General features: G+C 61.4%; 40 protein-coding genes and 2 tRNA genes. 21 read left to right on the forward strand and 21 right to left on the reverse strand.

From position 1 onward, the window contains the following. Together K8U03_26075 and K8U03_26080 are read right to left on the reverse strand one after the other, a co-directional pair. Positions 1-463, reverse strand: a 463-nt coding sequence (locus K8U03_26075; protein MCE9608367.1) for a hypothetical protein, incomplete at its 3' end; no start/stop codon positions are given. Between the two features lie 257 nt (positions 464-720). Continuing rightward, the gene (locus tag K8U03_26080) at positions 721-2,382 is read right to left on the reverse strand and encodes a thiamine phosphate synthase (protein MCE9608368.1); all 1,662 of its coding nucleotides are present in this window, start codon (positions 2,380-2,382) and stop codon (positions 721-723) included. 185 nt (positions 2,383-2,567) lie between these two features. Here K8U03_26080 and K8U03_26085 point away from each other — a divergent pair, with 185 nt between their 5' ends. From K8U03_26085 to K8U03_26125, 9 genes are all read left to right on the forward strand, one after another. Continuing rightward, positions 2,568-3,233, forward strand: coding sequence for a hypothetical protein (locus tag K8U03_26085; GenBank protein MCE9608369.1), 666 nt, complete (start codon positions 2,568-2,570; stop codon positions 3,231-3,233). A 174-nt stretch (positions 3,234-3,407) separates the two neighbouring features. After that, positions 3,408-5,999, forward strand: coding sequence for an ATP-dependent Clp protease ATP-binding subunit (locus tag K8U03_26090; GenBank protein ID MCE9608370.1), 2,592 nt, complete (start codon positions 3,408-3,410; stop codon positions 5,997-5,999). A 310-nt stretch (positions 6,000-6,309) separates the two neighbouring features. Further along, complete coding sequence (locus tag K8U03_26095; protein MCE9608371.1) at positions 6,310-7,191, forward strand: ABC transporter permease; 882 nt, start codon at positions 6,310-6,312, stop codon at positions 7,189-7,191. Positions 7,192-7,201: 10 nt separating this feature from the next. Continuing rightward, entirely contained in the window at positions 7,202-8,071 is an 870-nt protein-coding gene (locus tag K8U03_26100) for an ABC transporter ATP-binding protein (protein MCE9608372.1), read from the forward strand. Positions 8,072-8,160: 89 nt separating this feature from the next. Then, a complete protein-coding gene (locus K8U03_26105) occupies positions 8,161-9,228 on the forward strand; it encodes an MlaD family protein (protein MCE9608373.1) in 1,068 nt (355 codons plus the stop codon). Positions 9,229-9,415: 187 nt separating this feature from the next. Next, entirely contained in the window at positions 9,416-10,840 is a 1,425-nt protein-coding gene (locus K8U03_26110; GenBank protein MCE9608374.1) for a DUF1501 domain-containing protein, read from the forward strand. A 55-nt stretch (positions 10,841-10,895) separates the two neighbouring features. After that, positions 10,896-11,351, forward strand: coding sequence for a YhcH/YjgK/YiaL family protein (locus K8U03_26115; GenBank protein MCE9608375.1), 456 nt, complete (start codon positions 10,896-10,898; stop codon positions 11,349-11,351). A gap of 53 nt (positions 11,352-11,404) precedes the next feature. Next, on the forward strand, positions 11,405-12,754 hold the full coding sequence (locus K8U03_26120; GenBank protein ID MCE9608376.1) for an MFS transporter: 1,350 nt from the start codon (positions 11,405-11,407) through the stop codon (positions 12,752-12,754). Between the two features lie 36 nt (positions 12,755-12,790). Beyond that, positions 12,791-13,306, forward strand: a complete 516-nt coding sequence (locus tag K8U03_26125) for an RNA polymerase sigma factor (protein MCE9608377.1) — start codon at positions 12,791-12,793, stop codon at positions 13,304-13,306. A gap of 30 nt (positions 13,307-13,336) precedes the next feature. Here the strand turns inward: K8U03_26125 and K8U03_26130 are convergent, their stop codons facing one another. The 10 genes from K8U03_26130 to K8U03_26175 form a co-directional block, all read right to left on the reverse strand. Continuing rightward, positions 13,337-15,055 carry a PPC domain-containing protein gene (locus tag K8U03_26130; protein MCE9608378.1) on the reverse strand — a complete coding sequence of 573 codons (1,719 nt, stop codon included), beginning with the start codon at positions 15,053-15,055 and terminating at the stop codon, positions 13,337-13,339. Continuing rightward, positions 15,055-16,434 (reverse strand): DUF1501 domain-containing protein, encoded by a 1,380-nt coding sequence (locus tag K8U03_26135; protein MCE9608379.1) that lies wholly within the window; start codon positions 16,432-16,434, stop codon positions 15,055-15,057. The genes K8U03_26130 and K8U03_26135 overlap by 1 nt, the downstream gene beginning before the upstream one ends. Before the next feature lie 14 nt (positions 16,435-16,448). Then, on the reverse strand, positions 16,449-18,722 hold the full coding sequence (locus tag K8U03_26140; GenBank protein MCE9608380.1) for a DUF1549 and DUF1553 domain-containing protein: 2,274 nt from the start codon (positions 18,720-18,722) through the stop codon (positions 16,449-16,451). A gap of 224 nt (positions 18,723-18,946) precedes the next feature. Beyond that, complete coding sequence (locus K8U03_26145) at positions 18,947-20,089, reverse strand: hypothetical protein (GenBank protein MCE9608381.1); 1,143 nt, start codon at positions 20,087-20,089, stop codon at positions 18,947-18,949. Positions 20,090-20,382: 293 nt separating this feature from the next. Further along, complete coding sequence (locus K8U03_26150; protein MCE9608382.1) at positions 20,383-21,312, reverse strand: polyprenyl synthetase family protein; 930 nt, start codon at positions 21,310-21,312, stop codon at positions 20,383-20,385. Positions 21,313-21,383: 71 nt separating this feature from the next. Further along, positions 21,384-21,920, reverse strand: coding sequence for a cyclic pyranopterin monophosphate synthase MoaC (moaC, locus tag K8U03_26155; GenBank protein ID MCE9608383.1), 537 nt, complete (start codon positions 21,918-21,920; stop codon positions 21,384-21,386). A 189-nt stretch (positions 21,921-22,109) separates the two neighbouring features. After that, a complete protein-coding gene (gene zwf / locus K8U03_26160) occupies positions 22,110-23,573 on the reverse strand; it encodes a glucose-6-phosphate dehydrogenase (GenBank protein ID MCE9608384.1) in 1,464 nt (487 codons plus the stop codon). A 37-nt stretch (positions 23,574-23,610) separates the two neighbouring features. After that, on the reverse strand, positions 23,611-24,390 hold the full coding sequence (locus K8U03_26165; protein MCE9608385.1) for an SDR family oxidoreductase: 780 nt from the start codon (positions 24,388-24,390) through the stop codon (positions 23,611-23,613). A 109-nt stretch (positions 24,391-24,499) separates the two neighbouring features. Next, positions 24,500-25,957, reverse strand: a complete 1,458-nt coding sequence (gene gndA / locus K8U03_26170; protein MCE9608386.1) for an NADP-dependent phosphogluconate dehydrogenase — start codon at positions 25,955-25,957, stop codon at positions 24,500-24,502. A gap of 403 nt (positions 25,958-26,360) precedes the next feature. Continuing rightward, positions 26,361-26,693 carry a hypothetical protein gene (locus tag K8U03_26175; GenBank protein ID MCE9608387.1) on the reverse strand — a complete coding sequence of 111 codons (333 nt, stop codon included), beginning with the start codon at positions 26,691-26,693 and terminating at the stop codon, positions 26,361-26,363. Positions 26,694-27,118: 425 nt separating this feature from the next. Between K8U03_26175 and K8U03_26180 the strand changes: the two genes are divergently transcribed. From K8U03_26180 to K8U03_26195, 4 genes are all read left to right on the forward strand, one after another. After that, a complete protein-coding gene (locus tag K8U03_26180; protein ID MCE9608388.1) occupies positions 27,119-28,273 on the forward strand; it encodes a BBP7 family outer membrane beta-barrel protein in 1,155 nt (384 codons plus the stop codon). A 76-nt stretch (positions 28,274-28,349) separates the two neighbouring features. Continuing rightward, positions 28,350-28,421, forward strand: a tRNA-Cys gene (locus K8U03_26185). Between the two features lie 67 nt (positions 28,422-28,488). Further along, on the forward strand, positions 28,489-29,889 hold the full coding sequence (locus K8U03_26190; protein MCE9608389.1) for a BBP7 family outer membrane beta-barrel protein: 1,401 nt from the start codon (positions 28,489-28,491) through the stop codon (positions 29,887-29,889). 182 nt (positions 29,890-30,071) lie between these two features. Continuing rightward, positions 30,072-30,143 (forward strand) — tRNA-Cys (locus tag K8U03_26195). An 83-nt stretch (positions 30,144-30,226) separates the two neighbouring features. On the opposite strand, the gene mscL is transcribed toward K8U03_26195, so the two are convergent. Next, positions 30,227-30,640: a large-conductance mechanosensitive channel protein MscL gene (mscL, locus tag K8U03_26200; protein MCE9608390.1), complete on the reverse strand. Its 414-nt coding sequence runs from the start codon at positions 30,638-30,640 to the stop codon at positions 30,227-30,229. Positions 30,641-31,010: 370 nt separating this feature from the next. On the opposite strand from mscL, the gene K8U03_26205 reads away from it, so the two are divergent. From K8U03_26205 to K8U03_26215, 3 genes are all read left to right on the forward strand, one after another. Further along, entirely contained in the window at positions 31,011-32,087 is a 1,077-nt protein-coding gene (locus tag K8U03_26205; protein MCE9608391.1) for a WD40 repeat domain-containing protein, read from the forward strand. A gap of 59 nt (positions 32,088-32,146) precedes the next feature. Then, positions 32,147-36,166 carry a hypothetical protein gene (locus K8U03_26210; protein ID MCE9608392.1) on the forward strand — a complete coding sequence of 1,340 codons (4,020 nt, stop codon included), beginning with the start codon at positions 32,147-32,149 and terminating at the stop codon, positions 36,164-36,166. 476 nt (positions 36,167-36,642) lie between these two features. Then, on the forward strand, positions 36,643-37,692 hold the full coding sequence (locus K8U03_26215; protein MCE9608393.1) for a VCBS repeat-containing protein: 1,050 nt from the start codon (positions 36,643-36,645) through the stop codon (positions 37,690-37,692). A 141-nt stretch (positions 37,693-37,833) separates the two neighbouring features. Here the strand turns inward: K8U03_26215 and K8U03_26220 are convergent, their stop codons facing one another. From K8U03_26220 to K8U03_26230, 3 genes are read right to left on the reverse strand one after another with little or no spacing between them, the layout of a single operon-like run. Next, entirely contained in the window at positions 37,834-38,121 is a 288-nt protein-coding gene (locus K8U03_26220) for a hypothetical protein (GenBank protein MCE9608394.1), read from the reverse strand. A gap of 50 nt (positions 38,122-38,171) precedes the next feature. After that, a complete protein-coding gene (locus tag K8U03_26225; protein MCE9608395.1) occupies positions 38,172-38,342 on the reverse strand; it encodes a hypothetical protein in 171 nt (56 codons plus the stop codon). 55 nt (positions 38,343-38,397) lie between these two features. Next, complete coding sequence (locus K8U03_26230) at positions 38,398-39,195, reverse strand: cytochrome c (protein MCE9608396.1); 798 nt, start codon at positions 39,193-39,195, stop codon at positions 38,398-38,400. A 201-nt stretch (positions 39,196-39,396) separates the two neighbouring features. Here K8U03_26230 and purM point away from each other — a divergent pair, with 201 nt between their 5' ends. Further along, positions 39,397-40,368, forward strand: coding sequence for a phosphoribosylformylglycinamidine cyclo-ligase (purM, locus tag K8U03_26235; protein MCE9608397.1), 972 nt, complete (start codon positions 39,397-39,399; stop codon positions 40,366-40,368). Positions 40,369-40,650: 282 nt separating this feature from the next. On the opposite strand, the gene K8U03_26240 is transcribed toward purM, so the two are convergent. Both K8U03_26240 and K8U03_26245 read right to left on the reverse strand, forming a co-directional pair. Next, entirely contained in the window at positions 40,651-43,344 is a 2,694-nt protein-coding gene (locus K8U03_26240) for a thioredoxin family protein (GenBank protein MCE9608398.1), read from the reverse strand. A gap of 96 nt (positions 43,345-43,440) precedes the next feature. Then, on the reverse strand, positions 43,441-44,472 hold the full coding sequence (locus K8U03_26245; protein ID MCE9608399.1) for a phosphotransferase: 1,032 nt from the start codon (positions 44,470-44,472) through the stop codon (positions 43,441-43,443). On the opposite strand from K8U03_26245, the gene K8U03_26250 reads away from it, so the two are divergent. The 3 genes from K8U03_26250 (at position 44,471) to K8U03_26260 (ending at position 48,489) form a co-directional block, all read left to right on the forward strand. Then, positions 44,471-47,473 (forward strand): zinc-dependent metalloprotease, encoded by a 3,003-nt coding sequence (locus K8U03_26250; GenBank protein ID MCE9608400.1) that lies wholly within the window; start codon positions 44,471-44,473, stop codon positions 47,471-47,473. The two genes, K8U03_26245 and K8U03_26250, sit on opposite strands and share 2 nt — an antisense overlap. 149 nt (positions 47,474-47,622) lie before the next feature. Then, positions 47,623-47,970 carry a P-II family nitrogen regulator gene (locus K8U03_26255; GenBank protein ID MCE9608401.1) on the forward strand — a complete coding sequence of 116 codons (348 nt, stop codon included), beginning with the start codon at positions 47,623-47,625 and terminating at the stop codon, positions 47,968-47,970. Positions 47,971-48,126: 156 nt separating this feature from the next. After that, positions 48,127-48,489: a hypothetical protein gene (locus K8U03_26260; protein ID MCE9608402.1), complete on the forward strand. Its 363-nt coding sequence runs from the start codon at positions 48,127-48,129 to the stop codon at positions 48,487-48,489. Between the two features lie 12 nt (positions 48,490-48,501). Here the strand turns inward: K8U03_26260 and K8U03_26265 are convergent, their stop codons facing one another. Further along, positions 48,502-49,806, reverse strand: a complete 1,305-nt coding sequence (locus K8U03_26265; GenBank protein MCE9608403.1) for a hypothetical protein — start codon at positions 49,804-49,806, stop codon at positions 48,502-48,504. Between the two features lie 130 nt (positions 49,807-49,936). Continuing rightward, positions 49,937-51,049 (reverse strand): hypothetical protein, encoded by a 1,113-nt coding sequence (locus tag K8U03_26270; protein MCE9608404.1) that lies wholly within the window; start codon positions 51,047-51,049, stop codon positions 49,937-49,939. Between the two features lie 80 nt (positions 51,050-51,129). Between K8U03_26270 and K8U03_26275 the strand changes: the two genes are divergently transcribed. Beyond that, entirely contained in the window at positions 51,130-51,720 is a 591-nt protein-coding gene (locus K8U03_26275; protein MCE9608405.1) for a TIGR00730 family Rossman fold protein, read from the forward strand. 71 nt (positions 51,721-51,791) lie between these two features. Here K8U03_26275 and nadE read toward each other — a convergent pair. Beyond that, positions 51,792-53,345, reverse strand: a 1,554-nt coding sequence (gene nadE, locus K8U03_26280; GenBank protein MCE9608406.1) for an NAD(+) synthase, incomplete at its 5' end; no start/stop codon positions are given.

Here is a 53,345-nt window from a genome sequence, read left to right on the forward strand (position 1 = left end):
AGAGCCGCGTCATCGACTTCTTCACTTCCGTTTGACGAGCCACGATCTCCGCGCCGGCTGTATCGGTCGGGGCTGCCTTCGTCCACGCTTCGTAAACGGCTGCCGGATCACCGGCGCGCAGCGCGGTGAGGAGCGATTGTTGTTCTTCCGGCTTCCAGCCTGTCGTTTTGGTCAAGATGCTGAGCTCGTCCGGCATGAGCGTCTTCAGCTTAGTGCTCATTTCCGTTACCGACTCGACGACCTTCTTATCGATCGACGCGACTGCGGTTTCTTTTTCCACGGTCGACAGCGGCAACGGCGTCATGATCTTATTCACGATCGCGACCGCCTTGCCCGGCTCGATGCTGTTGCTGCGCAGCGCTTGATTGCCGAGCGAAGGCTCGGGCCCGACGCGCGGTGGTGCAGCGATCTGCGCCAAGGAGACTTGTACGAACGACGCGGCTGCTAACGAGGTCAACAGCATGGAGACCTTATTTCGAAACATCACGGCACCTCTAATCGAAGACTGGTTGTTGGCCACAATACGCTCAACTTGATCGTTCCACGCCTAGAGCCGTTTCGCCTACACGACGGCTGTTATGCAAGAAGCATCCGAAGAGACCATGCTTGCAAACGATGTGCCCCTACCTATGTCCGAGAAGGGGCTACGAAAGAAGACTCTCTCGACGAGCGCTTCGCTTGACAATGCAAGTACGTGATGGCGAAAGAGGGAGCTTCGCCTTACGAAGCTGCGATCAGCTTCGCGCGAAACCGAGCGACGGCGGCATGGGGATCGGCAGCTTTGAGCACGGCACCGCTCAGTGCGACTTTGCGAATGCCGGTGTTAATTACTTCGTCGATGTTCTCAACTGTGATGCCGCCGATCGCGAAGGCGGGGAGCGTGATCTCGGCCGAGGCTTGGCGAAGGAACTCCAAGCCGGGGAAGTTATCGAATTGTTTCGTCTTCGAAGGAAACGTCGGGCCGAGGCCGAGGTAGTCGGCGCCGTCGGCGACCGCTTGACGTGCTTGTTCGATCGAATGAGTCGAGACGCCGATCAGCGTTTGCGGGCCGAGAATTCGTCGGGCGGCGTCGACCGTGAGCTCCTCTTGCCCGAGATGCACGCCATCGGCTTCCGAGAGCAGGGCGAGGTCCGGCCGATCGTTCATGATGAAGAGCGTTCGCCGGTCCGGGTGGCCGAAATCGCGGGTCGCTGCGCGCAAGGCTCGGGCTCGGGTCAGCAGCGTTCGGTCGTCGAGTTGCTTGTCGCGCAGTTGCAAAACATCGACACCTGCTTCGATCAGCGAGCGGGCGATCGCGACGAACGAGGCTTCGCTCTCGCGCCCGTCGAGCAATACATAGAGCGCGGCCGAGGCGAGTCGGGCGCGTCGCGAACAGTCGTCGCTTTCGATCGAGTAAGGTCGCGCAGCGCGGGCAGCGGTCGGCGTTTGAGCATCGAGCTGCCGCTGCAAGGTGTAGGCGCGGTAGCGGAGTTGCTCGCAGCGCGATGCCATAACGGGATCGAGCACCTTGCCGAATTCTTCGAGGCTCCGGAGCGATTCTTGCAGACGGCGGACGTTCGCCGCCGCAACATCGGCCAAATCGAGCCGGATCATCTCCGTCGGCGTCGAGAGTTCGGTTCCGACGTCGTGAATGGTATCGCGCGCGGCAAGTCGGGCCTTCATCGTCAGCGGCGCGAGCGCGGACGCTAGGTCGTGCCGCATTTGCTTGCAGAGCGCGGTGAGCGCACGATCGTCGAGCGCGAAGCGAACATAGTCTTCGACTACGCGCACTGCTTCTCCGGCCCGATTACCGGCGGCGTCGAGAATGCGGAGTAAGCGAACCTCGGCCGAACCGACGAGCAGGCTGTTCGCCTTCGGAGCAACCGCGAGTTCCGTTGAGCGATCATCGGCCAGCGGCAGCGAAGGCTCGTCGATCATATCTGCCAGCGGGATCGGCGAGTGGTCGATTCCGTAGCGGTCACAGATCTCGGCCTCCATCGCATCGGGATTCACCCCTCGGTCGCGGAGCCACAGGCCGACGTCGCCGTCGTCGGTCGCGAGCCCTAGCAGGAGGTGTTCGGTGGCAAGTTGACAGGTGCGCGGGTTTTCGTCGAGGCGGAGGATCGCGCCGTGGAAGGCGTTCTCAAGCTCCAGTGATAGCGGTCGCACGGCTCCGGCAATTCCGGGCTTCGCCGAATCGCGCACTTCCGCCTCGGGCCAACGTCGGTGAATCGTCTCTTCGTCGATCGCCGCGGCTTCCAAGACCTTGGCGGCGCGACACTCCGGCTCGCTCAGCAGGCCGAGTAAGACGTAGAACGGGCTCAGCTCGTTCCGGTCGCGCGGAAGACGACCGGCGGCGGCATGCAGGGCTCGCTCAGCGGCCGGAGTATATTGATAGGTCATAAACCGAGTGTGCCACAGGGCGGTGGGAAGGGCAACTCGGCAGCCGGCTCGAATTCGGTTTCGAGCGGCGTTCGGCGGTCGTGCCTAACCCTTTACCAGGCTTTTATTTGCCTTGATGGAAATAAAAGACGGGGGTAGAATCCCGGCGCTATCGTACCGTCACAAGCGGAAGAAGGAACGATCCGATGGGTGGGCAAAAGGATGGCCCAAAGCTCCGAGCGCCAAGCGTGGGGTATGGTTGGGTGTGGCCCGGCTTAGCCCCGCTATGGACCGGCGGGGAGTGGAGCGGATTCGGTTGGGCGGCCGGTTTCGGACTGGCCCTCAATGGAGTCGTCGCGGCGACATACGTTTACGACGATTGGATCGGTTCGACCTGGACTTGGTCTGCTTGGGCGAGCGTAGGCCTGTTTTGGATCGTGGGGGCGTTCGCGAATCGCCGCTGGTTGAAACGGTATGCCCGACGAGCTTCCGGCACGACCACGGCGACCGACTTGTATCCCGAGGCGTTCCACGAATACTTACAGGGAAATTGGTTCGCGGCCGAAACTAAGTGTCGAAACCTGATCAGGGCCAACCGCGACGACGCGGAGGCGCGACTGTTGTTAGCCACGCTGCTGCGGCATGTCGACCGACACGCGGAAGCACGCAAAGAACTGGATCTGCTGTCGAAACTGGATTCGGCCGCCAAATGGCGGATGGAAATAGGCCAAGAGCGTAAGCTACTGAACGAGCGGATCGAGGGAACACTAGACGCAACGACGTCGGACACGAACAATTTGGACGCCGCGAAGGAAGACGCCGAGGCCGGGTCGACGCCCGCAACCTATCGCGCGACCCGACTTGCGGCTTGATGCGTATAGAATGTCTGGATGAGAGGGCGAGCCTGCGAGAAAGAAATGGAAGCGGCTTGCACGAGAGACGGATGAAATTGTGAGACGAATGGATGTGAGACACGGATGGAAGCGAACGCAGTGCGAACGGGAATTGAGTGAGGCGTCTAAGGTTAGACCCAGGGAGTTGGAATAATGTACGAACGTTTTACCGATCGCGCGCGGAAAGTGATGCAACTGGCGAACCAGGAAGCGCAGCGATTCAACCACGAATACATCGGCACCGAGCATGTCTTGCTCGGGCTCATTAAAGAGGGGAGCGGCGTCGCGGCGAACGTGTTGAAGAACCTCGACGTCGACTTGCGGAAGATCCGCCTCGAAGTCGAGAAGCTTGTGCAAAGCGGTCCCGACATGGTGACCATGGGCAAGCTGCCGCAAACGCCTCGCGCGAAGAAAGTCATCGAATACTCGATGGAAGAGGCCCGCAACCTCGGGCACAACTACGTCGGCACCGAGCATATCTTGCTGGGCTTGTTGCGCGAACAAGAAGGGGTCGCGGCCCAGGTGTTGATGAACCTCGGGCTGAAGCTCGAAGAAGTTCGCGAGGAAGTTTTGAACTTGCTCGGCCACGGCATCGAAGGAAGTGAAGGGGGCGAACGCCAGCCTTCCGGCGGCGGTGCCGCAGGCACGAGCACTCCCGGCGAACCCGGCGCAACGGGCGGCAAGGGATCGAAGGCCTCGAAGACTCCGGCTCTCGATAGCTTCGGCCGCGACCTCACCGAACTGGCTCGGCAAACGAAACTCGATCCCGTCATCGGGCGCGAGAAGGAAATCGAGCGGGCGATTCAGATTCTCTGCCGCCGCACGAAGAACAATCCCGTGCTGTTGGGCGAGGCGGGGGTCGGCAAGACGGCCATCGTCGAAGGCCTTGCGCAGCGCGTCGTCGACGGTGAAGTGCCCGAGATCATGACGGACAAGCGGATCGTCGTGCTCGACTTGGCGATGATGGTCGCCGGCACGAAATACCGCGGTCAGTTCGAAGAGCGGATCAAAGCGGTGATGAACGAAGTTCGTCGCGCGAAGAATACGATCCTGTTCATCGATGAATTGCATACGCTCGTCGGTGCCGGTGGTGCGGAAGGGGCGATCGACGCCTCGAACGTGCTCAAGCCGGCTCTGGCCCGCGGTGAGATTCAATGCATCGGCGCCACCACGCTCGACGAGTATCGCAAGTACATCGAGAAGGATGCCGCGCTTGAGCGCCGCTTCCAAAAGATCTTGGTCGAGCCGTCGAGCAAGACCGAGACCATCGAGATTCTCAAAGGCCTGCGCGATCGTTACGAATCGCACCATCGAGTGCAGATCACGGACGACGCGCTCGACGCCGCGGTCGATCTTTCGAGCCGCTACGTCACCGACCGTTGCTTGCCGGATAAGGCGATCGACGTGATCGACGAAGCCGGCGCACGCGTGCGACTCAAGGCGATGACCAAGCCGCCGGATTTGAAGGAAATCGACGAGCAAGTCGAACGGCTCAATAAAGAGAAGGAAGAAGCGGTCGCCAATCAAGACTTCGAGAAGGCGGCGGCGCTGCGCGATCAGGCCGACAAGCTCAAGAAGAAAAAGCAGACGATCCTGAAGGATTGGCGCAACACATCGCGCGAGTCCGACGGCGTCGTCGATAAGGAAGTCATCGCCGAGGTGATCTCGAAGATGACCGGCGTTCCGCTCACCCGGATGACGACCGAAGACTCGATCCGCCTCATGGAGATGGAAGCCGAGCTGCATAAGAAGGTGATCAGCCAAAGCGAAGCCGTGAAGGCGATCTCGAAGGCCGTGCGCCGGAGCCGGAGCGGTTTGAAGGATCCGAAGCGTCCGACCGGAAGCTTCATCTTCGCCGGCCCGACCGGTGTCGGAAAGACGCACTTGGCGAAAGCGTTGGCCGAATATCTTTTCGGCGATGCCGAGGCGCTGATCCAGATCGACATGTCCGAGTATATGGAGAAGCACAACGTCAGTCGGCTTATCGGCGCTCCGCCGGGATACGTCGGCTTCGAAGAAGGGGGCCAGCTCACGGAGAAGATCCGTCGCCGTCCTTATTCGGTCGTGCTGCTCGACGAAATCGAGAAGGCGCATCCCGACGTGTTCAACATGCTGTTGCAGGTGATGGAAGAAGGCCGATTGACCGACAGCTTCGGTCGCCAGGTCGACTTCCGCAACACCGTGCTCATCATGACGACCAACGCCGGTGCCGAAGCGATCAAGAACGAAAGCCAATTCGGCTTCGAGGCGACGGTCGAGAAGGATGCTTCCTACGACGGCATGAAGCGCCGCGTGATGGACATCATCGAGAAGTTCTTCCGTCCGGAGTTCATCAATCGTTGCGACGACATCATCGTCTTCCGCCATCTCACGGTGGAAGACTTGAAGAGCGTCGTCGATTTGGAACTCTCGAAGGTCCGCGAACGTCTGCTCGAGCGCGGGCTCAAGCTCATCCTCACGGACGAAGCGAAGAAGCTCGTCATCAAGAAGGGCTCGAACACGGACATGGGAGCTCGTCCGCTTCGTCGCGCGATCGAGAACTACGTCGAAGATCCTTTGTCGGAAGAACTGCTTAAGGGCGAGTTCAACGGCAAGGATACGGTCTTCGTCGACGTGAAGGTCGTGGCCGACAAGAAGCAGTTGATCTTCGAAGGGCAAGTCACCACGGGCACCGATGCTCCGGTCGCAACTGCGGCTGCCGGCGGAAGCGATGCCGGCGGCGAAAGTGCCGGCTCGACTCCGTAGCGGATTCAAGTAGTCATAATTTCGTAGCGTCTTTCGCTACAACGAATAGCTCGCCAGCCGTTCGAGAAACCAACTGTTTCTCGGACGGCTGGCGGCGTTTTACGGCTCGCGAAGATAGCTGCCGATTCGCGGCCTTTCATCCCGTCAAACTCGCACTCACGTACCGAGTCGGCCTAGTCGATAATATCGGCACTGTGTAAATGTACGGTGGGGCTGCGCGCGCATGCCCGTGCCGGCGTCGAAATCGCTTCCTAGTGACGCGCTCGGCGATCCATTTCCCCTGCTCTTTCACGATCGAAACGCCTCTTTCATGTCGTCCGTCTCCGGATCATCCACCGAAATTCCACAAGCCAACGGCACGCGCTCGTTTGCGCAATCGGCCGTGGACTGGATCTCCGATCTCGGCGATGTCTTCATCGGCTACGTCGCGGCCTTAGGCGACCTCACGCTCTTCATCTTCTCGACGATGCGCTGGACCTTCACGCGCCTGCCGAAGCGCGAAACCCTGATGCCGAACTTCTACCAGATCGGCGTCCTGAGTCTTCCCGTCATCGCGCTGACGGGTACGTTCATCGGCATGGTCTTGGCCGTGCAAAGCTATGCGCAGTTCCGTGCGCTCCATATAGAAACGCGCCTCGGCGGCGTCATCAACCTCTCGCTGGTGCGCGAGCTCGGGCCGGTGCTGGCGGCGACGATGCTCGCCGGGCGCGTCGGCGGAGCGATGGCTGCCGAACTCGGCACGATGCGCGTCACCGAGCAGATCGACGCGCTCTCGAGCATGGGCGCCAACCCGATCCACTATCTTGTGGTCCCGCGTTTTCTCGGCTGCTTGATTCTCATCCCGACCCTCACGATCATGGCCGACTTCATGGGGGTCGTCGGCGGTTGGTTCTACAGCGTGCTGTTGTTGAAGATCGACTCACATCACTATTGGGCGAATTCGCAAGCGATGGTCGGCACGTTCGACGTCTTCAGCGGCATTCTCAAGAGTTTGTTCTTCGGTGCGGCGATCGCGCTCATCAGTTGCCATCGCGGGTTCCACTGCGCGCCCGGCGCGGAAGGGGTCGGCCGCGCGGCGACCGGCGCATTCGTGCATTCCTTCGTTATGATTCTCGCCATCGACCTCGGCCTCGGCATCGTGCTCGACGCGTTCTATCTGCTCCTCTGGCCCGAGGGAGTCGCTATTCTGTAGCGAGAGCTTCATGGTCGCAGCGGCGGAAGAACATTTCGAACACAATCACGACCACGATCCCAAACCGGAATCGGATCGCCCGCTCGTCGAGATCGAGGGGATGAGCGTCCGCTTCGGCAAGAACTGGGTGCTGCGTGACATCAACCTCGTGATTCCGCGCGGGCAGACGTTGGTGCTGCTCGGCGAAAGCGGCTGCGGCAAGACCGTATTGATGAAGACGATCATCGGCCTCGTGAAGCCCGTTGCTGGCCGCGTCTTGTACGACGGTCGCAACCTCGAAGATCTCAACGAGCGCGACATCACGAACCTGCGCACGCGGTTCGGTTTCGTGTTCCAGCAAGCCGCGTTGTTCGACAGCATGACGATCGAGCAGAACGTCGCTTTCCCGCTGCGGCAGCATACGAATAAAGGTCGCGAAGAGCGTCGGCGAATCGTCATGCAGCGGCTCGCCGAAGTCGGGCTGCCGGATAATGTCTGCTTTAAGAAACCGGCCGAACTCTCGGGCGGCATGCGCAAGCGCGTCGGGCTGGCGCGGGCGTTGGCCTTGAATCCCGAGATCATGCTCTACGACGAACCGACGACCGGGCTCGACCCGATCATGAGCGACGTCATCAACGAATTGATCCTTCGCGTTCGACGGCAATATCCGGTGACGAGCATCGTCGTGACGCACGACATGCACTCGGCTCGCAAGGTGGCCGATCGGGTCGTGATGCTCTATCCGCAGCTCCGTTTGAAGAATGGAGAGCCGCAAATGATCTACGATGGCCCGCCCGAGGGAATGGAAAAGTCGCCCGATCGGCGCGTCGTGCAATTCGTACGCGGCGAAGCGGGCGAACGGCTTATGGAAATGCGCGACCGCGGAGTGTTGACCGATTAGCTTTCCTCTGTGACAGCCTCGGATTCGTCTGCGATATAACTAGACCAAGTTTCACAACGCCCCACTTAACCTTTCACGTTTAGCGATCGATGGACGAACGAACCGTACAATTCCGCGTCGGTGTGATGGTGCTCGCCACACTCATCATTCTCGCGATATTGTTGCTGTTGTTCGGCGATCTGCCGTCGCTCGTGAAGGGGACGTACACCGTTCGCTTCGCCTTTCCGCAAGCGCCGGGCGTTTCCGTCGACACGCCGGTGCGCGTCAACGGCATCCTCATCGGTCGGGTTCGTGAAGTCGAGCTCGACGACAAAGTCGGCGTGATGGTGACGGCTAAGATCGAAGAAAAGTACCATCTCTACAAAACGCAGATGGGACGCATCGGCGGCTCGCTCTTAGGCGATGCGGTAATCGAGATCATCGCCGATCCGGAACCGAAGCCGCGCGAGGAAGTCAAAGACGGCGATACCCTCTCGGGCGTCGTCGCGAAGGATCCGTTTCAGGCGTTGACGAACCTCGAATCGACCGTCTCCGTTGCCGTCGCTTCGATCGCCAAAACCAGCGACGAGATCGGCATTCTGGCGCTGCGCGCCAATCGCTTCTTCGACGCCAACGAAGGTCAGATCACGCGAATCGTCGCCGAGACGCAGTCGACGATCGTGCAGCTTCGCTCGGCCATCGCCAACGCCGACGCCTTCATCAATGATCCCGTCATGCGCGAGAACCTGACGAAGACGATCAACGACATGCCGCGCGTGCTCAATACGCTCACCGATACGATCGGAAGCTTGAAGAACACGATGATGCTCGCGGATCGGAACTTGAATAACTTGGAGGGGATCACGAAGCCGCTCGGCGAGCGCGGGCCGAAGCTGATCGAGAACGTCGATCGCGCGGCGATCCAACTAGAGACGGTGCTCACCGAGCTCGCCGGCTTCACGCGACAGCTCACGAATTCGCAGGGCTCGTTGTCGCGCTTCGTCAACGACGCCGCGTTGTACGACAACGTTTCGACGACGATTCAGAACGTCAACGATCTGTCGCGCGATTTGAAGCCGATTCTGAACGACCTCCGCGTCTTCAGCGACAAGGCCGCACGCCATCCCGAACAATTCGGCGTCCGCGGCCTCATCCAACAAAACTCGGGCATCAAGTAGCGGGCAGTGGTCAGTGGCCAGTGATCGGTGGTCAGTCGATACAGTAATGCCGCAACGGCCGTCCCCTCGCTTGCGGTTTCGCGAACCACTCAACAACCCCAAGCACACGACGATTGTTTGCTCCTCCAGGTGCATCCAGTTATACTTGTGGCGTCGCTCCTTCCTGCTCGACTTCCGGCCTTCCCTCATGCCTCGGCTTTCCTTCCACGACCGATCGCGGCGAGAGTTCTTGCGACTCGGCGGCCTCGGCCTGCCGCTCGTCGGCGGGCTCGCACAGTTCGCTGCTCGAAGTGCGGCAGGCGAAGAAAAGTCGTCGATCATCCATTCGCCGGGGTTCGGCCGCGCGAAGTCGGTGTTGCTCGTCTACTGTTGCGGCGGACAGAGCCAGATCGACACCTGGGACCCCAAGCCCGAGGCTCCGGCCGAAGTGCGCGGCGAGTTTCGTTCGATCGCGACGGCGACGCCGGGCACATACGTCGGCGAGCTCATGCCCGAGATCGCGAAGCTCACCGATCGGTTTACCATCGTCCGCTCGATGTCGCATCTCGATCTCGATCACGGCTCGGCGACTTACCTGAGCCTCACCGGAAAATACTTTCGCACGATCTCAAGCAACCCGGATCCGGCTCCGACCGACGAACCGACGCTCGGCGCGGTCTTGCGCAAGGTGCGCCCGAGCACGAAATTCCCTTACGATGCCGTGCATCTCAACGCTCCGCTCCTCTCGCCGCAAGACCCTGGTGCCGGGCAAGGTGCCGGCTTTCTCGGCGCGAAATGCGAGCCGATGGTGCTCGGCAACGTCACCGAGCCCGGCGCGGTGCTGCCCGACTTGCAATCGCAGCCTGAGTTGCCGTCGGTTCGGTTGCACGAACGGCAATCGTTAAAGCGGGCTCTCGACGCCTATGCTCGCGACTTGGGATCCGACCCGCGCGTGCGCGACTCGAACACCCTCTATTCGCAAGCACTCGAATTGCTCGACGCGCCGCAAAGCCGCACCGCATTCGATCTCGACCAAGAGCCGGCGGCGCTCCGCGATCGCTACGGCCGCAACCAGTCGGGCCAAGCCCTGCTGATGGCGCGGCGGTTGGTCGAAGCCGGCCTGCCGCTCGTCACCGTGTTTTGGAGCCCGAGCAATCGCGGCCAAGATAAGCAGCCCGACATTACCGACGCGTATGGTTGGGATACGCACAACGATATCTTCGACGCGCTCCGGCAACACTTGATGCCGCGCTTCGATCAAGGCTTCTCCGCCTTGATGAGCGATCTCTCCGAGCGCGGCTTGCTCGACACGACGCTCGTCGTCTGTCTGGGCGAATTCGGCCGCGCGCCGGTGATCGCGCTCGAGCGCAAGTTCAAGGGGAGCTCGCCCGGCAGAAAGCATTGGGCCAACGTCTACTCGGTCGTGTTCGCGGGCGCGGGGGTGAGCGAAGGGAAGGTGCTCGGCAAGTCCGACCGGATCGGCGGACGGCCCGACTCCGAACGGTATGGCCCTTGGGATACCGTCGCGACGATCTATTCGGCGCTGGGAATTGATCCGGCCGGCCATTACACTGACCCGCTCGGCAGACCGATCCCACTGTCCGTCGGTCGACCGATCGCCGGGTTGTATTGAAGCCCGCCGGCGACTCCTGCCTCGAAGCCGTGCCCGACGAAAGGAAGCTTGCGCCGTGATTTTCGATCGCTTGGAAAACGCCGAACTCTATACTCCGCTGCATCCCGGTTTCGCACCCGCGTTCGCCTATCTCCGCACGGCCGATTTCACGGGCCTGGAGCAAGGGCGCCACGAAGTCGACGGCGAGCGGTTGTTCGTCATGCTCGGGCGCGAGCCGGGCCAAGGTCGCGAGCGGCGGAAGCTCGAGTTCCACGAGCGCTACATCGACATCCAATGCGTGCTTTCGGGCAGCGATGAGATCGGCTGGCGCTCTTCGGAGAATTGCCGCGAACTCGATCAGCCGTACGACCCCAAGCGTGAAGTCGGCTTCTACAAGGAGCGGCCCGAAACCTACTTCACGGTCGGCGAGCGCGAGTTCGCGATCTTCTATCCCACCGATCCGCACGCGCCCCTCTCCGGCAGCGGGCCGATGCTCAAGGCCGTGATGAAAGTGTTGATCGATTGGAAGTAGCTCGCTCGAATGGAACTCGCTGCCTACTCCCCTCCCGCCTGTGAAAGCACCTCATGAGTCAGACGATCGACACCGCAATGCGCCCCTCGCGAATTCGCTTCGGAGTTCTCAGCGCGACTACGGCGGCGTCGGTCATTCTCTACGTGCATCGCGCGTTCGTAGCCGAGATCTTGAAGTTTCCACAGGTTCGCGCCGATCTCCACCTCACCGATGCGGACGTGACGTGGATTCTCTCGGCGTTCTTTTGGTCGTATGCCTTGCTCCAGGTGCCGTGCGGTTGGCTCGCCGATCGTTTCGGGCGGCGCATAGCGCTGGCGATCGAGATCGTCTTGTGGTCGCTGGTGACCGCCATGAGCGGCTTCGCGACCACGGCCGTCATGTTGTTCTCGCTGCGGTTCATACTCGGAATCGCGCAGGCCGGAGCTTATCCCGCCGCAGGCGGACTGATCGGACGTTGGTTCCCGCTCTCGCATCGAGCCGCCGCGGTCTCGCTCGTTACCTCGGGCGGAAGAGTCGGCGGCATCATCACTCCGCTGTTGACGTCGTATCTGATCGCACAGGCCGGCATGCCGTGGCGGCAGGTGATGGTGCTCTACGGCGCGATCGGGATCGCGATCGGCCTCTGGTATTGGCTCGCGGCCCGCAACGAGCCGGAAGATCATCCGCGCTGCAATCTCGCTGAGCAAGAGCTGATCTCGTTCGGGCGGGTAGCGATCGACCCGAACGCCGTAAAGAAGCCGGTTCGTGCGCCGATCTATGAGTTGCTCGCGAGTCGTTCGATCTGGTGCATGGCGATCTCGCAGTTCGGCACGAACCTCGGCTGGGCTTTCATCATCACCGTCATGCCGACTTATCTGAAGGAAGCCAAAGGGGCCGGAGATCTTGCCGGCGGCTGGATGGGAAGCATGATCTGGGCGGCAGGCGCGCTGGGAATGATTCTCGGCGGACCTCTGACCGATCGGATGACGCGCCGCTTCGGCATGCGCTGGGGACGGATGGGAACGATGATCGTCACGCGCTTCATCTCGGCCGGAGGCTTTCTCATCGCCGATCAAATGGAGGGCCCTTGGGCCACGGCCGTGGCATTGGGGGCTGTGATGTTCTTCTGCGATCTCGGGATTCCCGCCGCTTGGGCTTTTGCGCAAGACGTCGGCGGGCGAAGCGTCGGCGCGGTGCTCGGTTGGAGTAATATGGTCGGCAATCTCGGCGCCGCGGCGACCCCTTACATCTATGACTGGTTCAACTACATGTTCGAGTCGCCGAAGTCGATGGAAGGAACTTTGTATGCAGGCATGGTCGGATTTCTCGTGGCCGGGGTTTCAGCATTAGGGATCGATGCCTCGAAGCCGCTCGTGCCGGAAGAGAGCGATGTTCCGAAAGAACTCCCGAAAGACGACGCTTAACGTTCGCACGACCGTCGCATGGCGGAGCGATCGTCCGTGAACGAACCCAGCGAACGGAAACTCGACCCGGCCGTGGTTGCCGCGCTCTTCGTGGAGCATGCGGAAGAGTTGCGGCGTTTTTTGGTCGGCATCTTGCGCGATCCCAACACGGCCGCCGATGCGCTGCAAGCGACCTTCTCCAAGGCGCTCGAGCGCGGACACATGGCGCGCGAGGAGACGCAAAAAGGTTGGCTCTTCCGGGTGGCGTACAACGAGGCGATCGTCATCAAGCGGCGTCAAGCGGTGGAAGCGCGCGCCGTGAACACGCTCGGCGCCGGCGGCGAACGGGTGTCGCCGTTGCCCGAGGCTTCGTTATCGCTCCAAGAAGAAGTGCGGCGCGTGCAAGCGGCACTGGAGACCTTGCCCGCGGAACAACGGCAGGTCGTGCGGCTGCGGATCTACGAGGAGAAGAAATTCGCCGAGATCGCCGCAGAGTTGAACGTGCCGCTCGGGACCGTGTTGACCCGAATGCAAGCGGCGCTGAAGAAGTTGCGGAAAGCGCTGGAGGGCTAACGCTTACGTTGTCGTGCAACGAGCCGCACGCTATTTCTTCTTGGCGGGCACGACGACGAGCAGCGCTTCTTCCACTGAAGCATTCGCAACGGCCGCGATCTTCGCCACGGCGGTGCGACGAAGCGGCGGCTCGGGTTTGCTTGGCTCCGATTTAATGGGCTCGGGCTTCTTCGCGTCGGGCTTAAGCGGCGCAGGCTTCTCCGTGCCGACTACTTTAACGAAGCCCTCGAACGTTTTCGTCGGGGTGAGTTTCAGCGTGACCTTCTTCGCTGATTCCCCTTTCGCCGTCGAGACGGCTGCGACGTCGCCGAACTCGGCGGGCACGCCTTCGAGTCGGATCTCGATGTCCGAAGTCATTTCGCCCGACCGTTCGACGACGATCGGTATTTCGAGCGGCGTGCCGACTTGGGCAAACAGTTCGGCGGCGGCCAGCGAGAGGCTGAAATCCGGTTTCACCGTCCGCACGTCGAGCAGGTAGACGAACCGTTCGCCGCCGGCGCCGAACAAGTCTTCGACGATCAACCGAATCTCGCCATCGGCCGGAACATAGTAGAGCGCATCGACGTCGGATTCTCCGCGCTTGTTGTCGTCGGAGCGCAGGAGTTGCGTCCCGTCGGTGGATTCGATGCGCAACAAAGGATCGACGGGAAAGCCCAACGCCTGACTCATGACTCGAATGTGCAGGCTTTGCCCCTTCACGACCTTCAGCGCATAGACATCGCGATCGTTCGGTCGATCGATGCGCCCGGCGACGACGATCGGGGCCGTGATCGACTGCGGGCTGGTCGTGCCGGAAGAATCTTGCTCGACGCCGAGCGGCACGTCGACCGCTAGAAGTTCCGCGCGGCCGGGCTCCGGAAGCGGAGGAGCAACGATGGTCGAATCGGTAACCTTGATCGGGGGAACGGTGAAAGTTATCTCGCCGCCGAGATTCCAGCCATGCAGTTTGACGTCGCTTGCCGCGCCGATGCGCACGACAGGCGGAAACGCGAAGTCGACGTAAGGACCTGTCGTCAGCGTGAGCCGATAGACGGCCGCAGGGTCGCCTGCGTAGCGAATCGAAGAATTCGGCACGCTCACGAAAGCGAAGAGGCGCACGAAGTAATCGGCGTCTTGCGGAGCCGTGAAGACGATGCGCGGGTCGAGGCCGAACTCGTCGTGGTTTTGCGCGAGGACGAAGCCCGAGGCTGATACGATTTGCAGCACCGCATCGATCGGCGCACCGAGCGTTCGATTCGCTTCGAGCGCCGCGACCAGCGTCATTCCTTTCTTCAGCGGCAGGCGGAACGTATCGACGTCGCCGGCTTTTTCCCCTTTGACGAGGACGCCGTTGACGACCTTCGAGCCGGCATCGAGCTTGACCGCTTGCGTGAGTTCGTCGTTCGGCTCCGACTCGGAGACCTCGGCCCGCGTGCCGATCACGAAGGGACGCGCAGCGGTTACCCCTTCCTCGTTGATGAATCGAACCCAGCGCGTGCCGGGCGTTGCCGTGGCCTCGACGACGACGGAATATTTTCCTTCCGTCTTCGTCGGCTCGAAGCGAACGCCGGTGCCGGTCACATCGGCCCGCACCGGCCAGGGTTGGAGCGTGCCGGTGGCGGTGAGCTCGATCGTGCGGCCTTGTTGCGCTCCGGCGGGAAAGATGGCTTTCACGTCCGGCGCCGCGGCGTGCAGGCGTGCGACAGCGAGGTTATGGCAACAAACCGCGAAAAGCATCGCGAGAAACGCCGGATTCGTCGCACGGAACATCAAACGAACAGTTCCTTGATCGGCGTCGGATCGCTGACGAGATGCGTCGGGCGGCCTTGCGGCGTGTAATAGATCTTGTCGGGATCGATCCCGAGCTTGCGATACAAGGTCGACGCGAAATTCTCGGGAGACAAGACACGCTCGACCGCGGCATAGCCGTTGCGATCGGTCGCGCCGACGACGGTGCCGGCCGGCGTGCCGCAACCGGCGAACATCACGCTCATGGCGTTGGCCCAATGGTCGCGGCCCGCTGCTTTCTGGCCGCTGATGTTCGAGATCTTCGGAGTCCGCCCGAATTCGCCGAGCATGACGACGAGCGTCGTATCGAGGAGTCCGCGTCGGTCGAGATCGCTGATGAGCGCGGCGACGGAGCTTTCGAAGCGAGGCACGTCTTTGCGGAACGAGTCGAAGATGCCGACGTGATGATCCCAGCCGCCGTTGTAGAGCGTGACCCAGGGAACTCCGGCCTCGACGAGCCGACGGGCAAGCAAGCAGCGTTGGCCGAAGGGAGTGCGACCGTAACCGTCGCGAACTTTTTCCGCCTCGCCTTGAATGTTGAACGCGCGCTGCGCTTCGAGCGAGGCGATGAGGTCGTAGCCTTGTTGGTAGTTCGTGTCGACGGCGGCGACGGGATCGCCTGCGGCTTGCTCAGCGAAACGCGGCAGCTTGTCGACGAGGGCGCGCAAATCGCGCCGGCCGAGAAAGCGGTCGTCGGTCAATCCGGCCGGCAAGGCGACGTCGCGCACGCGAAAGCTCTCGCCGTTCGGATCGTCGGCGACGACGAACGGCGCATACTTGGCGCCGAGAAAGTTGGGGCCGCCGGAGCGCGAGACGGAGGGAATCGAGAAGTAAGCGGGGAGCCCGCGCGGAGCGGTCCGCTCGTAGGCGGTCGCCGCGCCGAAGCTCGGATGAAAGCTGACGAACGCACCGCAACCGACCGGGATGCGCGGCGGTGCGCCGGTCATCATGTAGTGGTTGCCCGCGCCGTGGTTCCCTTGGTTGTGACAGATCGAGCGAACGATGCAGAGCTTATCGCTGATCTTGGCGAGCTCGCGCATGTTTTCCGAAAAGAAAATGCCGGGCGTGCGGGTCGCGATCGCACCGAACTCGCCGCGGATTTCGCTCGGGGCGTCGGGCTTCGGGTCGAACGTCTCGAAGTGCGAAGGGCCGCCGTCGAGCCAGATCATGATGCACGACGTCGGGCGACGGGCCGGCTTCGAGACGACGACCTGCGGCACGTTCGTCGCGGGGAGCGAAGTTTCGCCGGCTTGGCTCGACAACCGTAGCAGATCGACGAAACTTCCGCCTGCCAAAGACGCGATGCCGAGTTGCAGGCAGTCGCGGCGGCGGAATCCTTCGCAATTTCGGTGAGTCGTCATGCCTCGCCTCCGGCTTAGTTCTTAAAAGTAAATTCGGGCGTGTTCAGCAAGGCCCACAGCAAGTCTTCGGCGATCTCGCGATGCTTCGCGCGATCGGCCGGGAACAGCTTCGTCGCGGCCAAGCGCTCCTCGGCCGTGGGGAAACGAGAATAGGTCGACAGATACAACTCGTCGACGAGCTCCTCCGGCGACTTCGAGGCTTTCACCAACGCGGCGAGTCGGCCTTGGTCGTCGATCACTTTCTTGTGCAACGCGGGAGCGTTCATCAGGTGCAGCGATTGCACCATCGTCGAGTCCGAGGTGCGCTCGCAGGGTGGGTCTTGGTTCGGGTCGGGCCGGCCGAAGGAATCTAGAAACAAGTTCTCGACGCGATGGGTCCAGATCTCGACGGCCCGCGAGTTCGGCGGCATCGCGGAGAAGTTTTCGCGCATGCCCGTCACGTCGCATACAGCATCGAGCAGCGTCTCGGCGCGCAGCCGTTGACGATAATGGCGCGAGTAGTTTTTCTGGTCCCAGGCGTTGCGGGGATTGGGAAGCGACGAGAGTTCGTAGGCGTGCGAGTTGAGAATCACTCGGAGGAACTGCTTCTGGTCGAACTTCAGGCGGCGAAACTCGCGACCGAGCGCGGCGAGCAACTCCGGATTGGTCGGCGGATTCGTGGCCCGCAGGTCGTCGACGGGATCGACGATGCCGCGTCCCATGAGATCGGCCCAGATGCGATTCACGGCGACTTGTTCGAAGAATCGATTTTCCGGTGCGACGACCCAGCGAGCAAACGCCGCACGGGGATCTTCGTCGCCGACGATCGGCGCTGTGCCGGTCAAAGGTTTCGGCGTGACGTCGAGGCCCGTCAGCGGATGCGCGATCGAGCCCTTCAGTGCCGTGATGACGAACTCTTCGCCGCCGGAGATCGGCGGTGAAAGGCCGAGCCCCTTGTAGCCGACGCGGGTAAAGTAGGCGGCGGTGCCGTAGAAATCGTCTTGGCCCCAGACCTCGAACGGATGATGGTGGCAACGGGCGCAATCGAGCCGAACGCCGAGAAACAATTGGCAGGCGATCGTCGTTACTTCGGCCGGCTCGCGACGGTCGCGGAAGAGGACCGTGGCGCCGTTGCGAAACGTGCTGCCGCGGGCCGTGAGCAGTTCGTAGACGAAACGGTCGTACGGCTTGTTGACGCGGAACGCATCGCGAATCCAAGCATCGAACGCGAATGTTGCTTTGACGCCGACGCGATAGGGGTTCGGCCGGAGCAGATCGACCCATTTGTTGGCCCAATGATCGCCGTATTCAGGACGCTCAAGCAAAGCGTCGACGAGGCGGGCCCGTTTGTCCGTGGCTTTGTCGGCGAGGAACGTGCGGACTTCGGCCGAGGTCGGCAGCCGGCCGATGACGTCGAGCGAGGCGCGGCGCAGAAACGCGGCGTCGTCGCAACCGGCCGACGGGATAATGCCGAGAGTTTCGAGACGTTTCCAAACCAACTCGTCGATGAAGTTGCGACGCGGGAGCGCGGCATACGATTGCTTGTCGACCGCGCCGGCGAGCGGCACGGCGACGTTGAACACGGCGATATGGTTCATGTAGCGCGCCATGATCGCGGTCTCGCCCGGTAGCGCTCCGGCGACGACCGATCCGGCGGCGTCGATCGCGGCGACGGCGGCATCGTTCGATTGGTAGGCGGTACGGTCGGTAACGTCGCGCTGAGAGCCGTCGCTGTAGCGCGCCGTGACGCGCAGCTGCTCGCGCGCCTTGGCGGGCAAGATCCGTTCGCGCGGTGCGACGTCGATGCCGACGAGCGTCGGATCGGTCGGGCCCGAGCGCGGCAAGCCCTGCGCGATCCAGCGGCGGATCGTTTCGAAGTTCTTGCTGTCGGACGGGACGCGCACGCCGCCGCCGTGAGGGACTTGGCCGGCCGCTTTGCGAAGCAGCAGGCTTTGCTCCGGCGCACTCGGGTTCACGCGCCGACCGCGGGCATGCTTGACGATCGAGTTGTAATCGAACTCGGCGTCGAAGCCGAGCAACGAAAGCTGAAAGCCGTTTTGACCGCGAGCCTTGCCGTGGCAGGGGCCGGTCGTGCAACCGGTCGACGTGAGAATCGGCATGATGTCGAGTTCGAACGTCAGTGCCGGCGGCGAGGTGGACAACTCGGACGGGAGCACTGCCCGGGCCGTGGAAACACCGCTCAGCGAAGCGGCGGCAAGCACTAGCAAAAGCGATGCAACGGCTCTCACGGCCGGCGAAGCCGCGCGGAGCTTAAGATGGATCGAAAGTAGTCGATCGATCGAGTGCATCGAGGTCCGATCGAAGGCGGGGGAGGGCGGGCGGGAACGGCAAGGCGGGGAGTGCATTCATTGTATCGACACGCGAGGCGTCTGACCAACTCATTTGCCGCACGGAATGGGTAGGAATTCGGCTGCGGCGGGTAAGTAGCGGCGGAAAACAAAACGACCGGCTTATCCCCCAGGCGGGAATAAGCCGGTCGATGGAAATTGCCTAGGCGTCGGGGCCGTCGCTGTTACTTCGACGGGACGACGGACGGGGCCTGCAGAACGCGGCTGCGAGGGGCCGGAGCCGGCGTTGGAGCCTCTTCCGGAGCGATCGCAGGAGCAGTGATCGGCGGAGCGACGGCCGGGGCATCGGCCGGAACCGGAGCGTCGACGACCCATTTGCGGCAGGTTTCCGAAATCGTGCGCGGCACGACTTTGCAGACCGGCACTTGGATCGTCTTCTCGACCTGGTAAGGAACCATGACCGTGTACTTCTCGATCTTGTCTTCCGTCACGTCGCGGTAGCGCGTGACTTGGAACGTGCGCGTCTTCTGTTCCGGAACGCATTGCACGTAGGGAACGTCTTTCTCGATGCGGGTCGCAACGGTTTCGCAAACTTGAACCTGGCGAACGCGCGTTTCCGGCTTGCAGACCGTGACGGCGTATTCATAAGGCTTAGCGACGATTTGCTGCTTCATCACCGTTTGCGTCACTTGTTGCTGCACGATCTTGGGAACCCAGATGCGAACGCAACGGGTAACCATCGGCGGCGGGCAAGCGGCGCATCCGCCGCAAGGCTGAGCGCAGCCGCGATAGCCGTAGCCGTAACCACGGCCGTAGCCGGAGTAGGTCGGGCAAGGAACCTGGACCATGCGCGTTTCCCAGCAACCACGGTCGACGCAGATCGTCGCGGTTTGCGTGACGGGAACGCATTGCAATTGATGTTGCACCCCTTGGCGACGTTCGACGTGCGGCACCATCACAGTGTACGACTGATCGACCGTCTTCATGACAGGCTTGTAGACGACTTCGGAGACCCGCTTCATCTGGGTCTGCTGCACCATGACGGTGTAGGCTTCGGTGACGGTTTCTTGATACGGGACGCGACGGCAAACCTTGTAGGCGCGATCGCGGGCTTCCGGCCGGCATTCCGTGACGAGGATCTTGCGCGTTTCGGTGCTGAGTTCACGGACGTAGACGGTGCGTTGCACGACGACGTCTTCGTAGTGGCCGCAGACGGTCGCACAGGAAGCGAGTACGGCAGGAGCCGCACAAGCCGGAGGTGCGCACTGCGGTGCGTTGCGGCGGCGGAAAATTCCGGCCTCGGCCGAACTTGCCGCGGCACTGACGACCAGGGTCATTGCCAACCCTAGCCAACGGTAGTTACTCACGAGATGCTCCTTTATTTCGCTGTCGCCGCGAGGCGTGCCCACGGTAAACCGCATGGGCCATCGACGCGCTGGGCTTTTGAAAAACGACTCAGCTATCGCACGAATATAACCATTAAAACGGTTAAGGAAATGGGGAGGTTTGGAAAAACTGTAGCGATTGCGTCGATTTGATTGTCGACCGTCGTATGCTTCCAGAGGGGTAAGCAGCACGGTTAAACGCCGACTTGCCGCTTCCAGCCGCTCCGGAATGCCGCTAAAGAGCGGCTTTTCCCCTGCCTGCGAATGCCGCGCGGTTAAGAATCGCGGCGTAAGACGCTCTCGGCGAGCCGGTGCAGCACGTCCCGTTGTGGGCCCGGCGGAAGGGAGGTCAGGTCGTTTTGGGCCGCGGAGGCGTAGCGCTGGGCCGCGAGACGGGCATAGGCGAGGCCGTCGCTTTCTTGCAGCCAAGGCTCAAGCAATGCCCGACGATTCCCGGCCGCCGTGAGCAGCTGCTTTTCAAGAATTTCGCGGCGCTCGGGACTGAGTTTGCTTAACAGACGGATCAACGGCAGCGTCGGCTTGAGTTGTTCGAGGTCGGTGCCGAGCGATTTGCCGGTGAGCGCTTCGTCTCCTTCGAGGTCGAGCAAGTCGTCGACGATTTGAAACGCGATGCCGAGGTTGCGGCCGTAATGTGACAGGGCTTCCTCTTGCTCGGCCGTGGCGGCTGCGAAATGCGCCCCTAGGCGGCAGCAGCAGGCGCAAAGCTCGGCCGTCTTGGCGTCTATGATGCCGATGTATTCCGCTTCGGAAAGTTCGAGTCGGCCGCGGCTGTTGATCTGTCGCATCTCCCCTTCGCAGACGATGTTCGTCGAACGGCCGATCAAGCGGCAGGCGAACGCGTCGTCGGTCGTGGCGGCTAGATAGAAGGCGTGGCTGAAGAGGAAGTCGCCTAAGAGCACGCCCGACTTGTTCCCCCATTTCGCGTTCACGGTATCTAGGTGCCGGCGCAAGGCCGCTTCATCGAGGACGTCGTCGTGAATCAGGGTCGCCGTGTGGATCATCTCCATCACGACGGCCAGCGTGATGTGCGCAGGGGTAACCGATCCGCAAGCCATTCCGGCCAGCAAGAGCAGGGCGGGGCGCAAGCGTTTACCCCCTAAGCGGAAGCCGTGTTTAACGAGCTGATCGACGTAAGGGTCGGCGCTGCGCAGTTGTAGGCGTAGCAGTTCCTCGACCTTTTGCATGTCGCCGCGAATGGAATCGAAGAGCGAAGCGAACGCCCGTTGCGCGATGTCTTGCCGGCCGGCCACGCTCGTCATGATTTTTGCTTCCCGGTTCGTCCTGTTTCCGTTTCGATTTCCGCGCTCGGAGCGAGCGGCTGTTCCGTTCGTCGGAAGTGCCCGCTCCGTCCGCCGCTCTTCTCTTCGAGGCGAATCGCTTCCAGCGTCATCGCGCGATCGACGCTCTTGCACATGTCGTAGATCGTCAGCGCGGCGACGCTCACCGCCGTCAGCGCTTCCATTTCGACTCCGGTTCGGCCCGTGCAGCGCACCACGGCTTCGATCAAAACCGACTCGTCGTCGAACGAGAAATCGAGCGTGGCTCCGTCGAGTGGTAGCGAATGGCAAAGCGGAATGAGCTCGTCGGTTCGCTTCGCCGCCATGATCCCGGCCAGCCGCGCGATTTCGAGCACCTCTCCTTTGCGATGCCCGCGCGTGCGGATCAGCGCCAGCGTCGTCGGCTGCATCCGAACGCGTCCCGAGGCTCGGGCCGTTCGCGCGGTGATCGGCTTGTCGCCGACATCGACCATGCGGGCGGCACCGGAAGAATCGAAATGCGTAAGTTCGTCCATGGAGTGCTTTGCCGCGTGCGGCGCGCATCGAACCGGAAAGGAAGCCCTTCACGTCGTCGCTCAATGCCCTGCGCCGCGGCGTTGTTTGTGAATTATTTCACACGGAGGGGCTAACAAGCAACCCGTAATGAGGCCTGCCGGCAGGCCGGGCGGCTCAACATCATACCGTTGGGAGAGTTGCGGCTGGCTTTAATGAGGCAAGACCGGACAAACATCGAGCCAAGTGCGGTTATCGGCTCCCATCCAATAGATCGCCTCGTCGGGGCCCCACATACCGGGTTCATATTCCGTCATCGCCGGCTGCTCGTTGTCTTGCCACGACTGCAAGATCGGGTCGACGATGCCCCACGCGAGTTCCACTTCATCGGCGCGGGCGAACAAGCTCGGATCGCCGGTCATCACGTCGAGCAGCAGCCGTTCGTAGCCGTCCGGCATCGTGCCGGCGAATTGGCTATCGAAACGGAAGTCGAGCGTCGTGAGGCGCATGCTCATTCCGGCGTCGGGCACTTTCGTTTGGAAGTGAACTTGGATTCCTTCCGCCGGCTGAATGTGAATGATGAGCCGGTTGGCTTCGACCTTGCGGCGCTTGTTCTTTTCGGTTGCGAAGAGCATGTGGGGCGGATCGCGAAACTGAATCACGATCTGCGTCGTCCGGCAACTCATCGCTTTGCCGCTGCGTAAATAAAACGGCACCCCTTGCCAGCGCCAGTTGTCGATCTTGAGCTTCGCCACGGCGTAGGTCGGCGTTTGGCTCTCGGGTGCCACTCCTTTTTCTTGGAGATAGCCTTTGTACTGCGAGCGCAGGGTCTTCGTCGCGACTTCTTCCGGCGTCATCGGCCGGATCGACTGCAAGACCTTCACCTTCTCGTTGCGCACGAGATCGGCCTCGAAGCGCGACGGGGCTTCCATCGCCGTGATCGAGAGCAATTGCAAGAGATGGTTTTGAAACATATCGCGCATCACGCCCGACGTATCGTAGTAGCCGGCTCTACGGCCGACGACGACTTCCTCCGCCGCCGTGATCTGGACGTGGTCGATGTAGTTGCGGTTCCAAAGAGGCTCGAAAATGGAATTTGCAAACCGCAGGACGAGGATGTTTTGAACGGTCTCTTTGCCGAGATAGTGATCGATCCGGTAGACCTGGCGCTCGCGAAAGACCCGATGGATTTCTTCGTTCAGCGCGTTCGCCGATTTAAAATCGGTGCCGAACGGCTTCTCGATCACGACGCGGCGCGTCCCCTGCGATTCGTCGGCGAGGCCCGACTTGCCGAGCCGATCAATCGCTTCCAGATAAAATTGCGGTGCGGTGGCGAGATAGTAGATGCGCGAGACCGATTGGCTCCCCTCGATTTCTTCCAGGGTCTTCTTCAGGGCCGCCATGTCGGCGTCGCTGCCGAGATCGCCGGCGTGATAGAAGATCTTCGCGGCGAACTCCGTCCAAAGTTTTTCGTCGAAATCCTTGCCGCAGAATTGGTGCGTGGTCTCGCCGAGTTGCTTGCGCCAAGCCTCGTGCGAGAACGGGGTTCGAGACGAGCCGACGATGCGCGTCTCCTCCGGCAAACGCTTCTTGCGATGCAGTTGATAGAGCGATGGAATCAGCTTCCGGCTCGTGAGATCGCCGGACGCGCCGAAGATTACGATGGTCGTCGCCATAAGTGCCGCCGAGGTGAAAGTGGGAACGACTTCGGTTCTAGAATCGCATGCCGGTGAATCCGCCGTCGACGTAATACGCCGCGCCGGTAATGAAGCTGCCGGCCTTCGGCGCCAGCAACAGAATCGCGCAGCCGATCAATTCGTCGGGCTCGCCGAAGCGGGCCATCGGGGTCTGACGCATGATGTTGTCGACCCGAGTTGCATCGAGAATCTTGCGGTTTTGCTCGGCCGGAAAGAAGCCGGGGCACAGGGCGTTCACGCGAACGCCGAGCGGCGCAAACTCGCGAGCTACGTTTTGCGTGAGGTTCACGACCGCCGCTTTCGAAGCGGAGTATGCGAAGACGCGCGACAACGGCAGATGCGAAGTCACGCTGCCGATGTTCAGAATCGCGCCGCTGCGGGCCGACGTCATTTGCTTGCCGAAGATTTGGCAACCGAGATGCGTACCGGTGAGGTTGATATCGAGCACGCGCTGAAAGTCTTCATCTTTCACGTCGGCATAGCTGCAGCCGGCGTTTACTCCCGCACCGTTGATGAGAATGTCGACCTTGCCGAATTGTCGGAGTGTTTCGGCGAGAATCGCATCCCAACTAGCGCGCTCGGCGACGTTCAACGGATGGAACACGGCTTTCCCGCCGGCAGCGCGAATCGCTTCGACGCGCGCCTCGCCACGCTCTTTCCCCTGACCGGCAACGACCACGGTCGCTCCGGCTTTCGCGATCCCTTCGCACAGCGCCCCACCGAGCACTCCCGTTCCGCCGGTCACGACGGCGACTTGACCGGAGAGCGAGAACAAGTTTTCGAGGAAGGAAGGCATAGGAGAACTCAAAAGTCGGAAGGCAAAATGCAAAAGTGCGGAAGAGGAATCGATGCCGAAGAAATGCTCCGGCGTTTTGCCTTTTGCATTTCTACTTTTAACTTTCCTTCTACTCCGGCTTCTTACGCAATTCGATCCATTCCGTGTGGAATGTGCCGGGCTTGTCGATGCGCTCGTAGGTGTGTGCGCCGAAGTAGTCTCGTTGCGCTTGCAGTAGGTTCGCCGGCAAGCGTTCGCTGCGGTAGCCGTCGAAGTAGGTGAGCGCGTTCACGAAGGCCGGGATCGGAATGCCGAGCTGCACCGCGGTGACGATGACATGCCGCCAGGCGGGCTGAGCCTTTTCGACGGCGTCGCGGAAGTACGGCGCGAGCAACAGATTCTCAAGATTCTTATCGTTATCGAACGCTTGCTTAATATATTCCAAGAAGCGGGCCCGAATGATGCAGCCGCCGCGCCACAGGAGGGCGATGCTGCCGAAGTCGAGCGGCCAGTTGTTTTCCTTCGCCGCGGCTTGCATCTGCACGTAGCCTTGTGCGTAGCTGCAAATCTTCGACGCGTAGAGTGCTTGCCGAACCGACTCGATGAACTTCGTCTTGTCGCCGGTGTATTTTTCCGTCGGTCCCTTGAGAACCTTGCTGGCACGCACGCGCGCGTCTTTCAAAGCCGAGAGGCAGCGAGCAAACACGGCCTCGGTCACCAAAGTGCTCGGGACACCGAGATCGAGCGCGAGCTGGCTCATCCACTTCCCGGTTCCCTTCGCGCCGGCCTTGTCCATGATGAGGTCGACCATGTCCTTGCCGGTGTCGGGATCCTTCACGCTGAAGATGTCGCGCGTGATTTCGATCAGATAGCTGTCGAGCTCTCCCTTGTTCCACGAAGCGAACACGTCGTAGAGCTCGGCGTTCGTCAAGCCGAGGGTCGTCTTCATGAGCAAGTACGCTTCGCAGATCATCTGCATGTCGCCGTACTCGATGCCGTTGTGAATCATCTTCACATACTGGCCGGCTCCGCGCGGGCCGACCCAATCGCAGCACGGAATGTCGTTGTTCGGGCCGACTTTCGCGGCGATGGCTTGAAAGATCGGCTTCACAAGCGGCCACGCGGCAGGACTGCCGCCGGGCATCATGCTCGGGCCCTTCAAGGCTCCCTCTTCACCGCCGGACACACCGGTGCCGATGAACAGCAGGCCTTTGCTTTCGACATATTGCGTGCGGCGATCGGTGTTCGTGTAGAGCTCGTTGCCGCCGTCGATCAGCACGTCGCCCGGCTCGAGCAGCGGAATGAGATGATCGATGAGCTCGTCGACGGGCTTGCCGGACTTGACCATCATCATGATCTTGCGGGGCTTCGCGACGTTCTTCACGATCTCTTCGAGCGAATGACAGCCGACGAACTTATGGCCCTCGCCGTGGTTTTTCATGAACGTGTCGACGACGGTCGTCGTCCGGTTGAAAACCGCGACGCTATATCCGCGGCTCTCGATGTTGCGCGCCAAGTTTTCGCCCATCACAGCCAACCCGATAAGACCGAAGTCGCAAAGCGAATTTTGTTGAGGTGCTGCAGACATATTCGATAGACCTTATTGCGATTTTTCGGAGAGATGCGTGGGGAATAACGGAAGAAAACGGCTGACGCTATTTTGCCTGAGCAACACCGCCGGCAAGACGCTCGGCAAACCGATCGCGAGCGAGCGGTCGAGAGTTGCGGCCGAACGTGCCGGCATCGCGAGGATTGTACCGCTGGAGCGAAAGACGAGCAATCGGCCGAAACCGGCGCGATCGGGGCTCGATTCGAGTGCTTTCGAAGTCCGATGCAAGGCGTGGAGAACGGATCGAAAGTTTCCGACCTTCGCCGGCCTCTCGCTTAGGTTGGCGAGAGCCGGCGAAGGGATGGAATGTCGAACTCCAGGCGGAGAGTAGGCGGCGCGAAGCTCGGCCGCGGCCCGGAGTAACCGTGACGGCGAACTCGACTTAGGCGGCTTTTCGCTTCGTCGTGGATTTCGAGCCGTGGCTCAGTTGGCTGCTGATCGTCGCGGTGAGTCGTTCGGCGGAAAGCGTGAGCACGATGTCGTGCAAACGGCGATCGAGAGGTTCTCCCTTATCGGCTTGCTTGCCGAGCACTGCCGAGACGATCGTCACGGCTTTCGCGCGGATGTAACCACGCGCTTCGGCCGGGGGCATTCCGGCGGCGCGAGAAACGGTCGCTTCGCGAACGGTTTCCGTATGTCGAGCGACGATCCTGTCGACATGCTGCGCGACGAGTTTGGTTTTGCGAAGGCCTTGAATCCATCCCAAGATCGACATGGCGATACTCCTTTGCGATCGGTAACGCTCGAACGTCCGAAGTCGTCGCGTCCGTCTTCCGCCGGAACAAGACGCCGGCAACTCCCTGCGGTGGCTCGGAGCTATCCATGGCTCCGCCGACGCACACCGCGGATCGTCGAGTAGGAAAGAGATCGAACCATCGTGCCGGCATTCTTCATGAGTTCCGAAATCAGCCTATCGGGCAAAAATAGGTAGTTTGTTTCGACTGCGTCGCCGCTGCGCGTGGTAACGCGTGTGCCGTAGTTTCCGAATCTGCGGAACTCTCTGTATTTTCCGTTTGAGTTGAAAGCCCGGTCGTACCGATGAATCCGTTGGAAGGTTCTCTCCGGCCTGGGGAAGGGTTGCTATTACGCAGCCCCCGGAAGCACCATTCGCGTCGGTACAACTGACTAGGACTAGTTTCCATGAAAGTCGCACGCTTCCTGCTAGCGCCCGCATTGCTGATGGCCCTGGCCGGTGACACCTTCGGTCAAGCGCCCCAAGGCCCGGTCTCGATGGACCCGGGCCCGATGATTCAAGGACCGATGTCGCAGGTGCCGACGGGCGATGCCGGCCCGATGGGGCCGGACTGTTACCCGATGCCGATGGAGTGCGGCCCGATCTTCGATGATTGCAATCCGCAGAGCAGGCTACGCCACCGAACCGGTCGCGGCTACGTGCAAGTCGATGCGATGCTCCTGCATCGCAACGACGCCACGGCGCAGACGCTTGCGTTCGACAACACGACCTTCGGCACGGTCGTCAGCACGAAGGATCCGAATTTCGGCTTCGAAACGGTGCCGCGCGTCACGGCGGGCTATGTATTCAACAACGACATCGCCTTGGAAACCACCATTTTTTATAAAGATGACTTCGATGCGAAGTATACCGGGGTTGCAGCGACCCCCGGCGGCCTGAGCTCCAATTTCGGGCCCGTGTTCACTTTCCTCGGCATACCCTTTTCGAATTACATCGGCTCCGATGCCGTCTCGGTCAGCATGGCAACGGGGATCCATAGCTATGAGCTCAACCTTGTGGAGACCTCGAGAGTCTTCAATTTCATCGCCGGCTTTCGTTATATGGAAGTTCGCGACAATATGAGCGTCGTTGCCGTGAACACCGTCGGCAGCTTCCCAGGGACCAGCAGTAGTTACATCGGAACTTATAATAGTTTGCTGGGAACCCAGTTCGGCGTGAAGACCGGCTACAGTTGGGAATTGTTGACGATCGATACCTCGGCGAAGGCGGGCATGTATTACAACAATGCTGCGAGCACGACGATGATTCGTGATGTCAACAATACCATCACTCCGGTGCCCGGAGACCAGCATCGTACCGGCACGAACGAAGCCTTCATCGGCGACTTTAACGTCAACCTCACGCTGCGTCTCGCGCCGTCCGTCGCGGCTCGATTGGGCTACCAAGCGATGTTCATTACCGACATCGCTTTAGCCGCCGATCAAATCAGTTCTTCGAACCCGAACGCACCTCTTGCTCCGACGTACACCGGGCAATCGCAAAATGCTCACGGCGACTTGTTCCTCCACGGCCCGTCGGCTGGTTTGGATTTTCGCTGGTAACGCAACGTGAACCGACCGAGCGTTGCGGGCTCGGGACGTAAGGAGATGTTCGCAACAATTCGTTGGTCGAAGATCGGGCGCTGTCGCCAAGTGGCTAAGGCAGCGGATTGCAAATCCGCCACCGTGGGTTCAACTCCCACCAGCGCCTCTCGTTTTCACTCCCGCGGTTTGAAAAGCTTAGAAAAGTCGCGGTAGTTCAGCGATCGGAAAGCGCAATGAAGAAATCGGTACTCGTGCTATTTTCGCTCGTGCTCACGGCCGGTGTCGCTGCGCGCGGCGTCGTGATGGCCGACGAGTCGGCTCCGGCCGTAGAAGCGAATGGTGCGTCGAGTTCCCCTGCGCCGGCTGCTGCTGCCCCGTTGCCTTCTCTTGCCGCACCCGACTCGGCGCCGCTCTCGCTGCCTGTCGCTACGCAGCCCGTCGCTCCTCAGGCTTCTCCGATCCTCGAATCGTCGGTTCCGCCCCAAAATATGTTTCTCGCGCCGGGCTCGAGTACGGGCACATTCAGCTCCGCGGCCGACGCGAATGTGCAACTGAACCGGAACTCCGGCGTCGTCGAAATGCCTTCGACTTACGGTCCCGGCTCGAATACGAGCCCGAACGGAAGTAGTGCCGGCGCCGACCCGCGAGCGATGGGGCCGGCGAACGTGCCGCAGCCCGATTCCAATCGTGCCGGGCGAGTGCTCAACAACTCCCTGAACGGCGATTGGTTCAACTATTGCGGACCGGAAGGCAGAAGCTGCTGCAGCCAGATCTACGGCGCGGTCGACGTCTGGGCCCTCGATCGAAAAGACGCCACGTTTCACATCGTCGCAGTCAATGCGACGAACACCTCGATCGCGCTCTCGACCTCGGAGCCGAACTTCCGGTGGGATAAAGCGACTCCGAGAATTACGTTAGGGCGATTGTTTTGCGATTGGGCTATCGAAGGGAGCGTGATTTACAAAGACGATATCAGCGCTCACGTCGATGCCGTGAGCACGGTCGGCAATACAGCCGTGTTTTTCGGTGCGCAGCCGGCGACGTCGAACTACACCGCCGCCACGCACATGCGGCTCGACCTCTACGACGGCTTCCATAGCTACGAACTGAACGCGATCGACACGCGCAGTTTCTTCCAAATGATTTACGGTTTCCGGTATATCGAGTTTCGCGAACAGCTAGCCGTGCGCAGCACTGCGGCAACCGGTACGAGCGATGCAGCGCTCGGCACATACAACCGGATGTTCGGCGGCCAGGTCGGAGTCCGCATGGACTACGTCGGCGCGATGTACGACTTCCAATTCAATCTCAAAGGGGGCATGTATCAAAACGATGCCAACTTCGGGACGAACATCACCGACATCAACAATACCACCGTGGTTCGCAGAACGCATCGCGACGGGCAGAACGAAGCGTATCTAGCCGAAATGAATCTGATGCTGACGTATCGCATGACGAACAGCATCAAGATGCGCCTCGGCTATCAGCTCATGTACATCTCGAACCTCGCTCTGGCCGCAGACCAGATCAGCCCAGTCCAGACAGCCGCCGGCAACCAGACCGGATTCGACATGAATTCCAAAGGGGAGCAATTCATGCGCGGCATCGTCGCCGGCTTCGAGTATCGCTGGTAGCTCGTCGCCTGACGCGGGAGCGGCGCGGCCGCTCAGCGCGAACCCGACTTTCGGGGGCCGAACTTCGGGTGTCGCGTCCTGACGGCGAGCAATTGACCGCTTAACTCCCCCTCGTTATCCTTTCCGTTTCGCTCGGCGGGCGATTTTCCTGCCGGCAAATTCTCGCATCTATCAAAAAGAGCGGCGCTGTCGCCAAGTGGCTAAGGCAGCGGATTGCAAATCCGCCACCGTGGGTTCGACTCCCACCAGCGCCTCTTTTTTTCTTACATCCGCGCCGACGCGGCGCGACTACCACACGAGCGGGATACCGCCCAGCTCCCGTCGTAACCGCGCTTCGCTAGGCTTTGCGCGCTTGGTTCTGCAGCAGATCCCGAATCTCCGCTAGCAGTTCTTGCTCTTTCGTCGGCGGAGCCGGAGGAGGAGGCGCATCGGCGCTCTTGCGCGTCATCGCGTTCATCGCCTTGATGACCATGAACAAGCAGAACGCCACGATCAAGAACGCAACTACGGCATTGATGAACTTGCCGTAGGGAATCGTCACCAGGACGTTGTTCGTAGTGGGATCGTACACTTTTGCGGCCAAGGTCGAAAAGTCGATCTTGCCGGTGATCGTGCCGACGACCGGTAGGAAGATGTCTTCGACCAGCGACGTGACGATCTTGCCGAACGCCGCTCCGATGACGACGCCGACCGCCATGTCGACGACGTTGCCGCGCATTACGAAGTCGCGAAACTCTTTTGCGAAGGTCATGCTGATAGCTCCTGAGATGAAACGTAAAGAGATGTGAGAATCGGGTTCGATCGTCGCCTTGCGGCGCACGTAGCGTCGAGCAACTCAGTACAGACGACCGGTTCGTCCCCGCCGAACGAGCGGTCTGCCATGTTAATTAGCGTATCAGATGCCGGCATCCGGCCCCAAGAGCCGCGGGCCTCGTTTCCGGCTCGCGTGCGCGTTCTCATGCGGAGACTTTAAAAATCCTCCGGCATAATCGTTAATTTCGATGCGGGCTCGGGCATTTCCCGACCGATAAAGACGACGAGGCCGCCTCGCGGTGCGCGCTTGCGCAAGCGCCGGCGATAGGTCGGTGCAGTAGCTCGAAGTCGAACACGGGAACATCCGCATGCTTCGCAGAGACGCTTTGAAATGGCTCGGCTGTGCGTTGCCCGCCGCTTACTTCGGGCAGATGCCGGTTCGCGCCGACGTCGCTCCCGGCAAGGCAGCGACTCCTACGAGCAGCGCTCTCCGGACGATCGAGATCGAGATCGATCGCGAGACCGAAGAAGCCGCCGTGGCGTCGAGCGTCGTCATCAGCCCCAACGGTCAGATCGTGGCCGCCGGCTGCGACGACCATCGTATTCGACTCTGGAACATCGCCGACGGCAGTACGATCGCGCAGCTCCGCTCGCATAACGATTGGGTGCGCGGCGTCGCGTTTCATCCTCAAGGCAAGAAGCTCGTTTCGGTCGGCGACGACTATGCCGTGTTGCTGTGGGATTTGGAAACTAACGCAGTCGTTCATCGTCATGACGTTGCGACGGGCGTGCTACATGCCGTCGCGTTTCGTCCCGATGGAAAAATCTTCGCCACGGCCGGCTTCGACGATCAGGTGCGCATCTTCGACGTCGCGACCGGAAAGATCACGCAACAGCTCACGGTGCCCGCCGCGGATGTGAAGGCGCTGGCGTTTTCACCGAATAATCAGCAACTCGCGGCGGCGGGTCGCAACGGGGTGATTCGCGTTTGGGATCTGACCGGCTTTAAGCAGCTGCGCGATATCCCGGCCCATCGGATGCGCGTCCGCAGCATCGCTTATTCGCCCGATAGCTCGCAAATGGCGTCGGTCGGCGACGATCGGAAGTTCTATCTCTGGAACGCCGACGGCACGCGCGCCGCAACGCTTCCGACCCCGGCCGGTCGACTGTTCTCGCTCACGTTTCTCGGGCCCGACTTTCTCGCTTCCGGTGGCAGCGACAACCTGATCCGCGTGCTCGACCTTCGTTCGCGACGGGAACTCGCGCAGCTCTCGGGCCATACCGGCAGCGTCGCGGGGCTCGACTATCACGCCGAGAGCAACCTGATCGCTTCGGCCGGTTTCGATACGACGGTTCGGATTTGGAAGCCGGCGCTGACGGAATCGTCGCCGGCGAAGATCACGCAACGGCCGACCTTCGCGCCGCCGCAAACCTTCTCGAAGTAGACTTCGATCACGACAAAGAAGGGCCTCGCAGGGCCGAACGTTACAAAGGGAGTTACGACGTGGGTTTTTTGTCGAACTGGTTGCGCGGCGATGAAGCACACTCGCAACCGAGCCCGGCCGCGCGGGCCGTGATGAAGCGTCGTTGCCGCATCGAGAAGCTGCAAGATCGCCGGCCGATGGCGGCCGATATCCATCTCGGCGCGGTCTACTATGAAGATACGACCGACGGCGAAGACCAGTCGCCGGACGTGATCGACATCAGCTGGACTGGCGGGCCGGCGGGTGGTGAGCTCAAGAGCCTCACCATCAATATGGATAAGAACAACAACGGCCTACTCGATCCGGGCGAGACGTTTTTCGACACCGCTGGGACGAACTTCGGCGTCGGCCAATTCGGCAACTCGGATTTGCAGCTCGTATCCAACGGCTTCTCGATTCTCTCGGCCAAGACCATCAGCGGCATCAGCGGCAACTGGGACGGCGCCACTTCGATCGTGCTCACGTTCTCGGGCTTCACCGCCGGGAAACATTTGCTCATCAAGGTCGACGTCGACGAGCAGGGCTTCTTCGGCTCGGCTAGCGCGATCACGGAAGGGGATGAGTTCCAGTATTCGCACATGACCGGCTCGTTCTCCGCGCCGCACTATAAAGACACCACCGGCACGGCCGACTTCTTCGATGCCTATTCCAACGCCGCGGCCGACCAAGTCGGGCTGCCGCGCGACGACTACTTCACGCCGCCGGCCCTGCCGACACCGGTGCGCACCGCCGGCGCGTTTATCAACTTGGTGCCCGAGCCCTATGCGAGCATCAAGGGGAACGTCCATGTCGACTACAACGGCGATTGCTTGGTCGATCCCGGCGAGCCGTTGCTTCAAGGAGTGACGATTCAGCTGCTCGATAGTTCGGGCAACGTTTTGCGGACCACGCTCACCGATGTAAACGGCAATTACGCGTTCGAAGATCTCGATGCCGGAACGTACTCGGTTCGCGAAATTCAACCCGCTTCGTACTTCAGCCATGCGGCTCTTACCGGCACGATCGGCGGCACGAAGGTCGGCACGGGCGGCACCAACGACATCATCACCGGCATCCAACTGACGGCCGGCGCTCAGGCGATCGACTACAACTTCTGCGAAGGCATCGGCCAGATCAGCGGTCGCGTGCATGCCGAAAACGACAACGACGGCACTTACCAATCCGGCGAGAAGCTCATCGCCGGCGTGACGATCGAACTGCTAAATTCCAGCGGCAACGTCATCGCCACGACCACGACCGACGCCGCAGGCGAATACCTGTTCGATAAGCTGCTCGTCGGCACGTATTCGGTACGCGAAGTCCAGCCGACGCTCTACTTCGACAGCTACGACAAAGTCGGGACGGTCGCCGGAGTTACTTCCGGATCGGTGACGATCAACGATCGGATCGACAACATCCAGCTCGTGGCGGCGTCGAAAGGGCTCCACTACGACTTCGTCGAGAAATATGGCAGCATCTCCGGTTTCATTCTCGACGACCGCAACGGCGACTGCGTCAAGCAAGTCACCGAAAACGGCATCGCCGGCGTGCAGATGGATCTCCGCGACTCCAGCGGTACGGTCATCGCCACGACGTTTACCGATGCCAACGGCAACTACAAGTTCGATACGCTCACGCGCGGAACCTACACCGTGTTCGAGCATCAGCCGCTCGGCTATCTCGATTCCGGCGACCACGTCGGCACGGTCAACGGAGTGCTCACCGGGACGAATAGCGCGAATGATACGTTGAGCGCCATCGCCTTGCTTGCTGGACCCGACGGCATCAACTACAACTTCTGCGAAGTTCTGCCGGCGAGCATCAGCGGCCGCGTGCATGCCGATGCCAACGGCGACTGCATCTACCAGCCGACCGAAGTCTTGATCGCCGGCGTGAAGATGGACTTGCTCGACGTGAACGGCAACGTCATCGCCACGACCTTTACCGACGTCAACGGACAATACAAGTTCGACAACTTGCGCCCGGGCACCTACTCGGTGCGCGAAACGCAACCGTCGCTCTACTTCGACTCCGGCGATCACGTCGGCACGGTCGGCGGAGTGCTTAACGGCACGACCACGATCAACGATCGCCTCGACAACATCGTGCTTGTCGCCGGTTCGCAAGGCATCAACTACAACTACTGCGAAAAATACGGCAGCATCGCCGGCTTCGTGCTCGATGATCGCAACGGCGACTGCGTGAAGCAAGATAATGAAAACGGCATCGCCGGCGTGAAGATGGAACTGCTCAACGAGAGCGGCACCGTCGTCGCAACGACCTTCACCGACGCGACCGGCAACTACAAGTTCGAGCAACTGACGCGCGGCACCTATACCGTCCGCGAGAATCAGCCGACGGGCTACTTCGATTCCGGCGACCACATCGGCACGATCAATGGCGTGCTCACCGGTTTCTATGCGGCGAACGACATCATCGGCGGCATCGCGCTCCTCACCGGGCCGGACGGGATCAAGTACAACTTCTGCGAGAACTTGCCGGCGAGTCTCGGCGGCGTCGTGTTTCAAGACGGGCCGGTGATTCTGGTCGCCGATTCGACGACGCCCCTCTCGGAAATCATCGCCGGACTTCCGAGCATTCGCGACGGCGTCCTCACCGGCGACGACGTGCGCCTCCCCGGCGTAACGCTCCGCCTGTTCCGCGCCGACGGCCAGCCGATCTTCGACGTCAACGGCAACCTTGTCGAATACACGACCACCAAGGCCGACGGCTCGTACTTGTTTACCGGCCTCCGGGCGGGAGAATACTACGTCGCCGAAGTGCAACCGGCCGGCTACATCGATTCGATCGACACGCCGGGCTCGACCGGCGGCTTCGTCGTGCTGCCCGACACGATCGCGAAGATCACGCTCGGCTGGGGGCAGTTCTCGCAGCAGAACAACTTCAGCGAAGTGCTGATCACGAACGCGCCGTTCCGCGTGACGCTCGATCCGCCGGCGCCGGCGCCGTTCGTCGCCAACCCGGCCGCTCCGCCGCCGCCTGCCGCACCGCCGCTTGGCAACGTGAACTACGTCGCACCGCCGACGCTCGACCTCTACAACTCGGGAGTCGTCGGTTACACGTGGCACTTGAGCGTCGTCAACGGCGGCAAGCCGCGCACGTCGCGGCTTACGCAAAGTCAGACGGTCGCCAGCTCGCGCGAAATCGAAGAGATTCAAGCGGCTCGGCCCGATTGGCGGAGTGAGACCGTGAAGCAAGGTCTGTTTAAGCTCCGGACGGGCGAAGACGATCAGCCGAGCATTCGCGAGCTGACCTTCGGCGTCGAGCATGCCATGCCGGTGACCGGCGACTTCAACGGCGACGGCAGTACCGACGTCGGCGTGTTCAAAGAAGGGAGCTGGTACGTCGACCTCAACGGCAACGGCGAGTGGGACGAACAAGATTTGTGGGCCAAGCTCGGACGTCGCGACGATCTGCCGATCACCGGCGATTGGGACGGCGACGGCAAGGTCGACATCGCGATCTTCGGTCGCGCTTGGCCGGGCGATCCGCGGCACATCGCCGCCGATCCGGGCTTGCCTTCGTCCGAAAACGCGAAACACGACAAGGTGAAGAACCTCCCGCCGCTCGCAGGCGAAGCGACGCTCGGCGTGCGCGCCATGCAACTCACGTCGACCGGTTCCGTCCGCTCGGACCTGATCGACCACGTGTTCCTCTACGGTTGGGGCGGCGACCAGCCGATCGCCGGCGATTGGACCGGCGAAGGGCAAGAGATGATCGGCATCTTCCGCAACGGCGCGTGGAAGCTCGACCTCACCGGCGACGGTAAGTACACCGACGAAGACAAGGCCTTCCAGATGGGCCAAGCCGGCGACAAGCCCGTGGTCGGCGATTTCGACGGCGACACGATCGCCGATGTCGGCATCTATCGCGACGGCCTCTGGCACATCGACACGAACCACGACGGCGTGCTCGATGCCCGCGATCGCGCGTTCACGTTCGGCGATGCCAACGACACGCCGGTCGTCGGCGATTGGGACGGCGACGGCGTCGACGACCCAGGCCTGTATCGCGACATCAAGGCCACCGCGAAGCGATAATTCCCCGGCTTATCGGCCGGCTGCACCCGCGAAACCGCAAGCGAGACGTAAACCCGTACGCTTGCGGGTTCGCGAACTCATCGTTGCGCCCCCTTGCTTGGCAGCCTCGCGCGTCAAGCCTTATCTAATCCTCGGAATTTCTCCATTCCGATTGGACGCGCACGGAATCGCGACCTACTTTTTAGATGCGACCCGAATTCGTCAACACGATGACGAAGCCCGAGTCGTTCCGAGGTCGCACCGCCGCATTTCTCGCGGCTTCGGATTCACCGTTCATATCTCGTCCGCAAAGTCTCGCCAGATTCGCCCGCTTGCCGAACGGCCACGTTCGGCGGCGGAGAACTTAAAATAGGCCCATTCACTTGGCCGCTTATTTTTGTTCTGCTGATTGTAACGACTGTCACATCTTTGCCGTTCATCCTGGTAATCAGTCTATGCAATTTTTCCGCGCTCCCGTTGCGCGCCTCGTGACCGAAATGCGAAACCACTCCGCGTTCATGCTGCTTGCCTGCGCCGCAGAGATGTTCTGCGCAGCGGGTGCCGCTGCGGAAGAGTTTTCGCGAAGTCACACGAGTGCGTGGCACCTCAGCATCGTCGACGGCGGCAAGCCGCGCGGCGCTGCGGGGACGAAGAGCGAGGCCACGCTGCTGCCTATCTCCTCGACGACGAAGCTCGAAGCCCTGTCGGAATCGGATCGCGCTTCGTGGAGCTTGCAGCTGGGAATGGTTCGCCCGCCGCATGCCTTTCAGACTTACTTCGGCCCGACGGCCGGCACGCCGATCGCCGGCGACTTCAACGGCGACGGCTACGATGAGCTCGGCATGTTCGTCGACGGCCGTTGGTATGTCGATCTCAACGGCAACAACACTTGGGACCGCGACGACCTCTGGGCTTCGTTCGGCAATCGGGGCGATGTGCCTGTCGTCGGCGATTGGAACCAAGACGGCAAAGACGACTTCGGCATCGTGACGCGCTCCGGAGTGTCGCTCCGTGCGGCGGCGTCGACCGAGCCCGGCTTCGCTCACCCGCTCAATACAAATCGGAACGTGTCGAAGAACCTCGGCGTTCCGCGAACCGAGATCGAGCCGGCCTTGCTCCGCACGTCGTCGGGTGGCGAACAACGAGCCGCGGTGCGGCATGTGTTCGAGTTCGGCGCTGCGAATTCGATTCCCGTCGTCGGCGATTGGACCGGCACGGGAGTCAGCAGCATCGGCACGTTTCAAGACGGCTGCTGGAAACTCGACCTCGACGGCGACGGCCGCTGGACGACGGCCGATGCGATGATCGATCTTGGACAACCCGGCGATTTGCCGATCGTCGGCGACTTCAACCGCGACGGACGAGACGATCTCGGCATCTATCGTCGCGGCACATGGCACATTGATACGACCGGTGATCGACGCTTGGGCAACGACGACCTCATCCTTCAACTCGGCGACGCGGACGACACCCCCGTAGTCGGCGATTGGGATGGCGATGGTCGGGCTCAGATCGGCGTCGTTCATCGCACCGCGAACGGGAGCTGACCTCCTCCCGTTTGCGCGACTACACCTGCCGCGGCTGCGGAGCCCGGCACACAACTCGATGTGGCGAGTCGGCCGATGATCCAGACCCCGGATCGTTCGGCCGACTTGTTTTTGGGGGGAGCCGCACCCGACGTTGTTTCGCTATTCGACGGTGACGTAGCTGAAGGTCACACCGATCCAAATGCAAAGGCCAATCGCGGCGATGCAGGCGACTATGTCGAAAGCGACCGAATAGCTAAGTCGGTAGCGATAGAAATATTGAAAGATCGAGCCGACGAAAAGATAAATCATCGCGATCGATTCGCCGACGGAAAAGAGCGGCCCTAGAAGCCCGAAGGCCTTTTGCCCTTCGATCCCGGCAAGCGATGGATCCTCGCCCCATTGCATGTGCGAGATGAGAGGGGATGCTGCAACGGCGAACGTGAGCACGAATCGAAAGCCGGCGGCGGTAAATTGATCTAATCGATCGATATCGCTTACTACTCCTCTTTCAACTTCGCGAGCTCGGCTGTTGCTTCGGCGATTTGTTTTTCCAAGCTCCGGACTTCTTCCGGGTCGTCCATCTGCTTCTTAGCCGCCGCGAGAAGCTGCTGCGCTTTCGTCAGTTTCTGTTTCAAGACTTCGCTGCGCTTCTTATCGCGTTTATCCATAACCTTGATTCCATGATTCTCAGACGGACGTTGCTGCCGAGCCCGACGCTTGCGATTATTCCTTGTGGAAAACTGCGTGGCAAGCGTCGCAGCTTTTGCCTAGGCGATCGACCGCCTTCTTGAAGCCGGCCTCGTCGTCGCCGTGGACCGACTTCGAGAGGTCGACCGTGGCGTCGCGCATTTCGACCGCCATCGCGTACCACTTCGGCAAGTCGGCCGGGTTCTTCACTTCGTGCGTGTCGTAGATCGTGGCTTGCGCGAACGCCGTTAAGATCGCGGCCGCCTCGGCGCTGTCTTCCTTCGTCTTCTCGAAACGGCGGAGGTTGCGACGTACCCGGCTGTTCACCTCCGCAGTTTCGTGCATCATGCGTCCTAGCGAAGCAAATTTTTCCCACTTCGGCTGTTCGCTGCTCGACGTTCCGGCGGTCGTGGTCGCCGTCAGGAGCGCGTCGTAGGCTTTCTTCGCGGTTGCGTAGTCTTTGCTGCGAGCAAGGTCGCGGGCCGCGGTCATCCCTGCGACCGCTCCGGCCTGGAACGACGATTTGCCGTCGTGGTTCCCGACGTTTTGCAACAGCGCCGTCACGGCGTTCGCCTTCTTGCCGAGTTGGTCTTTGGCTTTGCCGTAGCTCTCTTCGTCGACCATCATCTCCTTGAGCTTCGCCAAGTAATTCTTCAACGCAACGTCGAGATCGGCCACGGCGACGATGGTCGACAGCTTCGGCGCAGCGGGAGCATCGGCGAAAGCCAAGCCCAGGCCTGCAAGAAGCAGAGCCGCGCACGACGTCGGGCCGATGAACTTCCAGCGGCTTTCGCCGGCCGACGAAGCGGAGGCGAATAAGAAAGATAGCGACACGGCAGGCCTCGGAGAGTTGCAACGGACTGTACACGGCGACTTCGCTCGAACCTCAGTCTGATTGGCGGCGAGCGCCGCTGTCAAGGAGCCTGTTTTTGCGGAATCGGCGCGTCGTTCGGCGAACTTGTCCGAGCGTTTGACAACCCGACACGGCGACTTCTAAAATCCTGGTTTCCCACGTGCTAGCGGTGCTCTAAGGATATGGCTAAAGCCACCTATAAAGATGCGGGCGTAGATCTCGAAGTCTACGATCAGGCGATGGCTCGCCTTCCCCGCTTGTTGCACCGCACGCATACGCCGCGTGTGATGCCGCTCGACGGCGGATTCGCAGGGCTCTTCAAGCTCGATTTCGCGAGCCCGTTGTTCGCCCGTAACTATGAAGAGCCGGTGCTGGTGTCGTGTACCGATGGGGTGGGGACGAAGCTCAAAGTCGCGGTTGAGGCTGATCGGCATGCGACCGTCGGCATCGATCTCGTGGCGATGAGCGTCAACGACGCTTTGTGCTGCGGGGCGGAGCCGTTGTTCTTTCTCGATTACGTCGCGATGTCGCATGACGACCCGGTGCGGCTCGAGCAGATCGTGCAAGGGGTGACCGACGGCTGCCTCGAAGCCGACTGTTCGTTGCTCGGCGGCGAGACGGCGATCATGCCGGATATCTATGCCCGCGGCGATTACGACTTGGCCGGCTTCTGCGTCGGCGTGGTCGATAAGAAGCGGCTCATCGATGGTAAGCAGATCGTGCCCGGCGATGTGATCCTCGGCCTTGCGTCTAGCGGCTTCCACTCGAACGGCTACAGCCTGGTGCGGCGCGTGGTGTTCGACATCGCGAAGCTCAAAGTCGGCGAGCATGTGCCGGAACTCGGCATGACGGTCGCCGATGCGCTACTTGAGCCGACGCGGATCTACGTGAAACCGATTCGCAAATTGCTCGGCAACTATCGCGTGAAACACGTCGTCCACGGCATCGCTCACATCACCGGCGGTGGACTGCACGGCAACTTGGAACGGATCATTCCGGCGGGTTGCCAAGCGAAGATCGATCGCTACTGCTGGCCGATTCCGCCGGTCTTTAAGTGGCTGCAAAGGCTCGGCGAGATCGAGCAAGACGAAATGGACACGGTCTTCAACATGGGCCTGGGCATGGTCGTGGTCGTGAGCCCGTACTATGCGTAGAGCGTGCGGCACCAGTTGCAGGAGTGCGGCGTGGACTGCTTCGAGATCGGCAAAATCACGGCAGGGCCCGGCGGCTGCGCTTGGGCGTAAGGTAGTAGGCACGTTCCACGTGCCGGAACCACACGGATCGTTGAAGCACATCCCCGGATCGCGATGTGGGCTTATTCATGCTGCGACGTGACCGGCCGGTTCACACCGGCCGCTCGCCAGGAGTGGGGCGCGATCTTGCTTTGCGCCGCATGCGCGGCGTGTGGCTACGGCACGTGGAACGTGCCTGCTACTTTAACGCATGCCGAGCTTCGGCGGGGCGTCGTTCGCTTTCGACGGGCCGGCCTTCCTCAGCGCTTCGAAGATTTGCGTTTGCGTGTAGCCGTCGGCGAAGACGATCGGGCGGCTCGGGTCGCCGGCCGGGAAGATCGCGATCACCGGCACGCCGCCGCTGGGGTTCAACTTGCGCAAAAGGTCGGTCAGCTCTTGCGGCGGGCTCGTCATGTCGGCTTCGAACGGCACCACTCCCAACTGGTCGAAGAGTTGCTTCGTCTCCGGTTTGTCGAGGTACAGGCTCTTGAGCAATTTGCACGTCGCGCACCAGTCGGCCGTGAAGTCGACGAGAACGGTCTGGTTGCTGGCGAACGCGGTTTGCAATTGCGGCATCGAAAGGTGCTGCCAGTTGATCGCGTCGGTCGGAGCGGTGTGCGCCGCCGCTACGGACTTGCCGATCGCGACGTCTTGCGTCCGCTTCGCGATTTGCGCGTCGACGTAACGCTCGACGCGGTAATCGATGATCCCTTGCAGCTGCGAAAACGCGAACCAACCGATCGCGAGGCTCCAGACGGTCGCACCGGCCCACGCTTTCAGCTTTTGCGGCAGCTCGGCATAGACGGGCGTTCGGCCGATCCACCAGCAGCCGGCCCATAGGCCGAAGATCAACGTGATCGTCGGAATGAGCCGCGCGATCGGCAACGATGTGAGCAACCAGACGACCGTCGCCAACAGGACGAACCCCATTACTTGCTTGAAGGTGTCCATCCATTCGCCCGGCTTCGGTAGAAACCGCAACAGCGACGGCTGCAAGCCGATCGCCAAATAAGGAGAAGCCATGCCGAGGCCCATCGCCGTGAAGATCGCGAACGTCACCGGCGCACTTTCGCGCAGCGCGAAGCCGACGGCCGCCGCCAGCCCGGGCCCGCTGCACGGCGTGGCGAGGATGGTCGTGATGATTCCCTTGAAGAAAGCGCCGCCCGCCCCTTCTTTCGAAGCGAGCTTCTGGGCGTTGCCGCTTCCGGCAAAGCCTGGGATCGGAATCTCCCAGACGCCGAGGAAGCTCAGCGCCATCACGAAGACGATCGCGACGAGCGAGATCGTGAAGCCGTCGTAGCTGAACTGCTGGCCCCAACCGAACGATGTGTTGAAGCCGACGCGGAGCACGATCGGAATCGCGGCGAGCACCCAAAACACGCTGAGCATGCCGAGCGCGTACCAGACGTTGAGCATCAGAATCTTCTTGCGATCGTGGCCGCTTTGCTCGACGAACGAGAGGACCTTGAGACCGATCACCGGCAGCACGCAGGGCATGAAGTTGAGAATCAACCCGGCGAAGAAACCGATCATGAGCATATACGGCAATGACGACGGAGCTTCATCCGAGCGAATCTGGATGTTCGCCAACGGATCGGCCGTGGTTGCTGTAGCAGGGGTATCGGATGCCGTCGGCAGGGCCGTTGCCGTCGCTGCTTCGACGAGCTTCGCGAGACCGCGATAGTTTTCCGGTTCGGTGAAGCGGACCTTTGAGCCGTCGACGAGGCCCGTCGGACCGACCGTGAGTGTCGCTTCGAACTTCACGGCAGAAGGGCGATCGCATTGCGCGTCGGATTTGCAGGTCTGGAAGCCGATGGCGCCTGCGAGGCGATAGGCGCCCGGCTTCGTGCCGGCGGGAATTTCGATCTCGCTCGTCCACGTAACCGGCTTCTCGAAGTAGGCGAGTTGGCCCGCTTCGTGGGCTGCGATCGGTTGTTGATCGGCCGTGGGCTTGCCGATTTTCAGGCCCGATGTTTCGCTGAACACGATCAACGTCGGCTGGTTGCCGAGCTTGGGAACGACCGTGTCGGTGATATAGACATGCCACTCGGGTGCCGACTCGGCTCGGAAACTGATCGCCGCTTTGCCCTCTAGCCCCTTGGTCGTCGGCGAGAGTTCGCCGCTGAGGGTGATGTGACTAAGGTCCGGCTTGTAGGTTTCGGTCGAAGCGGAAGTCGCCGGCGAAGTCGGCGCGGCCGGTTGCGTGAACGCGGAGATTCCGGCCGGAAGACCGGTGTTCGGGCTCGGTGGCGCGAACGAGGTCGGCATCGGCGGGCCCGTCGAAGGAATCGTCGACGTCGACGGAGTGGGCGGGGCGAAGGAAGCTGGAGCTTCCGACGTCGGCGCTCCGGCGAGCTTCAGCGTGAACGGATAGTCTTGTGGCGGCAAGCAGACGTTGGAGCAGGCTTGCGCAAGGACCGAGCCGGCGATCGCGAGCTTCGCCAGATCGACGCCCGGACTCAGCTCGATCGGCGCGTTCCATGTGACTTCGCCGTCGTGCGTTTCGACGACCAAGTTGTCGAAGGCCGGTTCGGGTGCCGTGTGCGGCGCTTGAACGACGACGAACTCGCCGATCTTATAATCGGCCGACGGCGGGAGCTTGATCTTCGTGCGTACCGGTCCGCCCGGCGGTTGCGTCGTGGAATAGATATGCCAACCGGGGGTCATTTGCGCGGTGATGGAGACCCGTCCGGTCTTGCCGTCGGCAGCGGGAATGATCGCCCCTTTGGCCGTGACGACCGGGCCCGTCGGTTCGGCATTGCCGCTCAAGTTCAAAGGCTGAAAGCCAGGCGCCTGCGCGCGAACATCCGAGGCCAGATTGCCCGGGCCGAGAAAACATCCGAGCGCGAGCAGCGCGAGAAGTCGCAGGGTGTAGCGTCGCAGGTGTTGGCGTTGCATGGGCGATCAAATCCTTGCCGGGCAAGTGGTTGGCGGTCGGGTTCATTCTATCGGGCGAAGAAAACACGGGTCAACGTCGGAGCTTGCGGAGCCGGGCTAGAAGAGCGAATCGCCGACTCGGGCGCCGGTCGACTCGGCGGACAGTCGCGTAAGTCGTTGTAGGAGCACGTCGAACCGGTGTGCCACCGCTCGTTCATCGCGAAAGGTTCGGCGCTCGACGAAAAGCCACCAGAGCCAACGAAATGGCGATAGCAAAGCCCCGCTCCGGTCGAAGGCGTCGATCAATTCGAGTTCTTCGCGCGTGAAACGGGGATCGTAAACCTGAACTAATTCGCTGCGAGTCGGTACGTCGTCGATCTCGAAGCTGCCGAATAGCCGCGCCAAGTCGACGGCCGGATGATCGACCGACATGGCGCCGAAATCGACGATGCCGGTGACGCGATCTCCGTCGAAGAGAAGGTGCTCTCGATGCACGTCGCGAATCACCGGCTGGAGGCGGTATTCGTTCGCGGCCACGAGCTTTAAGCGATCGTAAACCGCTCCGACCGCCGCAGCGAAGAGCGTGAAGTAGCGCTCGGCGCGCGTCTGCCATTCGGGCCGAACCGCCGAACCGAGCGCGTCGCGAACTTTTTGCACGTCGCCGCTCAGGCAACCTTTTAAAATGCGGAGCCGTTCGGCGATGCCGGGCGAATGGGCTCGCTGCACAAGGAAAGAGCTGCCGTCTTCGGCAGTTGCTTGGTGGAACTGAGCGAGCGCGGTCATCGCGGCGGCGAGCCGTTCCAAGCGCGGCCGTGGCGAGAGGTCCGCTTGGCCCGGCATCCAGGGTTCGAGTTGCCAGCGCCGGCCGGCAACCTCGACGAACGACTCGCCGGCCAGAGCCACGATCGGCACCGGAATGAACGAGCAGCCCCGGCGAAAAGCGGCTTCGAGCAGGCGATGGATGCCTCGCAGCTGGTCGTCGCTCGGATGCTCGGCCGGCCAACAACGCAGGGAAAACGTCCCCGCCGGGGCGACGATGCGGTAAACCTCGGCTCCGCTGAGCCCGGAACCCGAGACTGGCTCGGCGGTTGATGGGCGGAAACCCGTGGCGTAGCGATCCAAGATCGACGACAGACGTAGAAGATCCATGGCCGGGTGCTTCGCATCGAGGCGGGAGGTGCCGGGGCGGGAGCTGCCCGAGGCGGTCGGGCGATGTGCGTTCCCAGGTATAATCGGCAGAATTCCCCCGGCCGCTCCAAAAAGAAGCGGTTGCGCAAACTTAGCCGACTGTTGCCGATTCGCAACACCGGTAAGATGGGATATATTATACGATCTCCGAAAGGGGGAAGTTCTCCCTTCGACCCTGCCGGTGGGCACAGCGCTCGAGGCAGCTGAAACGAAGCCCGGCGTCGAAACGAAAGGTGCGACCAAGGTTGCCAAGTCGGAAGAAAACGACGAAGTCGCCGCGGAGCCGGAAGCCGCCGCGAAGCCGGCCGGAGCAGCCGCCGCAGCAGCCAAACCGGCGTCGAAATATCCGCCGTTTGCCGACGTCGCGAAAGACTTCACCCCCGTCGAAGGTTTGTTTCATCTCTATCGCAAAGATAGCCGGCTCTTGGCCGAAATCGAACCGAGCCACTTCGGCCGCGACTTCATCGTGCTCATCGCGATCGCCCGGGGCATCGGCGAAGGCTCGCTCTTGGGCGGCATGCCGGTCGGCTTCGGCGACGATTGGCTCTGGCAGTTCCGTAAGGTCGACGACAATATTCATATCGTGCGCCGCAACATCCGCTTCCGCGCCGCGAAGGGGAGCCCTGAGGAGAAGGCAGTGCGCTTCGCGTATACCGACAGCGTGCTCTATAGCTTGCCGATCATCACGATGGGCCCGCACGGCGGCGCGATCGTCGACTTCACGCAGATCTTCATCAGCGATCTGCCGCAAATCGGCGCCGAGCAGCCCGGCTTCTCGTTCTCGCCATCGAAATCGACTTGGGCCGCGGTCAAAGGTTTCAAAGACAACATCGAGCTCGAAGTCGCCGCGGCTTACAACCTCGCACCGAACGTGCAACTCGACGGCGTCGCCGACTCGCGCAGCGCCACGATCAACGTCCACTACTCGATCAGCGCCCTGCCGGAAACCGGCTACCAGCCCCGCATGGCCGACGATCGGATCGGCTACTTCCTCACGGTCTTAAAGGACTACTCGAAGAAGGGGGTCGACGACAACTTCGTTCGCTATATCAACCGCTGGGATTTGCAAAAGGCCGACCCTGCGGCCGAGCTTTCGCCGCCGAAGAAGCCGGTCGTCTTCTGGATCGAAAAGACCGTGCCGTTTCAATATCGCAAGCCGATCGCCGACGGCATCCTCGAATGGAATAAAGCGTTCGAGAAGGCCGGCATCGTCAACGCGGTCGAAGTGCGTCAGCAGCCCGACAACGCCGATTGGGATCCGGAAGATATCAACTACAACACGTTCCGCTGGATCACGGCTGGCGCCGGCTTCGCCATGGGCCCAAGCCGAGTGAACCCGCTGACGGGCCAGATTCTCGATGCCGACATCATCTTCGATGCCGACTTCATCCGTTTCTGGAAGACCGAGCTTGAGACGTTCACGCCGGCGAGCGTCGCCGCGTTGACCAACGGCCCGATCGAAATCGACAGCTACCGGGCCATGCTCGCCGGCTTGCCGTCGTCGCATCGTCATAGCTTGAACTGCCGCTGCGAACTCCACACCGGCATGACGCGCGAACTCGCGTTCGGTGCGGCCGTGCTGGCCGCGGCCGGCGATGCCGATCCGAAGGCCGCAAAAGATCCGAAAGCCGACGCCGAGAAGGCCGCTAAGGAACTCGATAAGATGATCATGCAAGGCTTGAAAGAAGTGGCGATGCACGAAGTCGGGCATACGCTCGGCTTGCGTCACAATTTCAAAGCGAGCACGTTATTCAAAGTCGAAGAGCTTAACGATGTCGAGAAGACCAAGGAAGTCGGCCTCACGGCTTCCGTGATGGATTACAACCCGACGAACATCGCCCGCAAGGGCACCAAGCAAGGCGACTACTATTCGACCACGATCGGCCCTTACGACATGTGGGCCATCGAGTACGGCTACAAGCCTTTTGCCAGCGGCGAAGGCGAAGAGTTGAAGAAGATTGCTTCGCGTTCGGCCGAACCGGCGCTGGCGTTCGCCACGGATGAAGATACCCGCGGCATCGACTCCGATCCGCTCGTCAACCGCTTCGACTTCGGCAAGGAGCCGCTCGATTACGCGAAGGCTCGCTCCGACCTGATCGAAAGCCTCTGGCCGGGCCTCGTCGATCGCGTTACCAAGACCGGCGACGGCTACCAACGGGCCCGCCAAGCGTTCGGCGTGTTGCTCGGCAACTACGGGTCGTCGCTGTTCTTCGCGTCGCGCTACGTCGGCGGCATCTACACGAATCGCGATCACAAGGGAGACCCGAACGCTCGTCCGCCGTTTGTCGTCGTTCCCGCCGAGAAGCAACGTGCGGCCTTGAAGCTGCTTTCGGAACGGATGCTCAGCGATAAGCCGTTCGCGTTCCCACCGGATCAGTACAACTATTTGGCTTCGACTCGCTGGAACCACTGGGGCGTCCGCTCGCCCGAACGGACCGACTACGCCGTTCACGACGTCATCCTCATGTGGCAGCAACGGGTGCTCGATCAGTTGCTCTCGTCGCTGACGCTCAAGCGCCTGCACGATGCGGAACTGAAGATCCCGTCCGATCAAGACGCGTTAACCGTTCCTGAATTGCTCGACGTGCTCACGACGTCGATCTACTCGGAACTCGACGATCTCAAGGCCGGCGACTACACGAACCGGAAGCCCGCCGTGAGCAGCTTGCGTCGCAACTTGCAACGTGCCTATCTCAAGCGTCTCGGCGGCTTGGCGCTCGGCCCTCAGGGCTCGTCGTCGGGCATTGCCGCGATGCTCGGCATCGCCAGTTCGAGTTCGAGCAATGTGCCGGAAGATGTGCAAACTTTGGCTTATGCCGAACTACAAGAGCTCGACGGCAAGATCGGCAAGGTACTCGCCGGCCCTGTAAAGCTCGATGCTTACTCGAAGGCCCACCTAACGGAGTCGCAGCAGCGCATCAAGAAGATTCTCGGTGCGCAACTCACCACGGCCCGACCTTAAGCTCCGACGCTGAAAGTCGCGTCTCTGTCGTCAGAATCTATTGCTTAAGCCGCGCGAACTCCGGTTCGCGCGGCTTGTTGCATTTTTCCGGGCCGAGTATTCTAAGGAGCGTTCGTCCTCCGATCCCCGAAACCGTTTTTAGGCGACTCGTGAAGCTGATCGTCGCAATCATCCAGCCGACTAAATTGAAGGCGGTTCGCGAAGCGCTCGTCAAAATCGAGGTCACGCGCATGACCGTCTGCGATGCGCAAGGCTACGGACGGCAGCGCGGACAGACCGAACTCTATCGGGGCAATGAATATAAATCGAACCTGTTGCGAAAGGTCGCCGTCGAGGTACTCGTCAACGACGACTTCCTAGACCGCACGTTGGAGACGCTGCAAGCAGTCGCCCGCACCGGACCCGAAGGCTCGATCGGCGACGGCAAGATTTTCGTGATGCCCTGCGAACGAGTGATCCGCATCAACGACACGCTGACGGGGCCGGAAGCGGTGTAGAAGAGAAGGCCTAATGACTAATGTCTAATAACTAAGGAATGACGAAGACCTGGTACTCACCTAGCTTTCGGCGACATTCTTTCGGGCTTCGACATTCGTACTTTGTTAGTCATTAGACATTAGTCATTGGTCATTCCTAAACCGAGCATGCCCTGTATGTCCGTCGTTCTTCTCTCCGCCGATCTCATGTGCATGTCGAAGGTGTCGAGCGCCGCGGCTCAGGTCGGGGTGCCGTGTACTTCGGCGATGAGCACCGCTGCGCTGGAGGACAAGCTGGTCGAAGGGACACGGCTCGTCTTGCTCGACCTGACGACTCCCGGGCTCACGCCGAGCATCTTGGTTCCCAAGCTCCGCACGTCGCTCAAGACCCGGCCGCGCATCGTGGCCTTCGGTCCGCACGTGCAAGGAGAGTTGTTGGAAGAGGCCGAAACATCCGGCTGCGACAGCGTCTTCACGCGCGGCGAGTTCCACGCCAAGCTGCCGCAGATCATCTCGCAGTTCGTCGCCGTGGCCGAGTAGTTTGCGATCGCTCTAGCTTGACGGGGGGGGGGCCGAAGAGGAGTCGCTCGCCGGCGTTGGCGTATTCGAGGTCGGCGAATTCGAGCTCGGGCTCGTTGCGGCCGGTTCGACGCTCTTCGGGACGACCGGCACTCCGGCAGCGTCTTTCTCCAGCGGCGGCAGCCCGAACGCTTCGGGCGACTCGTCTTGATAGAGCTCGCTGAGTTCCGCGCCGTCCGCGTCGTGTCGCAAGAGGAGGTAGATCGCGGAGATCGCCGTCCAGAAGAAGCCGAAGGCATAGCCGATCACGATCAGCCGCACGCCCCCTTGCCAGAAGCCTAGGAGCGACATGCCCCAACGGTCGACTTGACTGTAGCCCGGCGTCTTCGCGAGTGCGTCGTGCATCAGCGCGTTTCCGCTCCCCCAACTCACGCTCCAAGCGGTAAGCGTTTCGACGGCGGCGGCGAAAAAGTTGACCAAGATCAACCCGAGCGATCCTAAGATCGTCGCCGCAACGACGTAGAAGAGGTAGTGGAGCGGTCGCTGGTAGACGTAGGAATACGAACGGCTCAAGGCATCGAAGCTGTCGCTCCCTTCGGCGCTGATCGTGGCATGCATCAGCGGCCACCCGACGCTCAGCCCCGTCATCAGCACGGCCATCACGATGCCGCCGATCAACGCCAGCGGCCAAGCGAGCCCGGCGAAGAGCAGCGAGGCGCGCATCAACAACCCCAGCAGCAACAGCACCAGCGTCACCAAGCACACCCCGCCGAGCGGCAAGAGCGGCGCGGCGAAGTAAGAAGGCCAGCGCTTACCCGCGTGCCGGAGCACGGAGCCGAGCGAGGCCGGTTCTTCGCGCGTCAGTTGAAGGAGCGCGCTGCGCGTGATCGCACCGCCGAACAGCCCCCAGACGGCCGCCGACCAAACGACGCACGATGTCAGAAACAACGCTCCCACGAAGCTCTGCGAGAGCGCGAAAAGTTGAAAAACCGGTGCGCTGAGCCGTTCCCAAGGATCGGTCGTCGCATCGCGCGGCTTCGCACCCATGTCCGGCGAGTCGATGTCACCAAATTGAAATAAGCCGAATGACGAACGGAACCCATCCGCAGTCCAAGGGCAGCTCGTGTAGTGCGGCAATCGTCGTTGCAACTCGGCATCCGACGTGTGCGAGAAAACTTGCGCAATCAGCCACCAGCCGAAGATCGTCAACAGCACTCCGGCCGAGGCCAGCGTCAGCGTGCGGGCCTGAATCGCCAAGCGAAACACTCGCCCCTTCACGAACCAGCGGACGAAATGTCCCCACGCGATTCCTGCGAGCTTCGCCAAGTCGTCCGTCATGCTGTCGTATCTCCCAGGAGCCGAATAAGGGCTCCGCAGCAGGCTAGTGAATGCCGGCATTATAGGCAGGAAGCACAGGCCCGCAACCGGAACCAACCGTAGCGCTTGCGGTTTCGCGAGCCATCGAAGCCTAAGGCTTCACCCGCCGAACTCGATGGTTATCGCTGTCGCCGATGAAGATCGTGCCGTCGGGCGCGAAGCCGATCGCGTGCGGGTTTGCGAGATGGGCTTCGGTTGCGGGCCCGCCGTCGCCGGAGAACTTCGCCGTTTTCGGCACTCCGGCCACGATCGAGACCGTACCCTTCGCCGGATCGATTCGGCGAATCAAGTGGTTGCTGCTGTCGACGACGTACACCAACTTATCCGGCCCGACGGCGATTCCCTTCGGGCTATCGTATTGCGCATCTTTCGCCGGCCCTTCGACGACGGCAAAGCCGCGCTTGCCGGTGCCCGAGACGTGATGCAACGTCCCTTTCGCGAGATCGAGCCGCCACACGCTGCTCCCTTCACGCAGCGCGATCCACATCGTTTCGCCGTCGATGTCGAGCGCGCGAGGGCCGAAGATCGGCGAGCCGACGGCCGTGGCCCCTTCTAGTGGAATCGCCTTCTCGCCATTCCCGGCGACGGTCGTGATGACGCCGGCCTTCGCGTCGACTCGGCGAATCCGGTGGTTGCCGATATCGGCGATGTACAAGTTCTCCATCGCGTCGAACGCGAGGCTGTGCGGAGTTTTGAGCAGGGCTTCGGTCGCCGGGCCGCCGTCGCCGGAGAAACCGGCTTTGCCGCCGATGCCCGCGAAGGTCGAGATCGTTTTCGTCTTGGCATCGACGCGGCGAATCACATGGTTCGCCATGTCGGTCCAATAGAGATTGCCGGCGCGATCGAAGCGCAATTCGTGCGGCTCGGCGATCAACGCTTCTATGGCTGGCCCGCCGTCGCCGGCGAAGCCCAGCTTGCCGCTCCCGGCGTAGGTCGACACCTCGCCGGTCTTTGCGTCCCAGCGACGAATCCGATGCATACCGCGCTCGCAGATATACAGCGCCCCATCGGGCCCGAACGCGACACCGAACGGTTGGTTGACGTTCGTTTCGAGCGCTTTGCCGGTCGGCCCGTTATTGGTCCCCCGGCCGCTGCCGACGACGGTGTCGATCAGGGCCGCTTCCGTCAGGTGTATGGCGATGCCCGACGGATCGAATAACCAAGCGGCAGCGAGTAGCGTGGAAGCGAAGAAAGTTTTCGTCATGCGAAAGACCCCTGAAAACGGCGCCGCATCGGCTTTATGATGGTTGGTTTGTAAACCACAACTAACCGGCATGCAACCAGATGCGAATCAAGAGCTTATGCGTGTTCTGCGGTTCGAGCTCGGGCAACGCGCCCGAGTATGCGATCGCCGCCGCTGCATTCGGCCGGCTCGCTGCCGAACGTGGCATCGAACTCATCTACGGCGGCGGTCGGGTCGGCTTGATGGGGGCCGTGGCCGACGCTTGTTTAAGCAGCGGCGGTCGGGTCGTCGGGGTCATTCCCGAAGCGCTCGCGACGAAGGAGCTCGCGCATCAAGGATGTACGGAGCTGCACGTCGTCGGATCGATGCACGAACGGAAGGCCCTCATGGCCGAGCGGAGCGACGGCTTCGTCGCCTTGCCGGGAGGGATCGGCACGTTGGAAGAGTTGTTCGAAGTCTGGACCTGGGGACAACTCGGCCTGCACGAGAAGCCCTGTGGGCTACTCAACATCGCCGGCTTTTTCGACAAGCTGCTGGAGTTTCTCAACGCGACGGCCGCCGACGGCTTCATGCACCAAGAACACCTAGCGATGCTCACCACGGCAACCGACGGCAGCGAGTTGATCGAACACTTCGAAAACTACCAACCGCCTGACGTCAGGAAATGGCTGCGGTGGGAAAGTGAAAAGTAAAAAGGCAAAATGCAAAAGTGCGGAGACGTTCTGGATCTCCGAGCTGACCACCGACCACCGACCACCGACCACTACTTCCCCATCCCCTTCGCATACTCCCGAAACTCCCGCATCTCTCGTTCATACCCGCCGGAGAGAATCGGAAACCGGCACCAAGAGCGCGGATCGAGGTTCAAGTCGTCGACGTGGAAGCTTGGTGCAATCCGTTCGCGCTTCCATTGGTTGCGGCACCAGAGCTTGAAGAAGCGGTCGATCCATTCGACGTGCTGCTCAAGTGTGTACTCGGGAAACTCGACCCGCAGCTTTTGCAGAATCTCGATCGGAATCAACTTGTCGCGAATCGCATGGCGTTCGATGTGGTTCAGCAACTCATACGGCATGAGGTCCGCTTCGTCGGTTTGCTTCGAGTCGGGCGGGCGCAGTTCGGCGGTCGGCGCTTGCACGTTCACCGCCTTGAGCGCGGCGATCGGATGCAAGCCTGCCGGGCCGATCGTCTCCAGCCACACCAGCCAACGCCGCAGATACGTTTTGTCGATACCGGCGATCGGGCTCAGGCCGCCGCTGGTGTCGCCGTCCATCGTCGCGTAGCCGACCGCCGCTTCGGAGCGATTGCTCGTCGCGAGCAGCAGCGCGCCGCGCAGATTCGCAATCATCCACACACCCGGCGACCGAACTCGCGCTTGAATGTTTTGCAGCGCCAGATCGTCGGTCTTCCAATCGAGCGGCCGGCGGATTGCATCCGCGATTAGGTCGACGTAGCCGCGATGAAGGGCCGAGATATCGAGCACCATGAAGTCGGCATGCACGGCCGCGGCCACATCGCGAGCCGCGTTGAGCGTCACTTCGCCGCTATTTTCCGTGGCTTGGTACACGCACGTGAGGAGCTTATTCAGCACTTCGGCCGACGTCGCGCAGCCTTGCACGCCGCGGCAGTATCCGAGCTTGGCGAGGAAGCGCTGGAGCCCGAGTTCTTGCACGCCCCGCTCGACGGCCAGCGACACCAAGCAAGCGACGGCCGACGAATCGGCACCGCCGCTGAGCGAGACGACAAACCCATGCGATCGGCTTTTGCGAAGGTAATCAAATAGCGCCAGCGGCACTGCACGTGCGAACTCTTCTTCTTTGACGTAAGCCCCATGCTCCCAACGCGGCTCGCGCACAACCGTCGGCACGGGGGCAAGCGTTGGAAACGAGAACGGCGCTTCGATGCACGAGTCGTGGCCGTGCAGATCCGGGCGGAAACTCCCGGTCCGCGATTGCTTCATTCGGGTCTCGTCGACGTCGATCAGCGCCGTCGTGATTCGGGCGTCGTCGAACGTGAAGCGAGGCCCGGTCGCGAGCAGTTCGCCGCCGGAAGCGATGATCGCGTCGCCGTCGTAAATGGCCCGGCCGGCTTCGTTGCCCAGCAAGTTCGCGTAAACATAGCTGACGTTGAAGGCCCGAGAGCCTTCGAGCACGAAGCGTTCGCGAACCTGATACTTGCCGAACGAGAAGTGGCTTGCGCTCGGGTTGAGAATCACATCGACGCCGCGCAGCGCGAGGTCGCTTCCCGGGCGGTCGGCAACCCAGGCATCTTCGCAGATCTCGAAGCCGATCCGCACTAAGCCGCATTCGAAAAAGATGTC

It is taken from the genome of Planctomycetia bacterium (assembly GCA_021413845.1).
In the GTDB taxonomy this organism is placed as follows: Bacteria; Planctomycetota; Planctomycetia; order Pirellulales; family PNKZ01; genus PNKZ01.

Bases quoted from the DNA above. Each gene is read 5' to 3' on its own strand.
- K8U03_26080 (MCE9608368.1), bottom strand. From the start codon at position 2,382: ATGACCTATCAATATACTCCGGCCGCTGAGCGAGCCCTGCATGCCGCC.
- K8U03_26085 (MCE9608369.1), top strand. From the start codon at position 2,568: ATGGGTGGGCAAAAGGATGGCCCAAAGCTCCGAGCGCCAAGCGTGGGG.
- K8U03_26090 (MCE9608370.1), top strand. From the start codon at position 3,408: ATGTACGAACGTTTTACCGATCGCGCGCGGAAAGTGATGCAACTGGCG.
- K8U03_26095 (MCE9608371.1), top strand. From the start codon at position 6,310: ATGTCGTCCGTCTCCGGATCATCCACCGAAATTCCACAAGCCAACGGC.
- K8U03_26100 (MCE9608372.1), top strand. From the start codon at position 7,202: ATGGTCGCAGCGGCGGAAGAACATTTCGAACACAATCACGACCACGAT.
- K8U03_26105 (MCE9608373.1), top strand. From the start codon at position 8,161: ATGGACGAACGAACCGTACAATTCCGCGTCGGTGTGATGGTGCTCGCC.
- K8U03_26110 (MCE9608374.1), top strand. From the start codon at position 9,416: ATGCCTCGGCTTTCCTTCCACGACCGATCGCGGCGAGAGTTCTTGCGA.
- K8U03_26120 (MCE9608376.1), top strand. From the start codon at position 11,405: ATGAGTCAGACGATCGACACCGCAATGCGCCCCTCGCGAATTCGCTTC.
- K8U03_26130 (MCE9608378.1), bottom strand. From the start codon at position 15,055: ATGTTCCGTGCGACGAATCCGGCGTTTCTCGCGATGCTTTTCGCGGTT.
- K8U03_26135 (MCE9608379.1), bottom strand. From the start codon at position 16,434: ATGACGACTCACCGAAATTGCGAAGGATTCCGCCGCCGCGACTGCCTG.
- K8U03_26140 (MCE9608380.1), bottom strand. From the start codon at position 18,722: ATGCACTCGATCGATCGACTACTTTCGATCCATCTTAAGCTCCGCGCG.
- K8U03_26150 (MCE9608382.1), bottom strand. From the start codon at position 21,312: ATGCAAAAGGTCGAGGAACTGCTACGCCTACAACTGCGCAGCGCCGAC.
- moaC (MCE9608383.1), bottom strand. From the start codon at position 21,920: ATGGACGAACTTACGCATTTCGATTCTTCCGGTGCCGCCCGCATGGTC.
- zwf (MCE9608384.1), bottom strand. From the start codon at position 23,573: ATGGCGACGACCATCGTAATCTTCGGCGCGTCCGGCGATCTCACGAGC.
- K8U03_26165 (MCE9608385.1), bottom strand. From the start codon at position 24,390: ATGCCTTCCTTCCTCGAAAACTTGTTCTCGCTCTCCGGTCAAGTCGCC.
- gndA (MCE9608386.1), bottom strand. From the start codon at position 25,957: ATGTCTGCAGCACCTCAACAAAATTCGCTTTGCGACTTCGGTCTTATC.
- K8U03_26175 (MCE9608387.1), bottom strand. From the start codon at position 26,693: ATGTCGATCTTGGGATGGATTCAAGGCCTTCGCAAAACCAAACTCGTC.
- K8U03_26180 (MCE9608388.1), top strand. From the start codon at position 27,119: ATGAAAGTCGCACGCTTCCTGCTAGCGCCCGCATTGCTGATGGCCCTG.
- K8U03_26190 (MCE9608389.1), top strand. From the start codon at position 28,489: ATGAAGAAATCGGTACTCGTGCTATTTTCGCTCGTGCTCACGGCCGGT.
- mscL (MCE9608390.1), bottom strand. From the start codon at position 30,640: ATGACCTTCGCAAAAGAGTTTCGCGACTTCGTAATGCGCGGCAACGTC.
- K8U03_26205 (MCE9608391.1), top strand. From the start codon at position 31,011: ATGCTTCGCAGAGACGCTTTGAAATGGCTCGGCTGTGCGTTGCCCGCC.
- K8U03_26215 (MCE9608393.1), top strand. From the start codon at position 36,643: ATGCGAAACCACTCCGCGTTCATGCTGCTTGCCTGCGCCGCAGAGATG.
- K8U03_26225 (MCE9608395.1), bottom strand. From the start codon at position 38,342: ATGGATAAACGCGATAAGAAGCGCAGCGAAGTCTTGAAACAGAAACTG.
- purM (MCE9608397.1), top strand. From the start codon at position 39,397: ATGGCTAAAGCCACCTATAAAGATGCGGGCGTAGATCTCGAAGTCTAC.
- K8U03_26240 (MCE9608398.1), bottom strand. From the start codon at position 43,344: ATGCAACGCCAACACCTGCGACGCTACACCCTGCGACTTCTCGCGCTG.
- K8U03_26250 (MCE9608400.1), top strand. From the start codon at position 44,471: ATGGCCGGGTGCTTCGCATCGAGGCGGGAGGTGCCGGGGCGGGAGCTG.
- K8U03_26245 (MCE9608399.1), bottom strand. From the start codon at position 44,472: ATGGATCTTCTACGTCTGTCGTCGATCTTGGATCGCTACGCCACGGGT.
- K8U03_26260 (MCE9608402.1), top strand. From the start codon at position 48,127: ATGTCCGTCGTTCTTCTCTCCGCCGATCTCATGTGCATGTCGAAGGTG.
- K8U03_26265 (MCE9608403.1), bottom strand. From the start codon at position 49,806: ATGACGGACGACTTGGCGAAGCTCGCAGGAATCGCGTGGGGACATTTC.
- K8U03_26270 (MCE9608404.1), bottom strand. From the start codon at position 51,049: ATGACGAAAACTTTCTTCGCTTCCACGCTACTCGCTGCCGCTTGGTTA.
- K8U03_26275 (MCE9608405.1), top strand. From the start codon at position 51,130: ATGCGAATCAAGAGCTTATGCGTGTTCTGCGGTTCGAGCTCGGGCAAC.